The sequence below is a fragment of the Sulfurovum sp. genome (assembly GCA_026990595.1).
Classification (GTDB): Bacteria; Campylobacterota; Campylobacteria; order Campylobacterales; family Sulfurovaceae; genus Sulfurovum.
This window is the reverse complement of sequence record JALXCZ010000007.1, coordinates 1-57,255: the sequence shown is the minus strand read 5'-3', so window position 1 is coordinate 57,255 and position 57,255 is coordinate 1. Positions and strand designations below refer to the sequence as shown.

66 protein-coding genes (1 of these 66 only partly in view) are annotated in these 57,255 nt (G+C 37.6%); 51 read left to right on the top strand and 15 right to left on the bottom strand.

Features of this window, described 5'->3' with window-relative positions:
* The 5 genes from purU to MVE01_RS02105 form a co-directional block, all read left to right on the top strand.
* A protein-coding gene (gene purU, locus MVE01_RS02125) for a formyltetrahydrofolate deformylase (protein ID WP_472560512.1) crosses the window boundary here: on the top strand, nt 1–705 show its 3' portion. The gene continues 132 nt to the left of window position 1, outside the view; 705 of the gene's 837 nt are visible here — the last part of the coding sequence; the start codon falls outside the window, past its left edge; it ends in the stop codon at nt 703–705.
* Nucleotides 706–879: 174 nt separating this feature from the next.
* Entirely contained in the window at nt 880–1,374 is a 495-nt protein-coding gene (locus MVE01_RS02120) for a tRNA (cytidine(34)-2'-O)-methyltransferase (RefSeq protein ID WP_472560511.1), read from the top strand.
* Complete coding sequence (locus MVE01_RS02115) at nt 1,375–1,569, top strand: hypothetical protein (protein ID WP_472560510.1); 195 nt, start codon at nt 1,375–1,377, stop codon at nt 1,567–1,569. It begins immediately after the preceding gene.
* A 98-nt stretch (nt 1,570–1,667) separates the two neighbouring features.
* The gene (gene glyS, locus MVE01_RS02110; RefSeq protein WP_472560509.1) at nt 1,668–3,716 is read left to right on the top strand and encodes a glycine--tRNA ligase subunit beta; all 2,049 of its coding nucleotides are present in this window, start codon (nt 1,668–1,670) and stop codon (nt 3,714–3,716) included.
* Nucleotides 3,717–3,721: 5 nt separating this feature from the next.
* Entirely contained in the window at nt 3,722–4,954 is a 1,233-nt protein-coding gene (locus MVE01_RS02105) for an FAD-dependent oxidoreductase (protein ID WP_472560508.1), read from the top strand.
* A 128-nt stretch (nt 4,955–5,082) separates the two neighbouring features.
* Here the strand turns inward: MVE01_RS02105 and MVE01_RS02100 are convergent, their stop codons facing one another.
* Entirely contained in the window at nt 5,083–5,844 is a 762-nt protein-coding gene (locus MVE01_RS02100; protein ID WP_472560507.1) for an arginyltransferase, read from the bottom strand.
* A 55-nt stretch (nt 5,845–5,899) separates the two neighbouring features.
* Between MVE01_RS02100 and MVE01_RS02095 the strand changes: the two genes are divergently transcribed.
* The 5 genes from MVE01_RS02095 to MVE01_RS02075 are packed head-to-tail and all read left to right on the top strand — an operon-like array spanning nt 5,900 to nt 9,915.
* On the top strand, nt 5,900–6,598 hold the full coding sequence (locus tag MVE01_RS02095) for a tRNA1(Val) (adenine(37)-N6)-methyltransferase (RefSeq protein WP_472560506.1): 699 nt from the start codon (nt 5,900–5,902) through the stop codon (nt 6,596–6,598).
* Nucleotides 6,598–6,972 (top strand): YkgJ family cysteine cluster protein, encoded by a 375-nt coding sequence (locus MVE01_RS02090; protein WP_472560505.1) that lies wholly within the window; start codon nt 6,598–6,600, stop codon nt 6,970–6,972. The genes MVE01_RS02095 and MVE01_RS02090 overlap by 1 nt, the downstream gene beginning before the upstream one ends.
* A complete protein-coding gene (locus MVE01_RS02085; RefSeq protein ID WP_472560504.1) occupies nt 6,954–8,210 on the top strand; it encodes a tetratricopeptide repeat protein in 1,257 nt (418 codons plus the stop codon). The genes MVE01_RS02090 and MVE01_RS02085 overlap by 19 nt, the downstream gene beginning before the upstream one ends.
* A gap of 36 nt (nt 8,211–8,246) precedes the next feature.
* Nucleotides 8,247–9,044, top strand: a complete 798-nt coding sequence (gene trpC, locus MVE01_RS02080; protein ID WP_472560503.1) for an indole-3-glycerol phosphate synthase TrpC — start codon at nt 8,247–8,249, stop codon at nt 9,042–9,044.
* A complete protein-coding gene (locus MVE01_RS02075) occupies nt 9,031–9,915 on the top strand; it encodes a hypothetical protein (protein WP_472560502.1) in 885 nt (294 codons plus the stop codon). The genes trpC and MVE01_RS02075 overlap by 14 nt, the downstream gene beginning before the upstream one ends.
* On the opposite strand, the gene MVE01_RS02070 is transcribed toward MVE01_RS02075, so the two are convergent.
* On the bottom strand, nt 9,884–10,327 hold the full coding sequence (locus MVE01_RS02070) for a GatB/YqeY domain-containing protein (protein WP_472560501.1): 444 nt from the start codon (nt 10,325–10,327) through the stop codon (nt 9,884–9,886). The genes MVE01_RS02075 and MVE01_RS02070 overlap by 32 nt on opposite strands.
* Before the next feature lie 46 nt (nt 10,328–10,373).
* Here MVE01_RS02070 and MVE01_RS02065 point away from each other — a divergent pair, with 46 nt between their 5' ends.
* Genes MVE01_RS02065 through MVE01_RS02050 form a run of 4 tightly spaced genes read left to right on the top strand, consistent with a single transcriptional unit; the run spans nt 10,374 to nt 12,379 of the window.
* Entirely contained in the window at nt 10,374–10,640 is a 267-nt protein-coding gene (locus MVE01_RS02065) for a phosphomannomutase (RefSeq protein ID WP_472560500.1), read from the top strand.
* 8 nt (nt 10,641–10,648) lie between these two features.
* Nucleotides 10,649–11,455 carry a DUF7477 domain-containing protein gene (locus tag MVE01_RS02060; RefSeq protein ID WP_472560499.1) on the top strand — a complete coding sequence of 269 codons (807 nt, stop codon included), beginning with the start codon at nt 10,649–10,651 and terminating at the stop codon, nt 11,453–11,455.
* A gap of 60 nt (nt 11,456–11,515) precedes the next feature.
* Entirely contained in the window at nt 11,516–12,151 is a 636-nt protein-coding gene (locus MVE01_RS02055; protein WP_472560498.1) for a tetratricopeptide repeat protein, read from the top strand.
* 3 nt (nt 12,152–12,154) lie between these two features.
* Nucleotides 12,155–12,379, top strand: coding sequence for a hypothetical protein (locus MVE01_RS02050; protein ID WP_472560497.1), 225 nt, complete (start codon nt 12,155–12,157; stop codon nt 12,377–12,379).
* A 74-nt stretch (nt 12,380–12,453) separates the two neighbouring features.
* Here MVE01_RS02050 and pdxA read toward each other — a convergent pair whose 3' ends face one another.
* Both pdxA and MVE01_RS02040 read right to left on the bottom strand, forming a co-directional pair.
* Nucleotides 12,454–13,401 carry a 4-hydroxythreonine-4-phosphate dehydrogenase gene (pdxA, locus tag MVE01_RS02045; RefSeq protein WP_472560496.1) on the bottom strand — a complete coding sequence of 316 codons (948 nt, stop codon included), beginning with the start codon at nt 13,399–13,401 and terminating at the stop codon, nt 12,454–12,456.
* Nucleotides 13,402–13,485: 84 nt separating this feature from the next.
* Nucleotides 13,486–14,268 (bottom strand): pyridoxine 5'-phosphate synthase, encoded by a 783-nt coding sequence (locus tag MVE01_RS02040; protein ID WP_472560495.1) that lies wholly within the window; start codon nt 14,266–14,268, stop codon nt 13,486–13,488.
* A 167-nt stretch (nt 14,269–14,435) separates the two neighbouring features.
* On the opposite strand from MVE01_RS02040, the gene MVE01_RS02035 reads away from it, so the two are divergent.
* From MVE01_RS02035 to MVE01_RS01930, 22 genes are read left to right on the top strand one after another with little or no spacing between them, the layout of a single operon-like run.
* Complete coding sequence (locus tag MVE01_RS02035; RefSeq protein ID WP_472560494.1) at nt 14,436–15,347, top strand: NADPH-dependent FMN reductase family protein; 912 nt, start codon at nt 14,436–14,438, stop codon at nt 15,345–15,347.
* Between the two features lie 8 nt (nt 15,348–15,355).
* A complete protein-coding gene (locus MVE01_RS02030; protein WP_472560493.1) occupies nt 15,356–16,501 on the top strand; it encodes a beta-ketoacyl-ACP synthase III in 1,146 nt (381 codons plus the stop codon).
* Nucleotides 16,501–16,911 (top strand): DarG family dialkylresorcinol biosynthesis protein, encoded by a 411-nt coding sequence (locus MVE01_RS02025; protein ID WP_472560492.1) that lies wholly within the window; start codon nt 16,501–16,503, stop codon nt 16,909–16,911. The genes MVE01_RS02030 and MVE01_RS02025 overlap by 1 nt, the downstream gene beginning before the upstream one ends.
* Nucleotides 16,904–17,902 carry a BtrH-related acyltransferase DarH gene (gene darH / locus MVE01_RS02020; RefSeq protein ID WP_472560491.1) on the top strand — a complete coding sequence of 333 codons (999 nt, stop codon included), beginning with the start codon at nt 16,904–16,906 and terminating at the stop codon, nt 17,900–17,902. The genes MVE01_RS02025 and darH overlap by 8 nt, the downstream gene beginning before the upstream one ends.
* A complete protein-coding gene (locus MVE01_RS02015) occupies nt 17,903–18,619 on the top strand; it encodes an ABC transporter ATP-binding protein (protein WP_472560490.1) in 717 nt (238 codons plus the stop codon).
* Nucleotides 18,600–19,757 (top strand): ABC transporter permease, encoded by a 1,158-nt coding sequence (locus tag MVE01_RS02010; protein ID WP_472560489.1) that lies wholly within the window; start codon nt 18,600–18,602, stop codon nt 19,755–19,757. The genes MVE01_RS02015 and MVE01_RS02010 overlap by 20 nt, the downstream gene beginning before the upstream one ends.
* Nucleotides 19,757–20,023 (top strand): acyl carrier protein, encoded by a 267-nt coding sequence (locus MVE01_RS02005; protein WP_472560488.1) that lies wholly within the window; start codon nt 19,757–19,759, stop codon nt 20,021–20,023. The genes MVE01_RS02010 and MVE01_RS02005 overlap by 1 nt, the downstream gene beginning before the upstream one ends.
* Nucleotides 20,016–21,137 (top strand): beta-ketoacyl synthase N-terminal-like domain-containing protein, encoded by a 1,122-nt coding sequence (locus MVE01_RS02000; protein ID WP_472560487.1) that lies wholly within the window; start codon nt 20,016–20,018, stop codon nt 21,135–21,137. Before MVE01_RS02005 ends, MVE01_RS02000 begins: the two co-directional genes overlap by 8 nt.
* A complete protein-coding gene (locus tag MVE01_RS01995; RefSeq protein ID WP_472560486.1) occupies nt 21,134–21,937 on the top strand; it encodes a hypothetical protein in 804 nt (267 codons plus the stop codon). Before MVE01_RS02000 ends, MVE01_RS01995 begins: the two co-directional genes overlap by 4 nt.
* Nucleotides 21,934–23,022, top strand: coding sequence for a beta-ketoacyl synthase N-terminal-like domain-containing protein (locus tag MVE01_RS01990; protein ID WP_472560485.1), 1,089 nt, complete (start codon nt 21,934–21,936; stop codon nt 23,020–23,022). The genes MVE01_RS01995 and MVE01_RS01990 overlap by 4 nt, the downstream gene beginning before the upstream one ends.
* Nucleotides 23,023–23,670 (top strand): beta-ketoacyl synthase chain length factor, encoded by a 648-nt coding sequence (locus MVE01_RS01985; RefSeq protein ID WP_472560484.1) that lies wholly within the window; start codon nt 23,023–23,025, stop codon nt 23,668–23,670. It abuts the gene before it with no gap.
* Nucleotides 23,671–23,691: 21 nt separating this feature from the next.
* Nucleotides 23,692–25,206, top strand: coding sequence for an HAL/PAL/TAL family ammonia-lyase (locus MVE01_RS01980; RefSeq protein ID WP_472560483.1), 1,515 nt, complete (start codon nt 23,692–23,694; stop codon nt 25,204–25,206).
* Nucleotides 25,203–25,895 (top strand): SDR family oxidoreductase, encoded by a 693-nt coding sequence (locus MVE01_RS01975; RefSeq protein ID WP_472560482.1) that lies wholly within the window; start codon nt 25,203–25,205, stop codon nt 25,893–25,895. Before MVE01_RS01980 ends, MVE01_RS01975 begins: the two co-directional genes overlap by 4 nt.
* A 6-nt stretch (nt 25,896–25,901) precedes the next feature.
* Nucleotides 25,902–26,447, top strand: a complete 546-nt coding sequence (locus MVE01_RS01970; RefSeq protein WP_472560481.1) for a hypothetical protein — start codon at nt 25,902–25,904, stop codon at nt 26,445–26,447.
* On the top strand, nt 26,422–27,162 hold the full coding sequence (locus tag MVE01_RS01965) for a lysophospholipid acyltransferase family protein (RefSeq protein WP_472560480.1): 741 nt from the start codon (nt 26,422–26,424) through the stop codon (nt 27,160–27,162). Before MVE01_RS01970 ends, MVE01_RS01965 begins: the two co-directional genes overlap by 26 nt.
* Nucleotides 27,147–27,623 carry a hypothetical protein gene (locus MVE01_RS01960; protein WP_472560479.1) on the top strand — a complete coding sequence of 159 codons (477 nt, stop codon included), beginning with the start codon at nt 27,147–27,149 and terminating at the stop codon, nt 27,621–27,623. The genes MVE01_RS01965 and MVE01_RS01960 overlap by 16 nt, the downstream gene beginning before the upstream one ends.
* Nucleotides 27,620–29,704, top strand: coding sequence for an MMPL family transporter (locus MVE01_RS01955; RefSeq protein WP_472560478.1), 2,085 nt, complete (start codon nt 27,620–27,622; stop codon nt 29,702–29,704). The genes MVE01_RS01960 and MVE01_RS01955 overlap by 4 nt, the downstream gene beginning before the upstream one ends.
* A gap of 21 nt (nt 29,705–29,725) precedes the next feature.
* The gene (locus MVE01_RS01950; RefSeq protein WP_472560477.1) at nt 29,726–30,871 is read left to right on the top strand and encodes an AMP-binding protein; all 1,146 of its coding nucleotides are present in this window, start codon (nt 29,726–29,728) and stop codon (nt 30,869–30,871) included.
* 58 nt (nt 30,872–30,929) lie between these two features.
* Nucleotides 30,930–31,184, top strand: a complete 255-nt coding sequence (locus tag MVE01_RS01945) for a phosphopantetheine-binding protein (protein ID WP_472560476.1) — start codon at nt 30,930–30,932, stop codon at nt 31,182–31,184.
* A 15-nt stretch (nt 31,185–31,199) separates the two neighbouring features.
* Nucleotides 31,200–31,556, top strand: coding sequence for a hypothetical protein (locus MVE01_RS01940; RefSeq protein ID WP_472560475.1), 357 nt, complete (start codon nt 31,200–31,202; stop codon nt 31,554–31,556).
* A gap of 1 nt (nt 31,557) precedes the next feature.
* Nucleotides 31,558–31,896, top strand: coding sequence for a thioredoxin family protein (locus MVE01_RS01935; RefSeq protein WP_472560474.1), 339 nt, complete (start codon nt 31,558–31,560; stop codon nt 31,894–31,896).
* Between the two features lie 54 nt (nt 31,897–31,950).
* The gene (locus tag MVE01_RS01930; RefSeq protein ID WP_472560473.1) at nt 31,951–33,288 is read left to right on the top strand and encodes an argininosuccinate synthase; all 1,338 of its coding nucleotides are present in this window, start codon (nt 31,951–31,953) and stop codon (nt 33,286–33,288) included.
* A gap of 3 nt (nt 33,289–33,291) precedes the next feature.
* On the opposite strand, the gene MVE01_RS01925 is transcribed toward MVE01_RS01930, so the two are convergent.
* From MVE01_RS01925 to MVE01_RS01910, 4 genes are all read right to left on the bottom strand, one after another.
* Nucleotides 33,292–33,807 (bottom strand): hypothetical protein, encoded by a 516-nt coding sequence (locus MVE01_RS01925; protein ID WP_472560472.1) that lies wholly within the window; start codon nt 33,805–33,807, stop codon nt 33,292–33,294.
* A gap of 92 nt (nt 33,808–33,899) precedes the next feature.
* Nucleotides 33,900–35,849 (bottom strand): M3 family metallopeptidase, encoded by a 1,950-nt coding sequence (locus MVE01_RS01920; RefSeq protein ID WP_472560471.1) that lies wholly within the window; start codon nt 35,847–35,849, stop codon nt 33,900–33,902.
* A 37-nt stretch (nt 35,850–35,886) separates the two neighbouring features.
* On the bottom strand, nt 35,887–36,573 hold the full coding sequence (locus MVE01_RS01915; RefSeq protein WP_472560470.1) for a glycosyltransferase family 2 protein: 687 nt from the start codon (nt 36,571–36,573) through the stop codon (nt 35,887–35,889).
* Complete coding sequence (locus tag MVE01_RS01910) at nt 36,570–36,863, bottom strand: ApeI family dehydratase (RefSeq protein ID WP_472560469.1); 294 nt, start codon at nt 36,861–36,863, stop codon at nt 36,570–36,572. The genes MVE01_RS01915 and MVE01_RS01910 overlap by 4 nt, the downstream gene beginning before the upstream one ends.
* 129 nt (nt 36,864–36,992) lie before the next feature.
* Here MVE01_RS01910 and rplI point away from each other — a divergent pair, with 129 nt between their 5' ends.
* The 12 genes from rplI (at nt 36,993) to MVE01_RS01850 (ending at nt 49,197) form a co-directional block, all read left to right on the top strand.
* Nucleotides 36,993–37,436 (top strand): 50S ribosomal protein L9, encoded by a 444-nt coding sequence (gene rplI, locus MVE01_RS01905; protein ID WP_472560468.1) that lies wholly within the window; start codon nt 36,993–36,995, stop codon nt 37,434–37,436.
* Nucleotides 37,437–37,438: 2 nt separating this feature from the next.
* Nucleotides 37,439–37,969: an ATP-dependent protease subunit HslV gene (gene hslV / locus MVE01_RS01900; protein WP_472560467.1), complete on the top strand. Its 531-nt coding sequence runs from the start codon at nt 37,439–37,441 to the stop codon at nt 37,967–37,969.
* Nucleotides 37,970–37,997: 28 nt separating this feature from the next.
* Complete coding sequence (gene hslU, locus MVE01_RS01895; RefSeq protein ID WP_472560466.1) at nt 37,998–39,326, top strand: ATP-dependent protease ATPase subunit HslU; 1,329 nt, start codon at nt 37,998–38,000, stop codon at nt 39,324–39,326.
* A gap of 8 nt (nt 39,327–39,334) precedes the next feature.
* Nucleotides 39,335–40,237, top strand: a complete 903-nt coding sequence (era, locus tag MVE01_RS01890; protein WP_472560465.1) for a GTPase Era — start codon at nt 39,335–39,337, stop codon at nt 40,235–40,237.
* A gap of 189 nt (nt 40,238–40,426) precedes the next feature.
* The gene (locus tag MVE01_RS01885; protein WP_472560464.1) at nt 40,427–41,968 is read left to right on the top strand and encodes a hypothetical protein; all 1,542 of its coding nucleotides are present in this window, start codon (nt 40,427–40,429) and stop codon (nt 41,966–41,968) included.
* Nucleotides 41,965–42,618: a hypothetical protein gene (locus MVE01_RS01880; RefSeq protein WP_472560463.1), complete on the top strand. Its 654-nt coding sequence runs from the start codon at nt 41,965–41,967 to the stop codon at nt 42,616–42,618. The genes MVE01_RS01885 and MVE01_RS01880 overlap by 4 nt, the downstream gene beginning before the upstream one ends.
* Nucleotides 42,618–43,025: a hypothetical protein gene (locus tag MVE01_RS01875; RefSeq protein WP_472560462.1), complete on the top strand. Its 408-nt coding sequence runs from the start codon at nt 42,618–42,620 to the stop codon at nt 43,023–43,025. Before MVE01_RS01880 ends, MVE01_RS01875 begins: the two co-directional genes overlap by 1 nt.
* Before the next feature lie 4 nt (nt 43,026–43,029).
* On the top strand, nt 43,030–44,610 hold the full coding sequence (mshL, locus tag MVE01_RS01870) for a pilus (MSHA type) biogenesis protein MshL (RefSeq protein ID WP_472560461.1): 1,581 nt from the start codon (nt 43,030–43,032) through the stop codon (nt 44,608–44,610).
* Entirely contained in the window at nt 44,600–45,412 is an 813-nt protein-coding gene (locus tag MVE01_RS01865; protein ID WP_472560460.1) for an AAA family ATPase, read from the top strand. The genes mshL and MVE01_RS01865 overlap by 11 nt, the downstream gene beginning before the upstream one ends.
* Before the next feature lie 82 nt (nt 45,413–45,494).
* Nucleotides 45,495–46,145 (top strand): CDC27 family protein, encoded by a 651-nt coding sequence (locus tag MVE01_RS01860; RefSeq protein ID WP_472560459.1) that lies wholly within the window; start codon nt 45,495–45,497, stop codon nt 46,143–46,145.
* Nucleotides 46,146–46,210: 65 nt separating this feature from the next.
* The gene (locus MVE01_RS01855; RefSeq protein ID WP_472560458.1) at nt 46,211–47,950 is read left to right on the top strand and encodes a GspE/PulE family protein; all 1,740 of its coding nucleotides are present in this window, start codon (nt 46,211–46,213) and stop codon (nt 47,948–47,950) included.
* Nucleotides 47,950–49,197 carry a type II secretion system F family protein gene (locus MVE01_RS01850; protein ID WP_472560457.1) on the top strand — a complete coding sequence of 416 codons (1,248 nt, stop codon included), beginning with the start codon at nt 47,950–47,952 and terminating at the stop codon, nt 49,195–49,197. Before MVE01_RS01855 ends, MVE01_RS01850 begins: the two co-directional genes overlap by 1 nt.
* A gap of 50 nt (nt 49,198–49,247) precedes the next feature.
* Here the strand turns inward: MVE01_RS01850 and kdsB are convergent, their stop codons facing one another.
* Nucleotides 49,248–49,967, bottom strand: coding sequence for a 3-deoxy-manno-octulosonate cytidylyltransferase (kdsB, locus tag MVE01_RS01845; RefSeq protein WP_472560456.1), 720 nt, complete (start codon nt 49,965–49,967; stop codon nt 49,248–49,250).
* 78 nt (nt 49,968–50,045) lie between these two features.
* Between kdsB and hemH the strand changes: the two genes are divergently transcribed.
* From hemH to MVE01_RS01830, 3 genes are read left to right on the top strand one after another with little or no spacing between them, the layout of a single operon-like run.
* A complete protein-coding gene (gene hemH / locus MVE01_RS01840) occupies nt 50,046–50,990 on the top strand; it encodes a ferrochelatase (RefSeq protein ID WP_472560455.1) in 945 nt (314 codons plus the stop codon).
* Nucleotides 50,968–51,324: a VanZ family protein gene (locus MVE01_RS01835; RefSeq protein WP_472560454.1), complete on the top strand. Its 357-nt coding sequence runs from the start codon at nt 50,968–50,970 to the stop codon at nt 51,322–51,324. Before hemH ends, MVE01_RS01835 begins: the two co-directional genes overlap by 23 nt.
* Nucleotides 51,324–51,884, top strand: a complete 561-nt coding sequence (locus tag MVE01_RS01830; protein WP_472560453.1) for an IMPACT family protein — start codon at nt 51,324–51,326, stop codon at nt 51,882–51,884. Before MVE01_RS01835 ends, MVE01_RS01830 begins: the two co-directional genes overlap by 1 nt.
* Nucleotides 51,885–51,892: 8 nt before the next feature.
* On the opposite strand, the gene MVE01_RS01825 is transcribed toward MVE01_RS01830, so the two are convergent.
* From MVE01_RS01825 to MVE01_RS01800, 6 genes are all read right to left on the bottom strand, one after another.
* Complete coding sequence (locus MVE01_RS01825; RefSeq protein WP_472560452.1) at nt 51,893–52,234, bottom strand: P-II family nitrogen regulator; 342 nt, start codon at nt 52,232–52,234, stop codon at nt 51,893–51,895.
* A 23-nt stretch (nt 52,235–52,257) separates the two neighbouring features.
* Nucleotides 52,258–53,430 (bottom strand): ammonium transporter, encoded by a 1,173-nt coding sequence (locus tag MVE01_RS01820; RefSeq protein WP_472560451.1) that lies wholly within the window; start codon nt 53,428–53,430, stop codon nt 52,258–52,260.
* A 186-nt stretch (nt 53,431–53,616) separates the two neighbouring features.
* Nucleotides 53,617–53,958 carry a P-II family nitrogen regulator gene (locus MVE01_RS01815; RefSeq protein ID WP_472560450.1) on the bottom strand — a complete coding sequence of 114 codons (342 nt, stop codon included), beginning with the start codon at nt 53,956–53,958 and terminating at the stop codon, nt 53,617–53,619.
* Between the two features lie 143 nt (nt 53,959–54,101).
* Entirely contained in the window at nt 54,102–55,409 is a 1,308-nt protein-coding gene (locus MVE01_RS01810; protein WP_472560449.1) for an ammonium transporter, read from the bottom strand.
* 83 nt (nt 55,410–55,492) lie between these two features.
* On the bottom strand, nt 55,493–56,197 hold the full coding sequence (locus MVE01_RS01805) for a hypothetical protein (protein WP_472560448.1): 705 nt from the start codon (nt 56,195–56,197) through the stop codon (nt 55,493–55,495).
* A complete protein-coding gene (locus MVE01_RS01800; protein ID WP_472560447.1) occupies nt 56,178–56,912 on the bottom strand; it encodes a helix-turn-helix domain-containing protein in 735 nt (244 codons plus the stop codon). The genes MVE01_RS01805 and MVE01_RS01800 overlap by 20 nt, the downstream gene beginning before the upstream one ends.
* Between the last annotated feature and the right edge of the window lie 343 nt (nt 56,913–57,255).

The window sequence follows — 57,255 nt, the reverse complement described above, 5'->3', positions numbered from 1 at the left end:
CGTTTCTTTATGCGTACCATAGTCTCAGGAATATTTGATATAGAAGAGTTGCTTGCAGAACTTCATGCTATTACACCAAAAGAGGCACATATAAGGGTTATCGAGCCCAAAGATAAAAAGATTGTACTTATGGTCACGAAAGAGTCTCATGCTTTAGGAGATATTCTGATCCGTCATGCAGATGGTGAATTGGGTGCCAAGATAGAGTGTGTGATCGGTAATCATAATACATTAAGAGAACTGGTTGAACGTTTTGATATTCCCTTTTTCCATGTTCCTGCTGAGGGGTTGAGCAGAGAAAAGCATGAGGCAAAAGTAATGGAGTGTATTGATCGGTATAGTTTTGATTACATCGTTCTTGCCAAGTATATGCGTATCCTGACCTCAACATTTGTAAAAGTCTATGATCAAAAGATCATTAATATCCACCACTCCTTTCTCCCCGCATTCATAGGAGCCAATCCTTATAAACAGGCTTATGAACGAGGGGTAAAGATCATTGGTGCAACAGCACATTATGTTACCAATGATCTGGATGAAGGACCGATTATAGCACAGGATGTCATCCCTGTAAACCACCGTCTTTCATGGAAAGATATGCAACGTGCCGGACGAGACGGAGAGAAGATAGTACTTTCCCGTGCATTGGCATTAGTACTGCATGACAGAGTTTTTGTCAATGGCAATAAGACTGTAATATTTTAATTGGTTCTCTTTAACTTCCTTGTATTTGAATTGAGGCGTTGTTTCTCTCTTCATTTTTTTTGAAAAAACGAAGCAAAAAATCGTCGTGGCTCTCGAATCGCTCCGCTTTCAAGGGCGTTCGCCACGACAAGGCGCACTATCGTGCGATTATTGGAAAAGAAATAAGGATACTTCATGTTTAATATTGTATTAGTTGAACCTCAAATCCCCCAAAATACAGGTACCATAGGTAGACTATGTGTAAATCTAGGAGCAACACTCCATCTCATTAAACCTCTAGGCTTTGACATCGATGACAAAGCTGTCAAACGTGCAGGGCTGGACTACTGGAAATACCTTAATCTGGTAGTATGGGAAAGTTTTGATGATTATTTAAAAGAGTATCCTATAGGTAAAAACTCTTATATGGGTACAACCAAAACAGACAATCTTTACTTCAATGCTCCTTTTAAAAAAGGTGATCATATTCTATTTGGTGCGGAAACAAGAGGTATAGATGAAAAAGTGCTTCTTGCACATCCTGAACAGTGTATTACCATCCCTATGGGTGGTAAAGGGAGAAGTTTGAATCTTGGAGTGAGTGTAGGAGTAGTTGTCTATGATGCCTTGCGTCAGAATTATGAAGGCTTTGAGAAGATCACCATAGCCAATACGTTAGAGGATAAATAGATGTCATTTGGAGATTACTTCTATATTTTTGTAGCCATTGCCTTTTCTTTTATGACCTTTACAATCATTAGAAATAACTTTCTTTCCAAGTTTGATGAAGAGCAGAGACGTAAAGACCTTGTAGATGAGTATGAAGAGGACTATGTTTTTGATAGGTCTGAAAAGAAGGAAGATAAGACCACTACAAAAGACTAACCCCCTATTTACCAACTTTTAGATAAAATATTGTCAATTTTCTCGTTCCCATGCTTTGCATAGGAACGAGGGTGACGTTACTTATTAGGATCATCCACATGACACAACCACTACTTATCGAAATAGGTGTAGAAGAACTACCCGCGATACCACTACTTAAAATCGTAGCTAACATTGAAAAATCATGGACAAAGATACTTGGTGAATATAATTTAGCCAATGACTTTGACTTTATTTATACCCCTAGAAGATTGGTACTTAAGCATTCTGCTATGCCTGTAAGCCAAGCAGACGCGACAGTTGAGTTTTTCGGTCCGCCAATGGTGGCTGCACTTAAAGATGGTGAACCTACCAAAGCAGCCCAAGGGTTTGCCCGTAAATGTGGTGTGAGTTTTGACGAACTTGGACGTGGTGAGAAAAATGGCAAAGAGGTACTGTATTTCAAAAAAGAAGAAAAAGGTGCCCAGACAGCTTCTCTTCTTCAGGAGATGATAGAAAAATGGATCGGCTCTATGGCATTTGGAAAGATGATGCGATGGGGAGACAGAAGTGATGAGTTTATCCGTCCTATTCGATGGCTTCAGGTACGTATGGGTGAAAGCTCTGTACCTGTAGAACTCTATGGTGTGCAGTCAGATACAAAAACCTATGTACACCGTATGGTAAGTTATGATGCAGTAGAAGTACCAAATATTGATGCCTATGAGGATATTCTCAAAGAGGGTGCTGTGATGCTTCAGCCTAGCGAACGTGAAGCAGTTATCTTGGCAGAGTTTGATGCGCTAGAGGCTGAGCATAACATCGTTATAGAACGTGACAATGCTTTACTTGCTGAAGTCGTGGCGATTACTGAAAATCCTAAAGCTTTAGTAGGTACATTTGATGAGCTTTTCTTAGAGCTTCCACCTGAAGTCATCATTACCTCTATGAAAGAGCATCAGCGTTATTTCCCTGTATTTGAGGGTGGTAAGATAGCCAACAAGTTTGTAGTGGTTTCCAATGCGTACACAGATGACTACTCTAAAGTAGTGGCAGGAAATGAACGTGTACTTAAGCCACGTCTAGCAGATGGACTCTTTTTCTACAAAAATGACTTGAAAAATGGACTCAGTACCGATGGGCTTGAAAAAGTACAGTTCATCGATGGTCTTGGTACATTGGCAGATAAGATAGTAAGAGAGAAAAACATTGCTACACGTCTGCTAGGGCTCTATATGGAGAAAGTAGAAGCACAAACTGGGAAAAACAATGCAGAACTAGAAAAACTGATGGACAGAGCAGTCAATCTTGCCAAAGCTGACCTCATGTCTGAGATGGTCTACGAGTTTACCGAACTCCAAGGGCTGATGGGCTATTACTATGCCAAAGCACTGGGAGAAGATGAGTTGGTTTACACTGCCATTAAAGAGCAGTATATGCCTGTAGGTGAGGGTGCGCAGTTGCCAAGTTCCATCTTCTCCTCTATTGTGGCAATGTCTGCAAAACTTGACACACTTATGGGACTTTTTTCTGTGGGGATGATACCTACAGGAAGCAAAGACCCATTCGCATTGCGTCGTGCAGTGAACGGTATTGTGCGTATTGTCACCGAGTATGACTTGGCATTTAACATAGATGATGTCATTGTCCTGCTGAAAGATACCTATAATGATTTTGATACGAAATTATTGACAGATTTTATGATAGAGCGTATTTACAAATCACTTGATGCAAACCCGTCGGTTATTGCTGCAGTATTGGCATCCGGCGAGAGAGATATCAACGAGATAGCTAAAAAAGTAGTTGCGCTGAATGATATTGTCTCTTCAGATACCTTTAAAGAGCAGTTTTCTACCTTCAAACGTGTAGCCAACATCTCTAAAGATGTAGATCTGGATGCAGACTTGAGCATAGATACTACATGCTTTAAGGAGGATGCAGAAGTCACCCTCTACGATGCCTATGAAAAAGTCATTAACCAAGACTACCCGGACTACAAAACACAACTCGAAGCTCTTTTTGGACTCAAGCGTGAGCTTGATGGATATTTTGATGATGTGATGGTCAATACAGAAGACGAAATGTTGAAGAATAACCGTTTACATACGATTGGGTCTGTGTATAAGACATTTAAAAATATAGCAGATATTAAAGAGATTACGGTTTAGGTCATATGCCTAAAACCTACGACACCATCATCATCGGAGCGGGTATAGCAGGGTGTTGTGCTGCGTATGCTTTGCAGCAAAAAGGACAAAAGGTTCTTTTGGTGGACAGAAGTGCTGTGCCTGCCAGTGGTGGAAGTGGGGCTGCCGGGGCTTTTGTCTCTCCTAAAATAGGTAAAGGTTCTCCCCTTCAAACACTTACCAATGAAGCTTATGAATATGCCAAAGACTTCTACCTTAAACACTTTCCTGAACACTTTTCTCAAACTGGTGTTATACGCATACCCAAAGATGCAGAAGATGCTGAGAAATTCAGACTTTATGAACCTTTTAACCATACAAAATACAGCTGGGTAAGTAAAGAAGAGTTAGAAGCCATTGGTATTACTAATGCCAAAGAGAGTTTTATATTTGATGAAGCAGGGGTATGTGATGCCCCTGCAATGTGCAGGGCTATCTGGGAGCAGGTTCCTTTTATGCAGATGGATGTGGAGAGTCTGGAGTTTAGCGAAAATGTTTGGCATGTAAAAGCCCGTTCCCATGCTCTGCGTGGGAATGCATATGACAATGCAAAGAGTAGTAAAAGTTCTGAACCACAGAGAGTGAATGTATGCATTCCCACTCAGGAGAGTGGGAACGAGGGGAATAATGAAGAGTCAATTCAAGCCAAAAACATAGTCTTAGCAACAGGATACCAAAACACCCTCTTTGATATGCGATATATGGGGGTAAGAGGTACATGGGGAAGCCGTGGAGACTACTACTCCAAATTGAGACTAGATGTGAGTATGCATAAAAGTATCTCTGTCTCTGCAAATATAGATGGCATTATTAAGTTAGGTGCTACACACAATAAAGCTAAAAATCCTTGTATGGTCTGTAATGGTAAACCACTTCAAAGTCTTGAAGAGAGAGCAAAAGAGATGGTAGATAGCAGTGATTTTGTACTTAAAGAGACTTTCTGCGGGATGCGTGCAGGGTCGAAAGATTACTTTCCTTTGGTAGGAAAAGTGATAGATGTGCCTTATATGTTAGAGACCTATCCTGCCATAGTAAGAGGGGCAAAGCCAGAGCTTAAACATATAGATAATCTTTATGTACTCAATGGTGTTGGCGGGCGGGGATTTGTCTTTGCTCCTTTGATGGCTGAAATATTGGCAGAGTCTATAGTAGAAGGTAAAGAGATAGATAAGAGAATAAACCCAGATAGATTGTTCTTGAAATGGTGTAGGAAATTGTAATATTTATCTTTGCATGGGTGATTGGTGTTGTAAGGGTACAACACCCTAGGGATTTTGAAATTTTATGATAGCTTAAATATTATGAGGGTGTAGGGTGTTGTCCCATGACAACACCGATAATGTGGATTTTAATCTGTCGGTTTATCCCATGTTTCCCACAAGGGTTGTTCTGATACATGAGGAAAACCGTCAAGTATCTCTTCAGGTTGAAACTTTGATTTGTAGGCAAAGGCTTTGCACCCTTCTACCCAGTAACCCAGATAGATCCAGGGAAGTTCCAGAATTTTGGCGAGTTTTATTTGGTAAAGTAGAGAGAAAGTACCCAGTGAAAGATGGGCATAGTCGGGATCATAATAGAAATAGATGGCGCTGATACCATCATTAAGAATATCAATAAGATCAACTCCTACAAGCTTTCCATCTATAATATAAAGTACCTCTTTGCCAAAATCATGTGCACCGTCTACAAAATTCTCATAGTACTCTCTTTGGGAGATATTACGATGACTCCAGCCGTCTTTTTGGTGTTTGAATGCATGATATTGGTTGTAAAGGTCTATATGAGCTGTAGTAAGCGTAGGTTTTTGTACAATGATCTGTGTCTCTTTGTTTCGTTTGATCGCTTTTTTCTGTGATTTGGTGTAGTGGTAGCTGTTTACATCGATACGAAGACTTTTACATGCATCACATCCGTTGCAGATAGGGTGGAAATAGTATTTTCCAAAACGTCTCCATCCTCTGGCTATGACAGCTGTTGCAAAGGTCTTGGATGCCTTGTCAACATATTTGTAATGCATACGTACAAAGTTTCCGGGAATATAGGCACAGTCATAGTCCAGCATAGAAAAATCTGTTGATGGGGGATTAAGCAAATCTAGTTCTTCATTCATAATCGCGATTATACTGAAAATATAGTAAAATTCATATATTTATTCAGGAGAGTTTGTGTTTCTTTATCAACCTACCAGTGGTTACTGTTACAACAGTGATTCTATTTTTTTATATGATTTTATTTCAGCCTTCAAACCTAAAGGTAAACTGCTTGATGTTGGGTGTGGTGTAGGAATTATCTCTCTGCTTTTAAGTCGCGATTTTAACATAGAGCCAACGATTATAGATAAACAAGAGAAGATGCTCCACTATGCACAGCATAATTATGCACTCAATGATCTTGAAGTAGAGAGTTATTTAGGTGATTTTACTAAGGATATTGTTACAGAACAGCGGTATGACTATATCATCTCAAATCCTCCTTTTTATGACTCTAATACAACACAGAGCAAAGATACACATCTTAATACTGCGCGATATGCACATCATCTGCCTATAGAGAGTTTCATTCGACGTGTAAAGACTTTTTTAAAGCCAAAAGGGTGGTTTATCTTTTGTTATGATGCCAGACAGTTAGATGCACTCTTGTATCATTTGAAAATAAATGGTATAAATCCTGAGAAGATACAGTTTGTTCACTCCAAAATAGACAGAGAGTCCAAACTGGTGATGATCGCAGCCAGAAATAACTCAAGATCCATGACACAAATATTGCCTCCGTTTGTGGTATTTGATAGTAAGAGTGTTTATATGCCACAGGCTAGGGAGGCTTTCAACAAGGCAAATACATATAGTATAAAAGGTGATTTTTAATGGAACTCATGGAACAAGAAGGATATAACTATAAATTTAGACCAAGTGAATGTGAAGCTTGCGGCGGACATTGCTGCACGGGTGAGAGCGGTTATATCTGGGCAAAATATGCCGAAATAGAGAAAATGGCAGACTTTGTTAACCTTAGTGTAGAAGATTTTGCTACAATGTATTTACGAAAAGTGAAGCACCGTTATTCACTGACAGAAAAGAAACTGGCTGAAAATAATTATGCCTGTATCTTTTTTGATGAAACCAAGAATCGCTGTTCTATCTACCCTGTACGACCTTTACAGTGTCGTACATTTCCTTTTTGGGAGCAGTTTAAAAATGATGAAGATGAGGTAAGAAAAGAGTGTCCAGGTATCGTTTAGCAGCCAGTATTATTACTGTTTTATTTCTTTTTCTTGGAGTAGTGCAAGCCAGAGAACTCAGGGTTCTGAGTGAAGATGAACTGATCATTCAGGGCTTGCTGTATGATGAATACAAGGCTTATGAGAACAGTAGAGAGATTTTTGGTAAACTGTATGACAGTACGGGAGCCAAAGAGTATCTTTTCAGAGAAGTAACATCATCTCTGTTAAGCAGAAGTCATATTGCACAGAGTATAGAAAGGCTTAAACACTGGGATAAAGCACATCCTGATACACTGGAAGTAAAACGGCTGCTTATTCCACTCTATCTTACCAATCAACAAATACAAGAGGCAAGAAATCAGGCAGAGGGACTTGTTGAAAGATCATCCAAGCCAAGAGACCTGGATCTGGCATCCAACCCATATCTTTATACAGGTGAATTCAAAAAAGCATTGCATCTGCTTAATAAAGTTTATGAAAAAACACACAATGAAGATGTACTTTTACGCATGAGTGTCATCATGGATGAGTATACCGGTGAGAGAAAAAAAGCGATACAGCTCTTGGAAATGCACCGTCGTATGAATGTGACAGTAAGCAATCAACTTTATTATAAACTGCTGGCATTGTATGTCAAAGAAAATGATGTAGATGGGGTACTGGAAGTCTATAAGATCCTTTATGACCATGATCCTAATGAGAAATATCTTTCCAAAATCATTGATGCTTATGCCTATAAAGGGGATATGAACGGGGCAATTGCCTTTTTGGAGAAAAAACATATAGAAAACAAAACACTTTATGCACTCTACAAAGCAAATAAAGAATATGACAAAGCACTACGTCTTGAAGCAAAACTTTATGCAAAAGACCATGACCCTAAATGGCTAGCAGAAAAAGCAATTTTGCTTTTTGAAAATGCAAAAGATAAAAATGATAAAAAAATGCTAGATAAAGTAGTCTCCTTTTTTGAGAAAGCTTTATCTGAAGGTGTAGATGACAGTCTTTATCTGAACTATTACGGTTATACCCTGATTGAAAAAAAAATAGATATTAAAAAAGGGATAAAGATCGTTAAAGAGGCGTTGATACAGCAACCTGATAATACCTATTATCTGGATTCTTTGGCTTGGGGATACTATAGGAAACATCAGTGTAAAAAAGCATATAAATTAATGAAAAAAGTAGTAGATAAAGAGGGCTTGGAAGAACCCGAGATTATAGAACACTGGGATGCCATTCAAAAGTGTAAATAGGCTATAATACGCGAAAATTCAGCCTAAGGCAGATAGATGGCTCAGATATTAGATGAAATCATTAAAAAAACAAAAACAGATTTAGAGAAGCGTAAAGTAGATTATCCTATGGAGTGGTTGGGACGCTCTTTGGCGTTTAACCCTTTTGTGCCTAAAGATGTGAAATCAGCACTTCGTTCAACCGAAGAAAATCCCTATCGTATTATTGCAGAGGTAAAAAAAGCAAGCCCATCCAAAGGTATTATTCGTGAAGACTTTGACCCTATGAAGATAGCACAAGCTTACGAAAAAGGCGGGGCTGATTCACTCTCTATTCTTACAGAACCACATTTCTTTAAGGGTGACAAAGAGTATCTGGGGATGGTACGCCGTTATGTAAGTATTCCCCTTCTTAGAAAAGACTTTATCGTAGATAAATATCAAGTTCTTGAAGCACTTGCTTTTGGAGCAGACTATATCTTGCTCATAGCTATGGCATTGAGTCGTAAAGAGCTGAAAGAGTTGCATGACTATGCTCTACACCTAGGGCTTGATGTATTGGTGGAGGTACACAATAAAACCGATTTGGTAAAAGCCATCTTTGCAGGAGCAGATATCATCGGTATTAACCACCGAAACCTTGAGAGTTTTGAGATGGATATGCGTTTGACTGAAAAACTTATCCCACTTATTCCAAACGGTAAGATTATTGTAGCCGAGAGTGGCATCAATGAGCACGAAACAGTAGTTGAAATTTCTAAAATGGGAGCAGATGCATTTTTAGTTGGTGAGCACTTTATGCGTCAAGATGATATTACTGCTGCCATTAAAGAGGTGAAGTATGGTCAATCTTAAAATATCTTTTTTATTTGTAGGATTATTTGTTTTGTTTGGTTGTGCTCAACCCAATATAAAAAGTGGAAAAAGTGCTACTGTTTTAGTAAAGCCACCTGAGCATAGTTTTTTATTGTCTCAGAGTCAGAACGACAGAGTGGCAACTTCTAAATTAAAAAGAATTAAGACAGAAAGCTTTGTAAAATCATATAAAAATTGTAACAAATGGTATCAACAATATGGGTTTGAACCTTCCACTATACGTACATGTGGACGCATAAGACCTAAAGGTGGACACTACCCTACAGGCATAAAGCCTAGCTATAAAGGTATTTTACTTGAAAGAATTTTGAATCTAAAGTCTTCTTATTTTGTCTATTATAAATCACAGCTTGACAGACCTGGTGCTTATTTGGTTATTTATGATAAGAAAACACATACAATTCAAAAAAGTTTTGATTTAAAAAATTATGAGTATCCTTCCGTGTATCATGTACGTAAAGCATGGGCGAGACAATCTTTGGATTGGGCTGAGATAGAAGATAATATTTTATATATTTCTACTTCAGGAGGATTTCCTAGAGAGGTCAATGGCAAAACAGGTTTTTTAACGGCTATTGATTTAAAAACAAATGCAATACTATGGAGAAGCCAAGAACAAAAAAGTAATACTAGTTTTGTTGTAACAGATGATATTATTGTTACAGGCTATGGTTTAACAGCACATCAAGATTATTTATATGTGTTAAATAGACATAATGGTAAAGCAATACAAACTATACCACTTGCCTATGCTGCCTTGGATATAAAACAGAAAAACAATAAAATATATGTGGCTACACGTGGTTACACATATATTTTTATGATAACAGCTTCTTCACCATCACATTAATACGTCCACCATCTGCACGGCTTCCTATGGTACTTTTGGCTGCACCCATGACTTTACCCATGTCTTTCATACTCTGTGCACCTACGGAGGCAATGACCTCTTTGAGTATGGACTCCAGTTCCGTGTCATCCATAGGTTCAGGCAGATAGGTTTTAATAAGGGCTAACTCTGCCTCTTCCTTAGCCACAAGATCATCACGCCCACCCTTAGCAAACTGTACTTTGGCATCTTCACGTTGTTTGGCATATTTCATTAAGATCGCTTCCACATCAGCATCACCCAGTTCTCTTCTTTCATCTACTTCTATCTGCTTAATAGCGGCTTGAATGTTTCTGAGAGTATCTCTTTTTGCTGTCTCTTTCGCCCGCATTGCTTCTTTTATGTCGTTTTTGATCTGTTCTTTTAAACGCATTTATGATCTCCCATATAATTTTAGACAATTATACTATAATGAATGTATGATTATTACCATACAAAACAAAGAGTTTGATACAGCAAAGATAACACAGCTTTACCCTGCCGCAGTGATTAGAACCGGATTTGAGGATGAGACTACACAAGTGAGTCTTGAGTGGCTTGAGAGTGAAGCAAAAGACAAAGTGGAAGTCGTAGGCTATGGAATCTTTCTGCATTTAGGTGAAGAAGATAAACATACTTTTATATATGATACCAAAGAGGCGATGGAAGAAGAGATAGGAGCCATTGCTACACAATTAAACAGATAGGATCACATATGAGAAAAATAATATACTTACTGATTATGGGTATGATGTTTTTTGCAACACAACTCTCTGCAAAAACATCCAAATATAGTGCATCACATTACAAATATATAGGTACCTTTGAAAAAAAGAAGAGCAATCAGAAAATAGAGAGTACAATGAGTCTGGAAAATTTGCAAAAGAGTATTCGAAAACGCTGGGTAGAAGGGTATGATATCAATGAGATCAAATATGGTAATGGAAAATGGATAGCCGTTTTTACCAAAAATCCCAAAGAGACACATCAAACCTATATTGTTGCCAGACGTTTTTCTGTTGTTAATAATTTACTTAAAAAGTATTGGGACAAGGGGTATTATATTACCAATGTGGAGCATGGCTTGGCAGAATGGATCGTTATCTTTGAAAAAAACACTTCTTATACTAACCAGGCATTTGAGAGAAGAAAGAAGTTGGATGTTTTTGTAGATGCTGTCAATAAGCGATGGAAAGAGAATTTTGATCTTATTGACCTTGAGTATGGAGAAGGACGTTGGACAGGGATATTTGCTGAAGGAACAGAATACAAAGGTCAGGCAATGATCATACGTTCTGCCTGGCGTGATATGGTGAGAGCGATAGAAAAGTATTGGAAAAAAGGATACCACATCAGTAATATAGAATATACATTGGGGAAATGGATGGTTGTTTTTTACAGATCCAAAAATAATGCAGCGCAAGGTTATGAAACAGCTGCAACCATGGAAGCATTTACGAAAAAGTTTGAAAAACGTCAGCAAGAAGGATATAAACTGATCGATCTTGCTGAGGGTTGGTAATTATTTCTTTGGCTTTAAGTTAGATTATCCTATTATTGCTTATTAACTTTTGGAGAATATATGTCTACTTTTCAACTTTTACTTTTAGTGCTTGCAGGAGCAATTTTTTACCTCTTCTTTAAGCAACTTTTTTCAGGAAGTTTTCCCAAACGTGGTGTGGATTTCGAAGCCAAAAGGGCAGATGAACAGATAGGTGGGATCAACCGTCCTGATAAAACATTCTCTACCCCTGCAGTGCAGCCAACACGTATGGAACAACTTTTAAAAATGGCAGATGCTGCCATAGAAAAAGAGGATCTGCAAGAGGCAGAAAAGGCACTCCAAAGTGCACTTATTTTAGATGAAAACAGTATTGAAGCACTCCAAAGAAGCGGTTATGTAGCCATGCAGCAGAAAAAATACCAGGAGGCGAAAGAGTATTTTGAAAAAATACTTTCTCTGGATGAGAGTGATGATATGGCGCATGCCTCTTTAGCCAATGCTCTGCATCAGTTGGGTGATGAAGAAGGTGCTAAACAACATCATGAAAGAGCTATTGCTCTAGACCCTGAGTATGCACCACATCATTTCAATTATGCCAACACACTTTATGATCTAGGATGTAAAGAAGAAGCATTGATTGAGTATAAAAAAGCTTTTGCACTGGACAGTGAACTGGAAGTTGCCAAGAAAATGATCAAAGAATTATCGGAGTAGATGATGAGTAATGCATGTTTTGTAACCCAGACTGCAACCAAAGAGATACTTTTACGTGTCACGAATGTATGTGGTGAATGTTATAATGATATTAATGAAGGCGATACGATCCATTATGATATGCAGAATTACCGCTATCTTTGTGATTGTTGCAAGGAGAAGCTCTGCTCACAGATGAATGAGGAGTGTGAGATCGTGAGAGAAGAGGATGTTGGGCTTTTTTGTTAAAGTGATCTTTCTCAATACTTTTTTTAGGTTTTTCTTTGTTCCTTTTCTTTTGATGTATTAGTTTCTTCTTATTTTTAGTTTTCTCTTATGTATTTTATTGCATTTAAATAGCTTAGATTATTTAATTCAATTCTTTTGTATGCAATATCAAATGCTGTACCGTGGTCTACAGAGGTGCGTAGGACAGGTAGGTTTAGGCTTACATTAATGCCTTCGTCAAAGTAGAGGGCTTTAAGTGGTGCTAAGCCCTGGTCATGATACATGGCGATATAGTGTGTGTAGTTTTTACGAACATTTGGGGTAAAAGCTACATCGGGCACCATGGGTGTAGTGAATAGTGAATAGTGAATAGTGAATAGTGATGGTATTTCTTTTTTTAGAATAGTTGTTGCGTTGTTTATGGCTTTTTGGATGATAAGTTCTTCATCTCCAAGTACCCCATTATCTCCAGCATGGGGATTCAGCCCCAGTACAGCTACGGTTGAAGTAGGTTTGGCAGTATGATAAAAATCTATCAAAAAGTGTGTCAGATCCTCTTCGTTGATGCTACTGGCTACCTCTCTGAGTGGGATATGCTCTGTAAAGAGTGCTACATACATCTGGGGGCATCCAAGCATCATAATTGCCTTTGCATCAAAAAAGTCACGCAGGGCATCGGTATGACCTTTGTAGTTTATACCTGCTACTTCCCATGCTTTTTTGTTGATAGGAAGGGTGCATATGGCATCAACTTCTTTTTCTTTAGCAAGTTCCACGGCTTTCACAAAAGAGGCATAGGCATACGCACCACTCTCTTTACTAACTTCTCCTGCCTCTATCTCAAAATATGGAGCGATGTTTTCGATGGTTTGAAAATCATCAGGGATAGTAAGCCCTAGTTTCTTGGCAGCTTGTTCTAACATAATTTTATCTATGCAGTACATAGGTGAAACTGTTTGTGAAACAGTATCATGGTTTTCTAGGGCTAGTTGTATGCCTATACCGTTAAGATCACCAATTGAAATAGCTATTTTTTTCTTCATGTTTTCCTCGTAGGGTGTTGTGCCCTTACAACACCAAAAAATAAAATATTAAAAAGGTGTTGTAGGGGCACACAACACCCTACCTTACCTGATCAATTTTGCTCTCATATCCAAAATCGCTTGTTCCAAACCCACATAAACAGAACGTGCAATAATGCTTTGTCCAATGTTTAACTCTTCTATGGTCTCTATCTCTACGATATCACTGACATTTTGCATATTCAGTCCGTGGCCTGCTGCAACTCTGAGTCCAAGTTCCATAGCATCACAACTGAGAAGCCGCAGGTTTCTGAGTTCATCATCTAGCATTTGTTTAAGCACTTTACGCGAAAGCTCCAGTTCAGGGATGCTGTGGTGTGTTTTGGCAAGATTGGAGTAGAGCATCGTATGAATATTGGCATATTTCCCGGTATGAAACTCTATCCATTCTACATGCAGATCAACTGCAGCTCTGACTGCATCAAGGGTAGGGTCTATGAAGAGTGAAACTTCTATTTCCTCTTTTTGCAGCCTTTTTATTGCAACTTTAAGTTTAGGCTGTTCTCCTGTGACTGCAAGTCCACCCTCGGTCGTTACTTCCTCACGTTTTTCCGGTACAAGTGTGACACGATGTGGTTTGAGTTCACAGGCAAGGTCTATCATCTCTGAAGCAATGGCGCACTCAAGGTTTACAGGTAAAGTCGAGAGTTCTATGATGTTTTTTGCGTCACTGTCCTGCATATGACGTCTGTCTTCACGTAAATGTATAGTAATTTGGTCTGCACCTGAGCGTTTACAGATGCCAAGTGCATCCAAAGGGTCAGGATCTGCTACTTTTCTGGCTTCTCTTAAAACTGCGATGTGGTCAATATTCACGCCTAATAACATAGTTAAAACTCCAATGAGTAAGATTCGTTTGATTATATCAAAAGGTTTGTATGATTTAAATATATCATATCATCAAATATCTTTCCTTTCTCAATGCTGCCGTGATCGTAGCATAAAATTTTAATGATCTTTGTTGTATAATATTATGAAAAATAATGGGACTATAATTGAAAAAAGTTTTAGTACTTTACTATTCTCAGTCGGGACAGTTGGGGAGTGTAGTTGAGAGTTTTATCTCTAAGTTGGCGGATGAAAAGATCAAGGTAGATGTGAGAAGAATAGAACCAGTCGAGACCTATCCTTATCCATGGTCGTTTTATAAGTTTGCAGATGAGTTTCCTGAAGCTGTACAGATGGATGGTTGTAAAGTAAAGGAACTTGAAAATCTTGAAGAGAGTTATGATCTGATTATTTTGGGATATACGATCTGGTTTTTAGCTCCATCTACGCCTATAGTCGGTTTTTTGAAGTCAAATCAGGCTAAAAGAATATTAAAAGACAAACCGGTTGTCACACTGATCGCATGTCGTGATATGTGGGTTATGGCCCAAGAAAAGATGAAGGGGCTTTTAAGAGCCGTAGATGCACGGCTCTTAGACAATGTCGCTTTGACGGATCAGGGAAAGGGTATCTACTCTTTTGTGACCACGCCAAGATGGCTGCTTACGGGAAAGAAAGATGCATTTTCTATCTTTCCTCCTGCGGGGATCTTGCCAAGTGAGATAGAGGCAGCTTCAAGATTTGGAGAACGTTTAAAGAAAGCATTAAAAGAAAACAGGGAAAAGCAGGGTGAACCTTTGCTTCAAAATCTGGGTGCGGTCAATGTTAATGGAAAGTTGATAGCTTCAGAAATGATAGCAACAAGAAGTTCTAAAATATGGGCTAAAATCATTAAGCTTTTTGGAAAAAAAAGAAGTTTTGGGCGCAGAGTCGGATTGACGCTCTATTCTGTTTTTTTGGTTTTACTGGTCTTTACCGTTGTACCGTTAAACATCTTAGTGAGAAAAGTGTTGAATCTGTTTCAAGAAGAAAAATTGAAAGCACTGGAAGTAAAATATGAAAAGCCAAGTGGCAGATAGGAGTTGAGGTGAGGGAAGTATATATTAATAAAATGGCAGCATTTTTTCCAAATGAACCGGTAGATAATGATCATATAGAAGAAGTTTTGGGTATGGTAGACGGCAATCCCTCTTTGGTTAAAAGGATCGTACTCAAATCCAACAAGATCAAAACAAGATATTATGCTATTGACCCTGTGAGCAATGAGACAACACATTCTAATGCACAAATGGCGGCAGCGGCTATTGAAAATCTTGAAGATGCGGGATTTGATATAAATAGTGCTGAAGTGTTGGCATGTGGAACGACAACCCCTGATCAGTTATTGCCGGGGCATGCACTGATGGTACATGGTGAGACAAATCTGAAACCACTGGAAGTGGTGAGTATAGCAGGGATCTGTCTCAGTGGCTTGATGGCACTTAAATATGCCTACAATGCCATCAAATCGGGAGATATTGAAAGTGCTATTACCACAGGCAGTGAGAATGTATCTGCTTCTATGCGTGGAAGGAATTTTGAGCCTGAAGTGCAAAGCAAGGTAGAAATGGTCAGACGTAATAAAGAACTGACTTTTGAAAAAGATTTTTTACGATGGATGCTCAGTGACGGAGCCGGAGCCATAGGTACAAGCAGTAAACCAAACAGTGACTCGCTCTCTTTGCGGATCGATAAAATATTTTCAAGATCCTATGCCAGTGAATTGGAAACATGTATGTATTCAGGTTGTGAAAAACTGAAAGACGGTACAACCAGAGGGTATAGAGAATATGTACCTGAAGAGTGGCTCACAAAATCTATCTTTGCAGTAAAGCAGGATGTAAAGCTTTTAAATGCAAATATCTTGGAGTATACAGTCTACAAACCACTTGAAGAGATGCTTCAAAAAGAGATGTTCAAACCTGAAGAGATAGACTGGTTCCTTCCGCATTACTCATCAGGGTATTTCAGAGATAAGCTTTATGATACGATGAAAGATGTCGGATGTGATATTCCTCAGGAGAAATGGTTTACAAATCTTGAAACCAAAGGAAATACCGGTTCAGCTTCTATTTATATTATTTTGGAAGAGCTGTTCAATTCAGGTAAGATCAAAAAAGGTGAGAAACTTTTATGTTATATTCCTGAGAGCGGACGTTTTTCTACAGCGTTCATGTTGTTAGAGGCTGTTTAATGGATATTAACAGCGTTCCTCAGGATAATAGCGAAACCTATGCAAATATGAAAAAAGCTATCTATGCACGAGACAAAGACGGTAAAATGCAAACGGTAGGCTCAACTGGATGGGAAGTCGAAGAGATCGCTACCAAAGCAGCACTTGAAGATATAGAAAAGAGTATTGAGAATGCATATGAAGAGGTAAAGGCAGGAAGAAGATCCCCGCTTTACTATCATATGTATGATGCTAGGATGGATCTGCTGGTACTAGCACAATCTACAGGTTTTTTTCAATGGACGATCAAGAGACACTTCAAACCGGAGATATTTAAGAAGCTTAGTGAAAAGAGACTGTTGGCGTATTGTGATGTGCTAGGTAAAAGACTGGATGAAATAAAAACGATACCCAAGGACAGAGATGAATAATTTTGAGCATACACACCACGCACATTGTGAAAGTGGTGTTGTCTCTTCCATGTTAAGGCATCATGGAGTGAACCTGAGTGAACCCATGGTCTTTGGACTTGCCAATGCATTGAATTTTGCCTATATTCCTTTTGTAAAGATAGGAGGCATGCCGCTGATTGCTTACAGAAGTATGCCAAAATCTATTATTAAAAACATACAGAAAAACCTGAAGATAGAGATGAAACTTGAGAGATTTTCTTCTAAAGAAAAGGGTGAAAAAAGGCTTGATGAACTTTTGGAAGAGGGAAAAATAGTAGGAGCTCAGAGTTCTGTCTATTGGCTTGAATATTTCCCCAAAGAGATACGTTTCCATTTTAATGCACATAACCTGTTGATCTATGACAGAGACGGAGATGAGTATTCCATTAGTGACCCCGTTTTTGATAAAAGTGTCACCTGTTCGCGGGCATCTCTTACCAAAGCACGTTTTGCAAAAGGTGTGATGGCACCTAAGGGCTTACTCTATTATCCGGTCTCTGTGCCTAATGAGATCGATCTTAAACCGGTTGTTACAAAAAATATAAAAAAGATCGCAAAAACGATGCTGGGTACACCAGTACCTATTGCCGGACTGCGTGGTATGAGGTATTTGGCAAAATCGATTTTAAAACTGGAATCCAAAGAAAAAAAATATGCCAAACTTTTTCTTGGGCATATTGTCAGGATGCAGGAAGAGATAGGTACAGGCGGTGCAGGATTCAGATTTATGTATGCTTCCTTTCTTCAGGAAGCAAGTGAACTTTTTGAGAATGACCCTATCTTGGCAGAAGCATCAAAGTTAATGCTTGCCGTGGGAGATGAATGGAGAGAGTTTGCTCTTATGATAGCAAAATCAATTAAGTCAAAAAATCCGATAGATTACAGGGCTATTTCGGATAAACTGATGCACATCAGTGAGAATGAAGCTAAAGTATATAAAAAAATGCTCGAATTCAAGGCAGCTGTTTAAATGCTCATCAAAGTATCGAATGTGACTAAAAGATATGGTGATATCTTAGCATTGGATGGGCTCTCTTTAGAGATCAAAAAAGGTAGAATATTTGGTCTTTTGGGTGTAAATGGTGCAGGGAAAAGTACACTTTTGTCCGTATTGAACGGTTTAACAGATATTGATGAAGGCAGTGTAGAAATTTTTGGGCTTGATCTTAAAAAAAAGATTCGAGAAATTAGAAATATCAGCTCCATCGTACCTCAAAATCTGGCTTTTTACGAAAAACTTACTGTCAAAGAGAATTTGGAGTTTTTCTCCAATGTACAACAGGCATCCAAAGAGAATTTTGCCAAAGCTATAGAGATCAATGATCTCTCAAAACTTTTGAATCAGGAAGCTTCAACCCTTTCAGGCGGACAGAAAAGAAGACTCAATATGGCAATAGGACTGTTGAATGATCCGAAGATCATCTACTTTGATGAACCAACCGTGGGGATAGACCCTAAAAGCAGGAATGATATTTTAGATTCCATAAGATCTTACAAAGATCTTGGGATCACCGTTGTTTATACCAGCCACTATATGAATGAGATCGAGAAGATATGTGATGATGTTGCTGTCATAGCAAAGGGAAAACTGATCGAACAGGGCACACTTAAAGCGATACTGCAAAGTAAAAGTGAAACACTTGAAAAACATTTTTTAGCATTGACCAGTGAGTCTCAAGATGTTTAGTGCATTGGTGAAAAAAGAGTTTATTCTTGTACTTAGAGACAAGCAGGCACTCATGGCACTTTTTGTCATGCCGGCTATTTTTATTTTGATCATGTCTGTTGCCATGAGAGATATTTTTTCCCAGGAGAGTATCCATTTTAATACTGCGATTGTAGATTTGGATCAAAGCAGTATCAGTAGAACCCTTACAAAAGACATCAGGAAGAATAAAAGTTTTCATCTTGTAGATCAGAATGAAGCGGAGTTTATTATTCATATACCAAAAGGGTATGGTGATGAACAAAACAGTGTAAAAAACCCTAAAATAGAGATACAGGTCAAAGGCTCTGCCAAAAGTGATGTGATAGAACTTTTTAAAGCAAAACTTCTTAAAGAGGTTGTTGACTTGAAATTAGGCATCATTACTGAACGTTTAAGTGAATTCTCTGATGAAGCGGCAGCTGCAGTCGGTTCTGTAAAACTTTCTACAGATGCACTTTTCGATCTGCGTTACAATGAAAAAAAAGAGGTACCCAATGCTACACAGCAGAGTGTTCCGACATGGATCGTATTTGGAATGTTCTTTATTGTCATCCCTATGTCAACGATCTATATCAATGAACGAAAACAGCATACATTGGCAAGATTAAACTCTATGAATGTCTCTGCATTCTCTATCACACTTTCCAAAGTTGTTCCTTATCTATTTATTGCACAGATCCAGGTTTGGGTAATGATAGCTGTAGGAATGTTCATTGTTCCTTTGTTTCATACCCCTGCCTTGGAGATAAATGGCTCTGTAGCCGGACTTACATTCCTCTCTTTTGCACTGAGTGTTGCTGCTGTCGGGCTCTCCAGTCTCATAGCAGTTACAGCAAAATCTACAGAACAGGCAACAACCATAGGTGGTATATCCAACATACTTTTAGGCTCCATAGGCGGTGTGATGGTTCCAAAATTCTTTATGCCGGAATCTATGCAGACCCTGGCAAATATCTCTCCTATGTCATGGGGACTGGATGGATTTCTTGATATTTTTTTAAAAGGCGGGGATTTTTCAATGATCTTAAATGAATCGTGTATGTTACTGCTTTTTGGTGTTATCTTGTTAATCCTATCTATGATACTATTACGCAGAAGATTAAACAGGGGAATTTGATGGATTTTGAAGCATTAAAATATGATATAAAAGAATTAATAATACAAGAGTGTGAAAAAGAAGATATTACCCCTGAAGAGATAGATGATCATGTGATGCTTTTTTCAGATGAGAGTGGATTGGAGTTGGATTCACTGGATGCACTGCAAATTTCAATGGGGCTTTTAAACAGATACAATGTAAGATTGGGAGATTCTAAAGATTTTAGAAGAACTGTCACTACGATTGATGCCTTGGCAAAGTATGTAAGTGAGCATAATGGCTAAAGTAAACATTTTAAAGTATGAAGTTAATGCTTCACAAGGAAATTTGCAGCAAACTTTAAATGCCATTAAAAATGACCGGATAGTCAGATCAATTAAAAAAATACAGGCATCCATGGAAGAGGTAGAGATTCCCTATTATCTTCTTAAGGAAGAGATCAAGCAGGAACAAAGAAGTATTTATCATGCTATGAGAGATATGCTTCTAAAGCTGTTACCGGAAGAGAGTAATCGAAGCCAAACAGCATTGATTGTCGGAACCTCTTTGGTAGATTGGCATCTTGTTGATGCGATCAATGCTACCGTCTATGATGATGAAAAAGAACCTTACACTTCCCAAAAACAGAGTATTGATTCTTACGCAAAAGAGCTCTCTAAAGAGTTTGGTCTCAATGATTTTACCATGACCATAAATACTGCATGTACTTCAAGTGCCAATGCACTTTTGGAAGCATCGAATATGATCAATATCGGATTGTTCGAATATGCCATTGTTATTGGAGTAGAGATATTCTCTCCTATTATGAGCAGCGGATTTTATGCGATGGATCTTATTGCAAACGATATCGTAAAACCGTTTGATATTGACAGAGATGGGTTAATCTTAGGTGAAGCGTTAGCTGGAATAGTACTTGGTAAAGATGATACAAAATGGTCATTGGAGGGTGGTTTCAGTAACTGTCATTCTCAAACGATCACTTCTGTAAGCCAAAGTGGTGATGAGTGTGTAGAAGTGATGCAAAAAGCACTGCAAAACTGTGGTGTAGAAGCAAAAGAGATCACTGCACTTAAAGCACATGCCACCGGTTCACACAGTAATGACCTGGCAGAACTCAATGCCATAAGCAAAGTGTTTGAGCCTTCCCTGACTTTTACAGCATTAAAACCTTATGTAGGACACACCATAGGAGCCTCCGGGGTACTGGAGATCGCTCTGTTGATGGCAGCTGTAGATGAAGGGTTCATTCCTAAAACATATTTTTGTGAAAAACCGATACTTCCTGAATACAGACCGATATCTGAGCATAAAAAGTGCGATAGAGGACTTTTTATGTGCAACTATTTTGGTTTTGGCGGTAACAATATTTCATTGATCATTAAAAAAGAGTTATCATGAAAATGTATGTTAAAAACTATAGCAGCTATCGCAGTGACCAAGAAGCTGTAGATATTAAAAAAGTTTTAAAGCAGAAGTATCAGCTTGATACAAGAAGACAGGATGATTTCATTCATTTGGCACTCTATGGAGCTCAATTGTTAAAAGAAAAAACAGTGATCCATGCAGATGATGAGCTTTATGTCACAAGTGGTTACGGGGATGTAGATGTAGTACAGCGTACCAATACCTATGTCAATAAGGAAAAACAGGCTGTCAAACTATTTGATTTTATTAACCTCTTGGGAAATACTACAAGTTATTATATTGCTAAATCATTGAATATAAGTGGTAAAAATATATTTCAAATTTCAGATCATTTTACTTATATAAATTCACTTATTTCATTGTATGCATCAATAAAGAATAGCCAAAAAGATGCTATACTATGTGCTATAGATCTAACGAGCAACCCTACAGAAGTTAGTAAGAGGGTTTTGGGAGTGAATGAGGAGATAGAGGTCATCAGCAGTGTGAATTATCAAAAATTTTCACTTGATGCCAGGGATGCCGTAGCAGAAGTGGAGTTTGATATAAGAACATACAATTTAGATGAAATAAATGCCATCTTAAAAGAAGAGAACAGAAATATTTTAACCTCTGTACGATGTATGGAATTAGAGAAGTCTAAAGAGCCAAAACTTTTCGAAACCATGGCCAGTTACGCTTTAAATGATGCGATGAAAAAAAATGAAGATATGGTCTATATAGATTGTTTTGAAGAAAAATATAAAATATTAAAAGTAAAGAGTTTGAGATGAATGCCTATATCAACACGTATGAATTGTTATGTGATGCAGGAGATACAAAAAGTTTAATGGAAGCTATCTATAGTAAAGAATCCGCACTTGTGATCGACAATTCTTACATTGAAGATGCATCAGCAGGTTTGGGAAAAATGGAATATGAAAATATTTTCACTGCGATGGATGAAGTGACAGCAAAAGTACTCAAAAATTCAAATCTTGAAAATTTTCATAATACTTTACTTATTTTAGGTTCATCTGTGGGTGGAATGCAAGAGTGTGAACAGATTTTCTACAGTGAAAAAAGTTTTAAAAATATAGATTCAAATAGATACTCTATGAATGCACTGACTGATCATCTTATGAAAAAATTTCATTTTTATGATACAAGGGCACTCTCAACAGCATGTACTTCAAGTGCAAATGCTCTGTTGTTAGCAAAGCGCCTCATAGAGGTAGAGGCCTACGACAATATTTTAGTTATGGGAGTAGACGGGTTATGTTATTCAACTGTACTGGGTTTTTATGCATTAGGTGTATTGTCTGATAAAAGATGTACTCCTTTTGATACACATAGAAACGGTATGAATGTTGCTGAAGCGGTGAGTGCACTTTTGATACAAAATGTAAAACAGGATAGCTCGATAGAACTTAAAGGGGCAGGTGCAAGCAGTGATGCTTACCATATGACCAACCCTGACCCTGAGGCAGGGGGAGCTATTGCCTCCATGAAAAATGCTATGGCTGATGCTGGTCTTGAAACAGATGAAATTGATTATATCAATGCACATGGTACTGCGACGCTTGCCAACGACAGGGTTGAATCTTTGGCCATTGAAAAGCTTTTTGGTAAAAGTGTTTATGTGAGCTCAACCAAGGCGATCACTGGGCATACTCTGGGTGCAGCGGGAGCAGTAGAAGCGATTGTCTCATGTGAAGTGTTAAAACGCTCTATGATTCCGCCTCAAACAGGCTTAAAAGAGCTTGAAAATCAAAATATTAATGTACCTCTTCAAAGTATCGAAACGGATATTCAAAATGTGATGAGCAACTCTTTTGCTTTTGGCGGGAATAATACCTCTATTGTTTTGGGAGTTTAGATGAAAAAAGTAGCGATCAAGATCACAGCTTCAGCAAAAGTATATGCTCCTGTTAAACTGGAAGATCTGGAAGAAAAAAGAATCGTACCTAATATGATGGTACGTCGCCGTTTGACACGAAATGCCAAAGTGATGCTTTATTTGGCTGACAAATGTGCTGCAAACAATGGTAAAGTAGTTTATGGCAGTTGTTACAGTGAACTTGAAGAGACTGCCAATATTGCAAATTCTGTTTTAATGAAAGAGTTACCCTCACCCATCTCTTTTCAAAACAGTGTCTACAATACAGCACCATCGTATTTTTCACTTATTCATAAAGATCAAGATGAGATTATTACAGTCTCTTCAGGAATGAAAACATCCTTGGATACACTCAAAACTGCGGCATTACAGGCACTGGTCTCCGGAGAAAAGATTTTTTGTGTGGCTATAGAGTGTATCAATATTAAAAATATAGATGAGATAAACAGGTGCACAGAGTATCTTGAAGCAGGTGCAGCAATTGTGTTGGAAATAGCCCAAAACACAGAGGATGCAAAAGAGTTGGAAGATATAGGTATTCCGGGTGTAATAGACTCTTTGCAAGATCTTATGTGTGTAGTCATGATGCATGAACAGGGAACAGAAAAAATCCTGGTTGAACTTTAATTTTAGGGGAAAATAGAAAAAATGATAATAGATAACAGTGTTGCAAGTTATGAAAAATTTACGCATAATGAAAAAATAAGACTGAGCAGTGATCAAAAGTTTATTGATTTTATTAATGAAGGACACCAGTTCTTACTTGATCAAATACGTGATGGAAGACCTATCTATGGTATTACAACAGGATATGGAGAAGCTGGAAGCAATTATGCTGCATTTGAAGAGGCAGAAGAGCTTCAAAAAAATCTTTATCGCTTTTGCGGTGTGGGTGTAGGTAAGTATTTGAGTGCCAATGTTGTGAAGATCATGCTTACAATACGATTGATAAGTCTCAGTAAAGGTAAAAGCGGCGTAAGTTACAACCTTTTAAAAAGGTTTGAAATACTGATTGAAAATGAGATCTATCCACTTATCCCATCACAGGGATCAGTCGGTGCCAGTGGTGATCTGGCTCCTTTGTCTTATATTGCAGCAGTGATAGCAGGTGAGCGGGAAGTCATCTATAAAGGTGAAGAGAGAAATACAGCGGATGTCTATCAAGAGTTAGGTATAGAACCTTATGTTTTCAAAGCAAAAGAGGCATTGGGTGTCATCAATGGAACAGCAGCGATGAGTGCTATTGCCATAGATGCCATACAGAAATTTGAACTTCTGCTTGAAAGTATGGAGAGTTTTGTCGCCTCCGTCTTTGAACTTCTACTTTGTGATACAACGCCATTGGAACCATTTGTACATGAAAGTAAACCATTTGATGGACAGATGAAGAGTGCAGCCAATATTTTTGCAAAATGTCAAAATTCAAAACTGACACATCAGGCATTTAGCAGATATGAAAATTTTCATTTGGAAAAAGAGCAGAATATCCAAGATAGATATTCCATTCGTTGTGCACCACAAGTTTTAGGGGTCGTACGTGATTCTCTGGAAGTAGCTAAAAAATGGATACAGACAGAGATAAACGGTGTGAATGACAACCCTCTCATTGATCATGTGAATCAGAAAATTTATACTTCAGGTAATTTTTACGGCGGATACATTGCACAGGCGATGGACAGTATGAGAGTTTGTGCCGGAAATGTAGCAGATCTTCTTGATAAGGAATTTGCACTTCTGATAGACCATAAATTTAATAAAGGTTTAGGTGAGAGTCTAAAGATCAATGAAAAATCTACACACCATGGTCTTAAACTGATTCAGGTAACACTCAGCTCATTGGCAGCGGATGTGATTATGAATACAACGGCTGCATCGCTGCATTCACGTCCTACAGAATCACTTAATCAAGATAAAGTAAGTATGGGAACGACGGCCGCATTGAACTTTGCCAAACAGCTTCCTGATCTAGCCAATATGCTTAGTATAGCATTTATTGGTATGGCACAGGCTGCTGATATTAGAGGGGTTGATCAATGTTCAGACTATTTAAAACAGAATTATTCACGTATTAGAGAAGTGGTGGATGTGTTGGTAGAAGATCGAAGAACAGACCTGGATATTCAGGCAGTGAATACACTATTGCTTAAAGGTGAATTGGCATGAATAAAGTTTTGATCACAGGAGCAACCGGAGCTATAGGGGAAGCCTGTGCCAGATATTTTCATAATAACGGATATTTTGTCTATCTGCACTATAGGAGTCAGGAAACAAAAGCACAAGCATTACATGAAGCGTTGGAGCATTCCCGGATCATCGGATTTGATATTACCAACAGAGAAGATGTCTTACAAAAGCTACAGGATCTTGAGTTGGATGTTCTAGTCAATAATGCAGGAATGACCAAAGACAATCTTTTCTTTTTTATGAGTAATGAAGAGTGGGAAAGTGTGATAGATACTTCAGTAAACGGAACGTATTATGTCACCAAAGCAGTACTTAAAAATATGATCCGAAATAAAAAAGGATCCATTGTTAATGTTGCTTCTATCTCTGGCATTGTAGGAAATCCGGGACAAACAAACTATTCTGCTGCCAAAGGAGCAATAATAGCATTTACCAAGGCGCTTTCTGCAGAAGTTGCACGTTATAAAATAAGAGTAAATGCTGTTGCCCCAGGGTTGATAGAGTCTGAAATGACAGAAGCACTAGATCTTAAAGAGATGAAAAAAACAATTCCACTTAAACGGATAGGCAGACCTGAAGAGGTGGCAGAGTCTGTTTTCTTTTTGGCAGATAAGGCGTCTTATATTACGGGTGAGGTACTCAATATCAGTGGCGGATTAGTAAGGTAACAGAATATGACCAATTTGTTTTCTATACTTTTTGCTCCTGTATTTGTCATACTGTTGCACTATTTTGAATTCAATTTAGTCGTTACCTTTTATCTGTTTGTTGCTGTGATATTTTTTATCTATATGCATTATAAAAAAGAGACCCTCAGAGATATGTTGATGCCTACTATCTATCTTATAGCATTGAGTATAGCCTATTATTACTCTTCTTTTTCTGTGGTTAAATTTGTACCTGTGACACTCTCTATTATCTTCTTTGCACTCTTTGTAGATGCGACACTGACTAAAAAACATATGATATGGGGATTTACAAAACAATTTTACAAAAAGAAACTTACAGAGGCTGAAGAGGCATTTGTCAAAAATGGTGATGGTTATTGGGCATGGGTTACTTTGATCAATACTTTGATACAGATCTTTGTGATCTATTACGGAGATGATCTGTTATGGGCATTCTATACTTCTATTGGTTGGTACATTCTGTTTTTTGTATCTTTACTTGCACAAATTATTTATGGGAAACTCTATGCTGTTAAAATGTATTATAGGTAGTTTTTCACATCTTCTCTTTTTTGGACTGATAGTAATTTCTCTGCCTGTTGCTGTTGTTATTTATGTGCTGATAAAGCCGTTTTTAAAAGAGCCTGAATATTTTTTTCAAAAAGGGTTTGCTCTGAGTAATAGAATTTTTTTCTTTCTGGTACCTAAGATCAAACTCCAGTTCGATCTTCAAAAAGATCTTCCCGAAAGTGCGATCTACCTCTCTACACACCAGTCTATTTTGGATTACCCTATACTTAGTCTGCTGATCAAAAAACATCTCATTGTTGCCAAGGTGAATTTGGGTGCCGTACCGTTTGTGGCATTCATTTCCAATCTTGTTGGTGTGAGATATTTTGCAGGGAAAAGTATAGACGAAGTGAGTAAAATATACCAAGAGTTCGAAGATATGTTGGTAAATAATAATAATATTATATTTTTCCCGGAAGGTACACGACATACAGGAAGAGACCTTGAGCCTTTTAAAAGAGGTGCTTTCAGGTTGTCCGTAAAGACAGAAAAACCTATTGTTCCTGTAGTCATAGAAGGATTGACACAAATCCTGCCTAGAAAGAGTTTCTGTTTTAGAACAAACAAAAAAACTGTGGTACATGTAAAAATTCTGAGACCTGTTTATCCTCAGGAATTTGACAGTGATATAGCATTGATGAAATATATACAAAAAATAATGCAAGAACAAAAGGACACATTATGCGATCTCTCTTAATATTGGTTTTTACGACATTTATTTTTGCAAATTCTTATGATTTTGATGAAAATAAATTTGTTTTTGCACTGGGGAATACATTCCATAAAGTAGGAAATATTACCTATACAAAAGAAAAAGCTACGATCACCTACAGTCATCCACGATACAAACAGATCGTTAAAGCGGATAATAACATAAGTATAGAGGGCAGTTCCGGGAAGAAGTACTACCTCAAAGGTAAAGCCCTCTCCCATACGAAAGCGTTCATAGATATTATGATACGATTGGGTCAATATAACGAGATAAAAGAGAATAAAGATTTTGATGTTAAAAAAGAAGGTGAAAGATATATTTTAACATTTAAAGGTGACTTGAAACGAATGCTGCCCAAAGCGGAAGTAGAAACACAAGGTACAAAAGTAAAAAGCTTTAAACTCTTTATGAACAATGGTGACACCCTTGAAATTGTGAAGAGATGAAGCATTTAAATCTCTTTATTTTCTTTATTTTGTCTGTGATCTTTTTGATCTTCTCTTCACAGATAAAATTTTCTACCAATTTCTTAGAAGTCTTTTTTTCAAAAGAGAGCACAACGCTTCTGAATGTCACTTCCAAACTGGGACTCTCGAATAACATATATGTTGCTAAAAAGGGTTTCAGTGATGAATCGCTGAAAGCACTTCGAAGCATAGCTGATAAACTTCAAAAAGTAGAAGGTATCTCGAAAGTACAACTCTCTGTGTCTCCCTCAAAAGAGCTTAGGGAGTATTATAAAAAGAACTATTACCTTCTTGCCGATTTCAATGATACGAAACTTTCTACACAGGAGATACATTATAGGTTACAGAGAGCCTATACTGCACTGCAAGAGGCATTTATATATATGCCATTAGATACCAATGATCCTCTGGGGATTTTTTCGGTTAAAGCCGGTGAAGATCATGCGTATTTAAAACTGAAAAATTACGGCTATGTCTTAAAAGCAAGTGTATCTGTCGATACATCTTCTGCAGCAGAAGCAAAACAACTTTATACTAAAGTAAATACACTTTTAAAAGATCATAAAGATCTGCTTGTCTATGCACCTTTTTTCTTTTTGGTTGAAAACTCCTCCTATATACGCAGTGATACGCAAAAGATCATTACACTGGCTACTGTGCTGCTGTTACTTCTTTACTTTTTCATGTTAAGGAACTACAGACTTCTGTTTCACACCATCATTGCGATAGGAAGTTCTGTACTTGCTGCTATCATTGCAAGTGCTTACATTTTTGGCAGTGTCAATATCATGGTACTTGCTTTTGGTATCAGTATTACAACTATCTCTATTGACTATATGTTCCATTACTATTTTCATGGAGATTTTGCTACAAAAGGGTTCATAAAACAAAAGAGGGTATTTTTTGGATTTTTAACGACATTTGGTGTTTTTGTGATCTTTAGTTTTATCTCTATCAGGCTTTTTTATGAACTTGCATTTTTTTCTGCAGTCTCTTTGTTGGTCGCTTATATATTGTTTAGCTGGGTATTTAGCTACCTGGAGATAGAAAAACCAAAGTTAGGTCAGAGTAAACATACTTTCAAAAAAGTGAACCCACTCTATGTGCTTTTTATTTCCTTTGTACTGTTTGGCTATAGCTATACACATTTGAAATTTGATGATGATCTTCGAAATCTTGACTATAAAAATGAGAAACTTTTGGCATTGTCACAACAATTTAGAGAAGGACTGATGCAAAGCAACTATCAGACTGTATTACTGCATGCCAGCACACAGGAGTTGTTGTTGGAAAAGTATGAGAAGGTTGAGAAAATGTATCCGGATATGCAGGGCATTGGAAAATTTCTTTTCAGCAGAGGTAAATGTGAAGCGCGTTTGCATCAGCTTAAAATGTATGATTTTGAAAAGGTCAGAGAGACCATACGAACCCAGGCAAAGAAAATCGGTTTTACCAATGTCTTTGAACATCTTTATGCAGGGTTGGAAAATATGAACTGTGACAGAATGCATGCTTTTGATGATATGGGCTTTAAAATAGTCAAAGAGAACAGCAGCTACTACACAGCAGTGTTTATTCCTAAAAATGAAACAGTGGCTAAAATGGAGGGGGTTGAAATACTGGATATTGCAAAGCATTTATCACAGGATATGCAGAACTCTAAGCAGACGATAGTAAAATTCATGACAGTTTCTATTGTTTTTATTGTTATGATGCTTGTTTTTGTCAGCGGTATTCATATTTTGTACCCTTTGGTCTATATTATTTTTCCGTTAAGTGTGGTACTCTTTTGTATTACATTTTTTGGAAAGATCAATATTATGCATCTGTTTGCGATGATCATACTTATAGCGATAGGCATAGATTACGGTGTCTATATGCACAGGACTACAACACAGACAGAGACCAGAACAGCTATTAAATATGCACTCTTGAGTACATTGGCAGGATTTGGGGTGCTGATATTCAGTCATACCGTTGCGCTTCATTCCATAGGGCTTGTGATCACTGTAGGAATAGGGGCTATTTTTATTTTACTTTGGGGAACATCAGACAGATGATACCCCACATTGGAGAGAGATATGAGAATATATGATATAGATAAAAAATGTTATGTGGATATTGTCAAGTATGACGATCCTGCAACAAAGGCAGAACAACTGGCTGATTCACTCTATTGCTATCAACATAATATTTTTAAAGTGGTATATGATCAGTCTCAACCGGCTTTAAAAAGTTATATAGCTACTTTAGATAATGCTTTGTTACATGAAGAGAAGATGCAGTGGCTCTTTTTTACATCGGGCACAACAGGAACACCGACAGGTGTCTATAAAACAAAGCAAAACTCCTATGAGCAGGCGCAGGCACTTATTAAAACATTCAAAGGGATGAAGTTTGACAGAGTAGTGACAACAGTTCCTTTTGTACATATTTATGGCATAGATATAGGGGGTGTGGTACCTTTTGAGTTAGATATAGATATTTGGGTAAAAGAGAATTTTTTACCTGAAGAGTTGGCCTTGGAAGCACAAAAGGAGCATACACTTGTTGTGACGACACCACTTTTTATCAAGGCACTCAACCGCATAAAAAAAGATGTAAAGTTCACTAATACACTTTTTCTCACTTCTACGGCACCGCTTCCGGCAGAGGAAGCAAAAGCTTTCAAAGAGCATTATGGTGCCAGTGTAATACAAATGTTCGCCTCAACAGAAACAGGATTGATCTCCTACAAAACAGATGATGAGACTATTCTTACTGCCTATGATATTGTGCAAGTTTCCCAAAACAACGATAGACTCTGTGTGAGTTCACCACTTGTGACAAAAAAGGTCATTAACAATGGTGTCAAAGAAGATATTATGTTGCCGTTTCAGACAGAAGATATTATTGAGATCGTCAATGAAAAGCGGTTCAAGCTTTTGGGTCGCAGTTCGAACTTGGCAAAAATAGCAGGCAAGCGGATTTCAACGATGCAGATAGAGTCTCTTATTGAGCATATTGAGGGGGTGGATGCTGTACTTATTAAGATCAGAAGAGATGACAAGGCACTCAAAGATGAAATTCTGGATATTTACGTAGAAGGCATTTATGTCTTAGATGCAAAAACAGTACGAGCAGAACTGAAAAAAGCATTAGGTACGATTCACATACCATTTAAGATACATAATAATATGAAAATTCTTAGAAGTTCAGTCGGTAAAAAAATAGGGATAGAACAGTAGTCCCATCAACTCAGCTTCATAGGGTATAATGTCAAAAATATTGCGCAGGAGTTTTACTTTGGTAACAACACATGATTTAAAAGAGAAGATCATAGCAGGTTTGGGTCTTGAAGATATGGAGCCTGATGAGATCGGTGATGATATGGCACTTTTTGGGGATGATGGCTTGGGACTTGACAGTGTAGATGCTATTGAGATCACGCTTATTTTAGAAAAAGAGTTTGGTGTAAAAGTCACCAATATGGATGAGAACAAAAACATCTTTGAAACACCGAACACTCTGGTAAATTACATTAACGAACAGAAAGCATAATCAGGTTTTCTTCTTATGTCTGATTTTGCTATTCCCCATCTTGCACCACTTAGATTTGTCAAGCGGCGGATTGAAGCAACGACTGAGGATGCAATCGTTGAAATAGGATTTGATGATGTACCGTCTCTTGGTATGCTCATTGAGGCTGCGACACAGAGTTCATCGGGTATTCTTAATGATGAGATCAATGGACGCATAGGTTTTTTGGTCACCCTTAAAAACATTAAACTTTTACAAACACCCTACACAACCACTTTTCAAGTAAAGATACATTTAGACCTTAAAGCAGACGATCTTCGTTATTTGTCTTTTACTATTTATGATGACACTGTACCTGTGCTAACTGGTTCTTTTGTCATAGTCCTTCAGTAGCATGTCTGAAAAAAAACTATTACCCATCAACGCATATAAAGACATTAAACATTACATAGGTAACGGGAAACCAGTCATTTTAGCCTTTGGTATGAGCCATTGTTACAGCTGTTTGGCGATGTCCAAGGTTTTTGCTGAAGTACTGCAAGAGCATCCGGAATTTCAGATCTATGCCATAGACGGACAAAAAGAACGTATCATTGCCCGCGATACCTACAAACTCAAAGAGATGCCGACACAGATCTTTTTTGATGCAGCAGGCAATGAAATATTTCGGCATACTGGAGCATATAAGAAGCCTGTGTTGGAGATTATTTTGAAGAAGTGGGGGTTTGTGTAGTCCTTAACCAAAATTACGCTAAAATCGCGACAATATTATTACAAGGCTTATATAATGGCAAAAAGAACAATTAAAAAAGCAGTACTGGCTTACTCTGGTGGGCTTGATACGAGTATTATTTTAAAGTGGTTACAAGACGAATATGCGTGTGAAGTAGTGACTTTTACTGCTGATCTTGGACAGGGGGAAGAGGTAGAGCCTGCGCGTCAAAAAGCGTTAGATATGGGGATAAAAGAAGAGAATATCTTCATTTTAGATCTGCGTGAAGAGTTTGTAAAAGACTTTGTATTTCCTATGTTTAGAGCCAATGCTATTTATGAGGGTGAGTACTTGCTTGGTACGTCTATTGCCCGTCCGCTTATCTCTAAAAAGCAGATAGAAATAGCACATGAGACAGGTGCTGATGCAGTCTCTCATGGGGCTACAGGCAAGGGGAATGACCAGGTACGTTTTGAGCTTGGATACCTTGCACTTGACCCGGACATTGCAGTGATCGCTCCATGGAGAGAGTGGGACTTGAATTCACGTACGAAGTTACTCGAATATGCTAAGGCACATGGTATTGACATTGATGGGAAAGGGCAGGCAAAGCCTTACTCTATGGATGCGAACCTGCTTCACATCTCTTATGAAGGTGAGTGGTTGGAGAACCCGTTCAATGAACCTGAAGAAGATATGTGGCTCTGGTCGGTGAGTCCTGAAAAAGCACCCGATGAGGCTGAGTATATTACCATTAGCTATGAAAAAGGTGACCCGGTAGCCATCAATGGTGAAGAGATGAGTCCGGCAACTATTTTGGAGACATTGAACACGCTTGGTAAAAAACACGGTATCGGACGTATTGACATCGTAGAGAATCGTATGGTAGGGATGAAAGCCAGAGGATGTTACGAGACTCCGGGTGGAACCATTATGCTTAAAGCTCATCGTGCCATTGAGTCTATCACACTTGACAGAGAAGAGGCTCATATGAAAGATGAGCTTATGCCAAAGTATGCCAAACTCATCTACAACGGACTATGGTGGTCGGCAGAGCGTAAGATGCTCCAGGCTGCCATAGATACAACACAAGAACAAGTACAGGGTGATGTAAAACTTAAACTCTACAAAGGGAATGTCATTGTAGTGGGTAGAAAGTCTGATCTTTCTCTCTACTCAGAAGAACACTCGACTTTTGAAGAAGATGAAGTCTATAACCAAAAAGATGCAGAAGGGTTCATCAGACTTAATGCACTTAGATTCATCATTGAAGGGAAGAAACAGCCTGAGCGTATAGAATCACTTATAGGAAACTATAATGAAGTTGAAGTATGTCACATTGAAACAGGATCGACTACGATCTGTCAAAAGATCAAAAGATTCTTTAAAAAGTTAGTTGGAGGAGAGGATTAGGATCTAGTCCAGCAATTTCTCCATTGCCTTCAAAACTTTTGAAGGCGAGAACTTTAAAAAACTTTCTCTGTAAAAAATACTCGGAATGATTTCCAGAAAAATATAAGCCACTATAAGCATAGGGTAAAAGACTTTGTATTCAAGTTTGAATGATTTGAAAGTATAGCGTTGCTTGAACCATTCCTGAGCACTTTTAAGACCATTGTAAACAAGCAGTACTTCCATGGCAAACATGGAACCCCATACAAAGTAGGTCATGCCTGTAACAAGTAAAGCCCCCTCTATGCCATACATACCCATGACAGCAGCCAGGAAAACAGCACCGTAAAGAGCAAATGAACCAAACCCTATTGTGGCAAAAATAACGAGTACAGAGAAAATGAAAAGCAGGCTTCCCATTAGGAAAAAGAGTTCAAGGAAGGTTTTTTGTTCTTGGAATGTTGGGCTGAAGTATGCACCTAGAAGGGTGATAGCGAAGATAGATAAAATAATAAAAACAAGAGAGCGATATTCTTTCACATCTATTCCTTTTTTATAAAGGGCAACCACGAGGGATTGCCCCTACGGTATTTGTGTTTTGTGTAGGGATGCCCCTTGTGGGTATCCAAAAATTAATCTATTTCATACAATTTAATAAGGCTTTTTACATCTGCCTTGCGTCCAAGCCACTCTTTATAAAGCTCACTCATCTCTTTGGCTCCACCGTTGGCAAGTATGATCTCTTTATATCCTTTTGCATGTACTTTGTCAAATCCGTGTTTCTCATCCAAACAGCTAAAGAAAGCATCGGCACTGAGTACCTCTGCCCATTTGTAGCTGTAGTACCCTGCCGCATATCCACCCGCAAAGATGTGTGCAAAACCGTGCTGGAACTTGTTGTAGCTTGGTGGTTTAAGCAGGGAAGTCTTTTCTCTGATGCTGTCAAGCAGTGCCTGTACTTCTTCTCCCTGATAGAGCTTTTGGTGTAGTTTAAAATCAAAAAGAGAAAATTCCACTTGTCTGAGAATACCAAGTGCAGCTTGAAAGTTCTTGGTCTCTTTGATTTTATTCATTAACGTTTGGGGTATGGGATCTCCTGTTTCATAATGAAAGCCAAAGCGTTTTAAAATAGCAGATTCATAGGCAAAATTTTCCAAAAACTGTGAAGGAAACTCTACTACATCCCATGCCACACCATTGATACCGGAGACTGAACGCTCATGACATTTTCCAAAAAGATGATGGATAGCATGTCCCATTTCATGGAAGAGCGTGACGACATCATCATGACGCAGAAGAGAGGGTGTTGTTTCAGTGGCAGGGGAGAAGTTACAGACCACAAAGGCTGAGGCAAGATGTGTTTTGCCTTTGCTGTCCACAAAGTGTGTCTCCCAGTCATTCATCCAGGCACCACCTCGTTTTTCTTTGCGTGCCTCAAGATCAAAGTAGATACGACCACTTAATTTACTGTCTTCGTAGATATCAAAAGGTTTCACACAGTCATGCCAGGTAGGTACATCGGCTGGCTTAAAGGTTACACCAAAGAGATCGGAGACGATACCCAATAGTCCCTCAAGTACTTTGTTCTGCAGAAAATAGGGTTTGGTCATAGTGTCATCGAAATCAAACTTTTCTTTTTTGAGTTTTTCAGAGTAATACGCTATATCATAGGTTGCCAAATCGTCAATACCATCGACTTTATCAGCAAAATCCTTAAGTTCTGCAAGTTCACTTTTTGCCTGTGGGAGTGCTGCATCTGCCAACTTATTTAAGAACCCTGTTACTTCCTCCTGTGTAGAAGCATCTCTGGTTTCAAGTGCATACTTCGCATAGTTCTCAAAGCCAAGGAGTTTTGCTTTCTCCTGTTTGAGGGAGAGTATCTGGTCGATCACTTCTGCATTCTGGGGTGCTCTTGTACTGTATGCTTTTGAGAGCTCTTTTCTGTATTCTCTGTTTGGTCCGTAGGTCATGTAGGCAAGGTAGCTTGGGATTTGCAGTGTAAATTTGTACACAGCTTTTCCTTCTAACTCTTCTTTAGCTGCATCAATGTCAGACTGAGGCATACCCTCTACATCTTTGGCATCTTTTATGATGAGCTCATAAGCATTGGTTGAATCAAGCAGGTTCTGTGAAAAATTGTTAGAGAGTTCCGAGAGTTTAAGGCTTATCTCCTCCATTCTTTTTTTCTTCTCTTCAGGCAGGTTGATACCGGAGAGTACAAAATCTCTTATATCATGTGCTACTACCGTTTTAGCTTCCTCATCTTCAGATTTTATCTGCTCTATTTTTTGAAAGAGTGCTACATTCTGTGCCATTTCAGAACTGAATTTAGAGAGTAAAGGGAGTGATGCTTCATAAGCCTTTTGCGTTTCATCGGAGTTCATGACAGAGTTAAGGTGAGAGAGTGGTGTAAAAAAGAGTCCTAATTCTTCATCCAGATCCTGAAGGGGTTTGAGTATTTTGTCATATGTACTATCCTCACTATGTGTAATGTTATGGATGGTCTTACGTTGTTTATTGAGCAGTCTGTCCAGATCTTTAGGAAATGTATTGAGGTTATTTATTTTAAATGCTTGAAACATATTTTAATCCGTTATTATTTTTTTGGTAATTGTATCATTAGTGCCACAAAAACCCTCTGAGAAGTAAAAATCTTTGGGTTATGAGTTTTGAATGTAACAAAGAGAGACGTATATTATCTTTTATCTTGTCAAAATGCGATATTCTCTCATCCTCAGGTGGATAGTAACACTCCACTTCAATATCGATGATCCGTCCTTTTCTGTAGGCATGCAGTGCCAAGACCTCTATTTCAAAATCAAAGCGTTTATTCTTGATATTCAAGTCCAGTATCGAGACTGGGTACATTCGAAAACCGCTTTGTGTATCACCTAGTTTTTGAAAGGTTTCCAGCATGACCCAGAAGTTACTGAATTTACGTCCGAATTTTGAACTGTTCGGTACATGTGCATGTTCAAAGTTTCGATTGCCTATGACAATAGTGTTTGGCTGATACGTGTTGAGCAGTTTAATGATCTCAGAGCTTAAATGCTGTTTGTCTGCATCAATGGTTACAAAACTCTCGTATCCCAAGGCTTTGGCTTTTTTGGCTCCTGTGAGTATAGCTTCGCCTTTCCCCATATTTACCGGGTGTCTTTGCAACTCTATATTTGGATGATCTATCTCTACTTTGGTGTCTGAACCATCATCCACAACAATGATTCTGTAGTCATAGTTTAAAAGATCATCTATCACTTCTGTAATATAAGGAGAGTTGTATACAGGAACAACAATACATGTTTTCATAGATTGAAGCTCGCTATCTCCTTATCGTTGCAGGTAATTTTGAATCTATTGTTGTTTCTTTCATATACCAATGTTTGTGAAGGGAGAGCTATCTTTACAAATTTAGCTTTTTTAATGGTGGTTAACTCTATGTTAAACGCATCTGATACAATGTCAAAATGGACAAATCCCGGTAAGACGGGATTGTTTGGAAAATGTGCTTTAAAAACCGGATGATCTTCATTGCTCAATGTAACTACAGCTTTTGTGTCATCTTTAAATTCTATGGTATATAAGTTATCTGTCAGCACAATATTCCTTTTTGTATAATATCAATACTATTTTATCGGAGTAATAGTTATTGTAAACTGATTTGGTAAACGCATTTATTAACAAAGTTTAGATAAAATATATGAATTATAAAGTCATAAGGACATAGAATGAAAGTATTATTAATTAAAGATGTAAAAACACTTGGGAAAGCAGGGGAGATCAAAGAGGTGAAAGACGGATATGGTCAGAATTTTCTCATAAACAAAGGGCTTGCCAAATTGGCGACTCCTGATGTGGTTGAGAACTGGAAAGCTGAACAAGCACGTATGGAGCAGGAGCTTAAAGATGATCTGGCACGTCTCGAAGCGGAGAAGATCACCCTTGAAGCTGCAACGATCAAAATAGAAAAACCTTTGGCACCGGTAGGAATAAAGGGTTCAGTCGGAAATGCAGATATTTCTGCAGCGATCCTGGATCAGTTGAATATTGAGTTGGATAAAAAACATATCAATCTTAAAAAAGCACTCAAATCAACCGGTGTCCATGAGGTAGATGCAAAACTGGGACACGGTATCCATGCAGCACTTAAAGTAGAAGTAGTAGGTGTCTAGTTATGTTTGATGCGACTACGATACTGGGTTACAAAGGTGATGGAAAGGCGGTTATCGGCGGTGACGGTCAAGTTACTTTTGGAGATACGGTACTTAAGAGTAATGCAACAAAGATAAGAACATTGTATGAGGGAAAGATCTTGGCTGGGTTTGCCGGAAGTACTGCCGATGCATTCAATCTTTTTGATATGTTCGAAGGTATTCTAGCAGAGAAAAAGGGTGATCTTTTTAAGTCTGTGATAGGATTTTCCAAAATGTGGAGAAAAGACAAGCATCTACGTCAGCTTGAAGCAATGATGATCGTGCTGAATAAAGAGCATATCTTCATTCTTTCAGGTACGGGTGATGTGGTTGAGCCTCAGGATGGGAAGATCGCAGCCATCGGAAGCGGTGGGAACTATGCCATCTCAGCGGCACGTGCTCTGGAAAAACATGCAGATCTTGAGCCTAGAGAGTTGGTGCAGGAATCACTGGAAGTAGCAGGTGAGCTCTGTATCTATACCAATAAAAATATTAAAATATTAGAGTTGTAAAGAGAACAAAGAAGTAAGGAAATAAAATTTGGATAAGTTAACACCAAAAGAGATCGTAGCACACCTGGATAGATATGTGATAGGGCAGAGTGATGCCAAAAAGACTATCGCAGTGGCACTGCGTAACCGTTACAGACGCATGCAGTTAGATGAAGAGATGCAGAAAGACGTTACGCCAAAAAATATCTTGATGATAGGAAGTACAGGAGTAGGTAAAACAGAGATCGCCAGACGTTTGGCAAATATGATGAACTTGCCGTTCATTAAAGTAGAAGCAAGCAAATATACAGAAGTAGGTTTTGTCGGGCGTGATGTAGAGTCGATGATCCGTGATCTGGCGGCTACTGCTTCAAGCATCGTTCGTGAAAGAGAGAATGAGAAGAACAAAGAAAAGATAGCCAATTATATCGAAAACAAGATCATTGAAAAACTGCTTCCACCACTTCCAAAGGGTGCAAGTGAACAGAAGCAGGCAGAGTATGATGCATCTTTTGCCCGTATGCAGGAGAAGTTTACTAAAGGAGAACTTGATCATCTCAAAGTGAAGATAACTATGCCAAACAATCCTCAGATGCCTGAAGAGGGACTCCCTCCTCAAATGATACAGGTGCAGGAGTCCATCGTAAAAGTACTTGGTGGTATGGGGAAAAAAGGCCCCGAAAAAGAGGTGACTGTAGCTGACGCCAAAAAAATATTGGCACAAGAAGCGAGTGAAGCGCTTCTTGATGAAGAGCAACTCAAAGCTTTGGCACTTGAAAAAGTAGAGAAGGGCGGTATTGTTTTTCTTGATGAGATAGACAAAGTAGCAGTTTCTGCTAATTCGCAGGGAAGACAGGATCCTAGTAAGGAAGGGGTACAGAGAGATCTTCTTCCTATTGTTGAGGGATCAACGGTACATACAAAACTGGGTATGGTAAAAACGGACCATATACTCTTCATTGCCGCAGGGGCGTTCCATGTCTCAAAACCCAGTGACCTTATGCCTGAGCTTCAAGGGCGCTTTCCTCTGCGTGTAGAGTTGGACAGTTTAAATGAAGAGACACTTTATCGTATATTGACAGAACCGAAAAATTCACTCATTAAGCAGTATCAGGCACTTATGAAAGTAGAAGATGTTGAACTGGTATTTGATGAAGAGGCATTAAGTGCTATTGCCCACTATTCATTGCTTGCAAATGAGAAAACAGAAGATATCGGTGCAAGACGTCTGCATACGGTAATGGAAAAGATACTTGAAGAGATCAGCTTTACAGCTGATGAACATTCAGGTGATAGGGTGACTATAGATAAAGATTTAGTAGAAGAGAAGCTAGAAAAAGTAGTGGAAGATGAAGATACTACCAGATATATATTATAAGGGTATAGATGTTTAATAAAAAGATGACCGGTACAAAAGCAGGTTTTGTAGCCGTAGTAGGACGACCCAATGCAGGGAAAAGTACTTTGCTGAACCATTTGGTGGGAGAGAAGCTTGCTATGGTTTCAAAAAAGGCTCAGGCAACACGTAAGCGTATGAATATTATTGTTATGCATGAGAATGCCCAAGTCATTTTTGTTGATACCCCGGGGATTCATGAAAAAGAAAGACTGCTTAACCAGTTCATGCTTGATGAAGCATTAAAAGCAATGGGTGACAGTGATCTCATTGTATTTCTTGCACCGGTAACAGATAAGCTGACGGAGTATGAGAAATTTTTGAAACTGGCACAGGCAAAAGGGGTAAAACATATAGTGGTACTTACTAAAATAGATCATGCCAAACAGGGTGATATTTTGGCTAAACTTGGGGAGTATCAAAAGTATCAAGATCAGTTTGAAGCAATCATCCCTTTTTCTGTCAATAAAAAAGTAGGAAAGAAACAGTTACTTGATGAGATAAGAAAACATCTCCCGGAATCTCCATTCTTTTATGATACAGAGATCCTTACTACAGATAATATACGTGATATTTACAAAGAGCTCATCCGTGAGTCTATTTTTGAAAATCTTAGTGATGAGATACCCTATGAAAGTGATGTAACTATTGAAAAGATCTATGAAGAAGAAAATATAGATAAAGTGTATGCTACGATCGTGGTAGAAAAAGAGACACAAAAGGGGATGATCGTCGGGCAAAAAGGTGCAACCATTAAAAGGGTGGGAAAATTGGCACGTGAACAAATGGAATACTTCTCCGGTAAAAAAATCTTTTTGGATCTGCATGTTTCCGTGAAAAAAGGTTGGAGTAAAAATAGAGAAAGTTTAGAAGAATTCGGATATATCATTTAAATATGCTTTGAATTTTATATTTTCTTAAATGAAATAATGCACTGTTCTATTCCTTATAAACAAGAAATTAAACTTTATATTGAAAGATTAATAATTAAAAAAAGTTATATTTTAAAGAAAATTTTATTTTTGTAAGATACTTTTAATATTATAACATATATAATTGTTTAACAAACAAGGAAGTTTAGAATGTTTTTGAAAAAAAGTTCGTCGAAAAAGTCCAAATCGGCTGTAAAAAATATTGTTACACTTAATGCTTATACTGATAAGAAATATATCTTTAAAGGTGATTCATTTCAATCTTTAAATAAACTCAGTTATAACACGTCAAACTTTATTACATCTTATGTAAGTAATAAAGACATGATCACTACTACGGTACATTTAAGCCGCAGTATTCCCCAGGAAGACATTCCTGATATTCTTGACATTAAAGCATATGAAGAGTTGGGACTGGATCAGGCAAGTAATTATATTATTTCATCAGTAGAAGTTGAAAATGCAGGAGAAGAGCGGGAATATCATATTTTTGTAGCACAACCTGAAGTTCTGGATGAACTTTTCTCTCCGATAAAGCAACAAACAAAATATATAGATCTTATTGTCCCTGCACCACTTCTTTATAAAGCACTTTATAAAAAAGAAATATTACAGGATAACGGTACACACTGTTTTATCTATTTTACAAAACAGGATGCCTTTGTAACATTTTATAAAAACGGGGAATATCTTTATTCAAAATCAATAGAATATTCACTGGAACAGATCTATGAAAAATATTGTGAAATGGTGGGAGAGAAGATCGATGAGAAAGAGTTCTTTTCCATTTTAGAGGCAGAAGGTTTAAAGACAACCAATAGTGATTATCAACAAAATTTCATGAAGATCTTTGGTGAAGTGTTTATCACTATCAATGATATTATTATTTATGCAAAAAGAGCTTTCCAGTTAGAAAGTATCGATCACATGTATATAGGCAGTGTACAGGGTCCTATTATTGGACTGGATGAGTATAGTCAAAACTATTTGGGATTGCAATCAGCGGACCTCAATTTTAACTATAATGTAAGCAACGATGAATGGTATATAGATCAATTACAGTATTTAATGTTGCTTAGTTCCTTTGATTATATGGAAGATGAATCTTCCATTGTCAATCTTACTATGTTCCCACGTGCACCAGCTTTTGTAAATCGTGCAAGTGGACAATTTATTATTGCAACTTTTGCTGCAATCTCATTGGGTCTGGCATATCCTTTGGTTTACCTTATCGGTTCATATATCAATGATGCAAAGATCTATGCACTTAAAATAGAAAATAATAAACTGAGTACAGAAGCAAATAAATACAAAAAAATATTGAGTGACAAGAAACAGAAAATAAGTGTTTTGGATAAAGAGATAGGAAATCTTTCAAAAAGATATCAGGGAAAAACAAAAACGCTGACCTCCATTTATGACAAAAAAGTGAATTATCGTCTGAAATCAGGAACGTTCCATACGATTGCGGAAGAGCTAAGTAAATTTGGTGTGAATGTTGATATGCTTTACAGTAAAGAGGATACTTTATGGATCTCATTGGTGAGTTCAGATGACAGAAAACTCACCGAACTTATTCAGTATATCTCTGATCATCATTTTGATGAGATCGATCAAATAGATATTGAGAGAATCCAAAAAGACCCGGAGAACCATTATTATAAAGGTCTGTTAAAGGTTGATTTAAGATGAAATTCATAGAAGATAAATTAGAAGAACTTGATGCCTATTTTGCACCAAAAAAAGAGAGTGAGAAATGGTTGGTTATATTAGGTGTTGCAGGTATTATTGCCTATCTCGCCTATGCGTATATTTTACCGTATACTGAAAAAATGTACAAAAAAAGTGAAACAAGTAAAAAAAGTATACAAAAAAGTATAGCAGACAACAATACATATCTTAATTCTATTACGGTTGGTGGTGATCGTGAATTTTATGTGAAGAAATTTGATCGGGATATCGTTACAAAAAAAGAAAACATTGTTAAGTATAATAAAAAAATAAATTTTATAGATGATAAAATGAACAGACTTTCAGATATGCTTTTTAATCAAAAAAGCTGGTCCAAGTTCATTAATTCTATTACAGACAATGCTGAAGCACAGAATGTTGATATTCAGTATATTACAAATAAATATGTAGATAATAACGGTAGTTTCGGATATGTTCTTGAAGTTGGTGTAGGCTGTAAAGGTGAATATAAGGGAATCGTAAAATTCATGAATGAGTTAGAACAAAATGTACTTGTCACTGATATTTACGGTACGAAATTTTCTCTGGATAATAATTCATCACAAATCGTAGCGGATATTAATATTTCTGTATGGGGGATAAATCATTGATGAAAAAGACACTATTGATAGTTTTAAGTTTGACATTCTCACTGTATGCAGATCTTTCTGTTGAGCAAATACAGCAGATGGTAAGTAAAATACATGAAAAGCGTGAAGGTGTAAAACTGGAAACACTGGAAACAACAAAAGAGCCATTCGTCCGTTTGGAAGAAGATAATAATATTACAACCTTTGTTATTCCTGTAAAAGCAGAAGAGGCAAAGTTATCACTGCATGCTATTGTAAATGGAAAAGCTTACATTAATGATGCCTGGAAAAGTGTTGATGATACGATCATGGGATATACATTGAAGTATGTAGGGAAAAGAGGTGTGGTACTTAGAAACGGTAATCATATTAAGAAATTATTTCTACATGAAAAAAGAGATAGTTTTATTACATTAGAAGAGAGGTAAGAGGATGAAAAGAGTAGAAAAGTTAGGGGTAAAGATCATTATAGCATTTTTTATGCTGTTAGGTGTTACAAATACTCTTGTTGCGGGTAGTTGTTCTAATAAACTGTTTAGTGTTACCATTGACAGTAAGCTTACAATTGGAGATGTTATTGATAATCTGGCAGAAACCTGCGGATTAACAGTTGTTGTAAAAGATGATGCAGCAAAAAAAAGAATGAATAAAAAACTCTATTATGTAAAATTAAAGAACAGTACACTGAAAGGTTTTTTAAATACGATACTGCAGGACAATGATCTTCACTATACACTGAATGGCAATAAACTTAAAATTTCTTATCTGATTACACGTACATTTCGTATACACTATATTTCAGGACAGAGAACAGGGAAAAGTAACGCACATGTGACTATAGCAAATTCAAACAATTCAGCTGCATCTGGAGGGAGTAGTACCGGTGGGGGCAGTGGCGCTTCTAAAACAGGTATTTCCATAGAAAGTAATGATGATTTCAAGTTTTGGAAAACGGTTGAAAATGAAGTACAGCGTATCTTGATCGGTGCAGCAGACGGAAGTACGCATTATACGAAAACAGGTGACGGATGGACAGGTCCTGATGGACAGGTGTGGGAATATAATCCGTTGGCACCGATCGTAAATCCGGAAGCCGGAATGGTGACGGTAACAGGTACAGAAAGACAGATAAACAGAGTCGCACGTTATATCCGTACGTTAGCTAAACAGATTAAAACGCAAGTACTGATAGATGTACGTATTTTGACTGTTACATTCGATGACAGTAAAACAACTGGTGTGGATTGGTCTCAGCTATATGGATTGCAGAATTTCACAATAAATACACTGGCTATGGCACAAAAAAATATTTCGTCTTTCACTTTTGATAATCTGGAAGGAATTACAGATACAACATTTTCTGAAGGAACAAGACCAAGAAATGCACAGTTGGTCAATATTACAGGAAATGCAAAAGTGACAGATGTTGTAAAATTCTTAGGAACACAGGGAGATGTTAAATCTATTTCAAGTCCAAGAGTGATGACACTGAATAATCAGCCGGCACTTATCAGTGTGGGTAAGGAATTGTTCTATAAAATAAAATCCAGCAGTACAACAAGCAGTGGCGGCGGTTCCACCTCTTCAGAAGGGGAATTGGTAGATTCTGTGTTTGCAGGTATCTTATTAGATATTACCCCGGAAATAGATTCACATGGTATGATTACATTGAAAATCAATCCATCTATATCAGATACAGTGAATACCGTAAAAAGTGATGGAGGTGTAAGATCTATTCCACCTGATCTTGTAAGAAGACAAATCGCATCAGTGATAAAAGTGAGAGATGGACAGCATGCTATTCTTGGAGGACTGATCTCCTCCAAAACGGGTGTAAAAATCAATAAAGTGCCTTTACTTGGGGATCTTCCCCTTTTGGAATATGCGTTTAAACATGAAGAGAAGATCAATACTGTAGAAGAATTGGTTTTGATTATTACACCACATATTATTAAAAATGCCAAATCTGTATCATTGAAAGATCTAGGATATACAAAGTTAAATGAAAAGTAGATACGAAGCTGCTAAAAATGTATTCATCGATTCAGTAGATGTCGATGACTACATTGAGTTAGAATCTTCTGTTACAGCCTATAAGCAACTACATCACAGTATGGATAAACCATTAAAAATGATATTGCTTTTTGGACGTCCCGGTACAGGGAAAAGTATACTTCTTAACAGGATCTCAGAAAAGCTGAAACATCAAAAAGAGATTCATTATTTTGATACACCGGCAATTAATGAAAAAGAGTTTTTTCATAAACTGTTTAAAGTCCTAACCAAGAAAGATCTTCCTAACAATACAGAAGTTAATTTTTCTGCTTTAGTTGATTTTTGTAAAGAGTTGAGAGGGAAAAGAGAAATTGTCATTCTTTTGGATGAAGCGCAGATGTATGGTATTGAAATGATGGAGAAGATCAGACTTCTTTCAGACAGCCGCGCAGTCAAATTCGTTGTGTCTCTGCATAAAACAGAAGATGAAGATCTTATTGCAAAAGAGCATTTTCAATCTCGTATTTGGGAAGTGATAGAACTTAAGAATGCAACAAAAGCGGATCAGACTACTTATATCCATAAAAAACTTTTGAAAAAAAATCTTTTTGAAATAGCTAACAGTATAAAAGACAAAGATATGAAATTGATTCATGCTTTTACTAAAGGAAACTTTCGAGAGTGTAACAAATTACTTTTTACTATATTTGAAATTTGTGAATATTATGATAAAAATGAACCGTCTAAAATCAATTACGAACATATCCCACAAAGAATTATTGAAATGGCTGCACTGAAATTGGGGTATATTCATGTATGATATCAAACCCTTAGAGGAAGAGTGGAATAAATATAATAAAAAAAAGAGAAAGCCGTGGTACCTGTTGGGTCTAGGTATTATTGTGTCAACCATCATATTTTTTGTTATTTTTAAATTCAACATAACGGATTCTTTTAAATCCAGTGATCAAAACAAGAGTGTTGAAACATTCAGTAAAGTAGAGAAAGGCGGGTCAAGTTCCATTTTGATGGATAAATCGTTAGCAACACTTGAATTGGAAAAATCTAAAAAGAATGTTATTGCAAAAACTTTGGAGATTAAGCCCACAACTATAACTTCTTATGATGATCCAATGGGAAATTCTGAAGTATATGTTAAAGAGAAGAAGATTAAAAAACCTAGAATAAAATCAAAAGTAAAAATGGTGCAAAAACCCCATAAAAAAATGCATCTGAATATTATAGAAACAACAAGTGTGAGTGCCTATAAAGATGTTGAAAAACGTTTTTACGCATCACATGATACTGATGATTCACTTTTCCTGGCGAAGAGTTATTACAGTAAAGGTCTTTATAAAAAGGCAGAGCACTGGGCTTTGGAAACGAACAAAGTTAATGGAAATATCGAGGAGAGTTGGCTGATCTTTACAAAATCCAAAGTAAAACTGGGTCATAAAAATGAAGCGATCCGTCTTTTAATGTCTTATATAAAAAGATCAAATTCAAAAAACGCAAGAAGACTTTTATATAAGATTCAAAAAGGCAATTTATAAAATATTATTTAGCTTGACTGTTATCATATAATGGTATACTAAATAGATAAAATAGGAGTAGTTGAATGGTAAAACTTATTGAAATCATGCTTGATGAAAATCTTATAACCAAGGATGCTATTTCTGCATTGGTCAAAAGCAGACCACCTAAAAAGATTTCGTTTGCCAATCTTATAGCTGAAAAAATGATTGATCTGCATACTGTTGAGATCTTTTTGGCAAAAAAAATAAGGCAGGGAGTTATTACTTTATCCCATTTGGAAAAAATAGAAGGTATTGATATTGATCCGATCATTAAAGAGGTTGCAAAAGCACTTCATGTTGAATACGTTGATCTGGATGAAGTGGAAATAGATATGAAACTTTTTTCACAAGTACCCTATAGACAGCTTATTAAATATAATGTTATACCTATTGAAGAGAATGATCTTAATGTACTTATTGTTTTTGATGATCCGTTGGATATGGCAGCACAAGATGCGATACAACGTTTATTTCCTAAAAAACCTATAAGAATCGCTATCTCTAAACCCAAGCAGATCCAACAGCATTTGCAGCGTTTGGAGATCAATGAGAGTATTAAAGGTCTGGTATCAGATATACGAAAAGATCTCAGTCAAGAAGGAAATATGGAGGAGGAAGAAGGTGAGTCTCCTGCCGTATTAAAACTGATCGACATTATTCTTAAATCAGCCATTTATATTGGTGCAAGTGATATTCATATTGAGGCAACAGAAAAAAGCTGTATTGTACGGGAACGTGTGGATGGTATGCTACGTCAAAGTTTCACATTTGATAAAGATATTTTTAACCCACTTGCTTCACGTATGAAATTGCTTTCAAATTTGGATATTGCAGAAAAGAGAAAACCTCAGGATGGCAGATTCTCTGCAACGATCAATAAAAGAGATTTTGACTTCAGGGTTTCTACTCTTCCGACAATTTATGGAGAATCGATCGTTTTGAGGATCTTGGATAAATCCAAAGCTATGATACGCCTTGAAGATGCAGGAATGAGTAAATTCTGTTATGACAGGTTCGCTGAGTCTATCAAAGTTCCTTATGGTATTGTATTGGTAACAGGTCCTACGGGATCAGGAAAAACAACCACGCTTTACGGTGCCTTGAACGCGATCAAAGATGTAAAAGACAAGATCATTACAGTTGAAGATCCTGTAGAATATCAAATGAGTGGTCTTCAGCAGGTGCAAGTAAGAGCAAATGTCGGCTTAAGTTTTGCAGATGCATTAAAATCTATATTGAGACAGGATCCGGACAAGATTATGATCGGAGAGATCCGTGATCAGGAAACGCTTCGTATTGCTATTCAAGCAGCACTTACAGGGCACCTAGTACTATCTACACTGCATACAAATGATGCGATTTCCGCAGTAACCAGAATATTGGATATGGGTATTGAAGAGTATTTGGTAAGTGGGGCTTTGGTCGCGATACAGGCGCAGAGACTCGTACGTAAAATATGCACACATTGTAAAAAAGAGACCATACTCCCGGAGACACTTTTAAAAGATGTCAAGCAGTATCTTCCTGAAAATCCTGTATTTTATGTAGGTGAGGGATGTAAAGAGTGTGGACACAGCGGATATGCAGGAAGAGAGATGATCTCGGAAGTTTTAACGATCAGTGAGACATTTTCCCGTATGATCGCAAGAAGTGCATCCAAAGAAGAGATGACAAAACAGGCAATGGAAGAAGGATTTATCAATATGTTTGAAGATGGAGTGCATAAAGCACTAGAGGGTAAAACAACCATTGAAGAAATCTACAGGGTAGCGAGGTTATAATGGGATATTTTAATGTTACGATCATGGATAAGGGCAAAAAGCGGGAGGAACTGATTAAAGCTGATTCGCGAATGACTGCGGTTAAATTGGCCAAAAACAAGTTTCCCCGTACAATGGTAATGAAAGCAGTTGAGACATCAGCGCCACTTGAAGATAGTATATCTGAATTGTTTGACGGGCTTAAAAAATCTTTTAAATCAAAAATTCCTATTAATGATAAAATATCTACTATTAGACAGATTGCTGTTATGACTGATGCGGGTATTGCGATCAATGATACTCTTGAAGATGTTGCTGACAATACCCACAATAAACAGCTTAAAGAGATCTATACAAAAATAAACAGTGATATTAATGCCGGAAACAGTATGTCTGATGCCATGGAACCTTATACGGAAGAGTTTGGACATGTGGCACTTGCTATGACAAATCTTGGTGAGAGAACAGGTAATATTTCTGAATCTTATCATAAACTTGCAGATATTTTAGAGAATATCAGAGATAACACAGCTAAATTCAAAAAAGCAATTCGTTCACCTCTTATTACACTGACTGCAATGGGAATTGCTTTTACCATACTTATTATGGTGGTTGTACCAAAATTTAAAGATATTTTTTCTAAGTTTAAAACAGAACTTCCATTGCCAACACAGATACTTCTTAAATTAGAGTGGGCATTCAGTAATTATGGAATATTGCTTTTAGTTATTTTATTTGCTTCTATTTTTTCCGTTAAATATTTTTATAAAAACAATAGAGATTTCAAATACAGCATGGATAAGTTGATGATACATCCTAAATTTTATCTTATTAATAAGGCAATATTTCTCTCTACGATGCACAAATATAATCTGGTTTTCGGTGAGTTGGTAAAATCGGGAATTCCTGTCTCTGAAGCGTTAAGCACAGCAGTTGGAATGGTTGATAATCTGGCAATAAAAGAACAACTTTTGACAGTCAATGCAAATATCGGTCGAGGAATGAATCTTGCTGAAGCCTTTGAGATCACGGGTCTGTATGAAAATATGCTGCTTCAAATGATCAAAGCCGGAGAAGCAGGTGGACAATTGGATGCAATGCTGGATAAGGTCACGCAGTATTATGATATGCAATTTCAGGATCTTATTGATAACCTTTCTACATATATAGAGCCAATTATGATGTTCTTTATTGCAGGGTTGGTACTTCTGATGGCACTGGGTATATTTATGCCAATGTGGGATCTTGGTAAAGCAGTTAAAGGTTAAGAAAGAAAAAGGTTTTTTCTTTCTCTTTAATAGTTTTCATATAAAAACTATTAAAGTCTATGATGCTTAATAGCTTTTTCCAGATCTTCGGGCGTGTCTATCCCAAAACTTTCTGTATCTACTTCTATCATGGCTACCCGGTAACCGTGGTAGAGGGCTCGTAATTGTTCCAATTTTTCTATCTCTTCAAGCGGGGCAGAGGTAAGGGTACAAAATTTTTGTAATGATCTTACGGTAAAACCGTAAATTCCCAAATGTCCTTTATACTGATCAAAATGATGATCTCTTGGGTAAGGAATTTTAGCTCTTGAAAAATAGAGTGCGATATCTTCTTTGTCTGTTACAACTTTGACAATATTGGGATCATCTGCCTCAGGATTGGAGATGGTCTTGTAGCATGAATTCATCATGATATTTTCATTATTCCTGTTCTTTTTGGTTAGATCATAAATAGCCTGTACAACGTCAGTCTCAATAAAAGGTTCATCTCCCTGTACATTGATAATGATCTCATTTTCATTCAAACCAAGCTTTTGTGCCGCTTCATAGATACGGTCTGTACCACTTTGATGTTCTGTCGAGGTAAGTACAGCTTGGATGTCGTGTTCTTTGGCAATATTGATTACCTCCTGTGAATCTGTTGCGATCACAACAGCATCAATCTCTTCGACACTTTTAGCTGTTTTTACCACCATAGGCATACCGCCAATGTCAGCCAATACCTTATTAGGAAAACGACTTGATCCGATACGTGCAGGAATAATGATCATAGAGTACCTTTTGTGTAATATTATGTATGATTTTACACTCTCTATGCTAAAATAGCAAGCAACCAAGGGATAATAAGAATGAATTACAAAAAACAGGCACTTTTACTGCTTAACATGGGTGGACCAAATAACATTGAAGAGGTTGAACTCTTTCTACGTAATATGTTTGCCGATAAAAATATATTGACGATGAACCCTTATGCGCGTAAATTTGTTGCCAACATTATTATCTCAGAACGTCTGGGAGATGTGAAAGAGAATTATAGGTTGTTAGGAGGGAAGTCACCACTTCCCGAACTTACAAATAGGCTTATAAAGAAATTAAAAGAGCATCTTGATATACCTGTCTATCCTGCTATGCGATATGTACCTCCTTTTGCTGATAGAACATTGGAAATGTGTAAGAATGATGGGGTAGAGGAACTGATCCTTTTCCCTATGTATCCGCAATACTCAACGACTACTACACTTTCATCTGTAGTAGATATAGAGTCCAGATGTAAAGCAATGGGGTATAGACCTAAAATAACAGTGATAGATCCATATTATGATGACTATCGTTATATAGAAGCAAGTTGTGAAAAGATTATGGAAGCCATGAAGGGCAAAGAGACAAAAATGTATGATCTGCTTCTTTCTGCACATGGACTTCCTCTTAGTATCATCAAAGCAGGTGATCCTTATCAGAATCAGGTTGAAGGGAATGTTTCTGCTATAAAAACCTATTTAACATGCAAAGGGATAGAGTTCCATGATATTAAGCTTGTTTATCAGTCTAAAGTAGGAAGTGCGGCATGGCTTGAACCAAATCTTGCTAATGTACTTCGAAATCCCAGCCATAAGAAAGTAATTATTTACCCTTTGGCATTTACCATAGATAATTCTGAGACACTGTTTGAATTGGATATAGAGCATCGTGAAATTGCCGATAAGTTAAAGTATGATGATTATGTGGTAGCCAAATGTTTGAATGATTCTGAGAAATTTGTGGAGTTTGTGGTTGAAAAGATCAAAACTTTATAAGTATCGTTCCCAATTTAAAGTACTGTTTTGGCTGGCACTTATGGTCAGTTATATAGCTGCAGTGGTACCACAGGAGATAGCACCACACATAGGAAATTTGAATGATAAAGCACATCATATACTGGCATTTATTGTATTGGGAATATTACTGAGATTGTCTTACCGTGTACATTATTGGACTGCATTGTTACTTCTTATAGCCTATGGTGGCTTCATAGAAGTTTCACAGCTTTTCAGTATTAGCAGAAGCAGTGACTGGGCAGATATTGCTGCAGATACAATAGGAAGTTTTATCGGTTTGAAACTTTATAAGTATTTGCGTAGAGTGATTTGATGCAGATAATTAAGTGTTCCTGTTTCTATACGACTGAGGTCAATCGTTCAAAATTTATTGTCCATTTAGTGCCTATATCCGAATATGGTGGATTGCAGAAGAGACTGAAAGCTGAACATCCAAAAGCCAATCACGTAATTTATGCACTTCGTTATTTAAATGAGTTTGATCAAGTTGTGGAGAACAGTTCGGATGATGGTGAACCAAAGGGGTGTGCAGGTGTTCCGGCACTTAATGTTCTGCGTGGAGAAGAGCTTATAAACTGTGCTGTATTGATTGTACGTTATTTTGGCGGGATCAAACTTGGAACAGCTGGTATGGCAAGAGCTTATGCTTTGGCTGTTAAAAATGTACTAACCGAAGCAAATTTTGTACATTATGAAAAAGAGGTAAAGCATTCTTTTTCTACTCCTTACAGTGGGGTAGACAAAACACTTTATAGGCTTAAAAAACTTGGTATTACGCAGTATGAACGTGATTTTGGTGTTGACAGTGTAATGTGGGGGATTATAGGGAGTGAAGATAAAATAGAAAAGTTTAAAAAATTACAGGTTGGCTAAAGCCAACCTTACAATGCTTCTTCATTCTCTTCATCTGTACGGATACGGATGGTTCTGGAAATATCTGATACAAAGATCTTCCCATCACCTATCTTACCGGTCTTTGCCGCTTCTTTAATGGCTTCTACGGCTTTGTCTGCATATTCCTGAGAGCTTACAACGATCTCCAGTTTTACTTTAGGAATGAATTCAACCACATATTCTGCACCTCTGTAGAGTTCCGAGTGTCCCTGTTGTCTTCCGTACCCTTTGACTTCAGAGATGGTCATCCCTTCGATACCTGCTTCTATCAATGCCTCTTTGACATCATCCAGTTTGAACGGTTTAATAATTGCTTCTATTTTTTTCATAATTTAATCCTTTTTATATATTTTTAGATACTGCGCTTAAATTCAGGATAGGATTCTATACCACACTCGGTTGCATCGATTCCTTCGAGCTGCTCTTCATCTTCTGCACGAAGAGAGAAGACTTTGTTGATACTGTAGATAATGACAAATGAGAGTGGAAAAACAATAACCCCCGTCATCACTACACCTTTAAGTTGTGCCAGAAAACTGACATCAGCAAAGATACCTACTGCCAGTGTCCCCCAAATACCGTTGACCAAATGCACTGAAAGTGCACCAACAGGATCATCCATTCTGAGTTTGTCGAAAAACGGTACAAAAAAGACAACCAAGGTACCACCGATCGCTCCAATGAGTATAGGGGTATATATATCATAGAGATCAGGACCTGCTGTAATAGCTACCAATCCGCCCAACGCACCATTCAAGATCATGGTCACATCGAATTTTTTATAGCGGAAATAGGTGATCAACCAGCCGATGATCGCTCCTGCAAGTCCGGCTGTATTGGTATTCATAATAGTCAGTGCAACGGCATCAGCATTCTCCTTGCTTGAGATAGCTCCGACTGATCCACCGTTAAAACCGAACCATCCTATCCATAGGAGAAAGGCACCCAGTACGACAAGAGGAATATTGGAAGCCGGAATAACCTGAATGGCTCCATTTTTTTTGTATCTTCCACGTCTTGGACCCATGATCAGTATTGCTGCAAGAAGAGCCCATCCTCCTGTAGAGTGTATGACTGTCGAGCCCGCAAGATCATGCATGGCAGAAATATCAAAAGCGGTACCTGCCAAAAAGTTTGCACCCCATGTCAGATTGACAATGGTTGGGTAGAGAAAAGCACCTACGATAACAGTAAAGAGTACCAGAGGAATAATACGGGAACGTTCACTTACACCCCCACTCATTATATTGACCACTTTGCCTACAAAAGCCATTTGAAAGAGAAAAAAAGCATATTTGTTGATGCTGTCCTGATGATCCCAACTTCCAAAAGCGTACTTATATCCTATCAGTAAAAAGGCCATTGATGCCACAGCATAGATCATAACATTGACTGTCAATACCGAAGTAACATTCTTTGTTCTTACCAATCCTGCTTCTAGCATAGCAAAACCGGGTACCATGAAAATAATAAGGGTCATGGTAAAAAGTGCAAAGAATGTGTCTATCACATAATTCATTTCCATTTTTTCTCCTAATAAACTTGAATAGTATTAGTGTATAGAAAATAAAAAGGGTATTTTCCGATAAAGTGATTGATATTTAGGCAAAAAAATAGTTTTTTTTTAAAAACAGTAGAAAAAACTGATTAATTTTTAATCAGTTCATAGTAGTAAATCTTCTAAAAGGTCGATTCTATCGACCTTTTAGAGTTAGAGTGCATCAGCATCTTCTTCATCTGTTCTGATACGAATTGTTTTTTCAATATCACTGACAAATATTTTACCGTCACCTATTTTACCTGTTTTTGCAGCAGATTTAATGGCTTCGATTGCTTTATCCAGATACTCGTCTGCACTGACTACGATCTCTATTTTGATCTTTGGAATAAACTCTACAACATACTCTGCTCCTCTATAGAGTTCTGAGTGCCCTTGTTGTCTTCCGTATCCTTTGACTTCAGAAACTGTCATTCCTTCGATACCTGCCTCGACCAATGCTTCTTTAACATCTTCGAGTTTAAATGGTTTAATAATTGCTTCGATTTTTTTCATTTTATTTCCTTTTTTGTAACTCTTGTTCCCATACTTTTCGTGGGAATACATATGAGCATTTGATTTATTATTATATTTTCATACTGTAATACAATATGCGTTCCCATCGAGGACGATAGGAACGAGAGTAAATTAACCTTTAATTAAATGTTAATTCCTTTTTCTCCATGTATAGCTTCATCAAGACCGTTATATTCTGTCTCTTCATCTACTCTTGCTCCACCTGTGAGTGCAGACGCAACATAATAAACTACCACTGTACCGATGAGTGTCCATAGACCAACAACAACTACTGACTCAACCTGAACCATGAATTGTCCCATTCTGTCACCACTGGCTTTCATCGGACCATCCCAAAGAAGATCTTTATCATTCAATGCAAGTACACCTGTCATTAATGCACCCCAGAGACCAGCTAGGAAGTGAATACCAAATGCATCAAGAGAATCATCATAACCAAATATTTTCTTCAGTTTAACTACACCGAAGAATCCAATAAGTGATCCACCGATACCTACAATGAATGCACCACCGATACCTACAAATCCTGCAGCAGGTGTAATGGCAACAAGTCCTGCAACAATTCCTGAAGCGATACCGAGAAGGGTTGGTTTCTTATAGACTATCCACTCAACGATCAACCATGTAAGACCTGCAGCTGCTGTGGCAATGGTGGTAGTAAGCAGTGCAACACCTGCAACTGCATTGGCACCAAATGCTGAACCAGCATTAAATCCATACCAACCAAACCATAAAATAGCAGCACCAGCAGCCGTAAAGAGAATACTGAATGGCTGCATTGCAACTTTAGGGTATCCTGCTCTTTTACCTATAAGGATGGCAAGTACAAGACCTGCTAAACCACCATTCATATGTACAACTGTACCACCGGCAAAGTCAAGTGCACCTGCATCAAAAAGAAGGGCACCGTCTCCACCCCATACCATATGTGTAATAGGTGCATAAACAACCAGACCCCAAAGCGCTACGATCACCATCCATGTTGAGAATTTCATACGTCCGATGACTGAACCTGAAGCAATCGCTACAGTAATAGCCGCAAATGTACCTTGAAATGCAACAAATACATATGTAGGATAGGTTCCACTAAGATCAGTCCATTTAATACCGTTTAGGAAGACATTTCCAAATCCACCAATGAATTTTTGGATTCCGGCTGCTTCCGAGGTACCGAAGGCAATGGAATATCCGGCAATGATCCATACCACAAAAGCAAGCACAAACGCACCCATGACCATAGCGTAAGTGTTCAATGCATTTTTACTTCTTGTCATACCTGCGTAGAACAGTGCAAGACCTGCAGGTGTCATGAGCAGTACCAGTGCAGTGGAGATCATCATCCATGCTGTGTCACCCGTATCGAGTTTGTCTTCTGCCATAGCGGCGATCGGCATCAACGATGCCAGTAGAGCGAAAAGTTTTAACTTCATGCTGTTTTCCTTTAAAATAATTTTCAAAGAAATAATAACATCTAAAAGAGATGCTTTTTATCAGAGTCATGATTAATTTTTAATCAATCTTGAATAAGAGGGATCTCCAATTTAATGGTTCTCTCTTTGAGAAGCAGGGTAATGTGGCTTTGTGTTGCCAGTGTACGTATCTCTTCATCGCTCTCATTGTAACGTCCGTTTGCTTCAATGCTGAGTTGAACAATAGGCTTTTTTTTGCCTGAAATGATGACATGCTCACCTACTAAGAGTTTAAGTGTAATATGAATAGAGTCAGAAGATCTGAATGTATCCAGGGTTTTTCTAAGCAGTTTGGAAAATCTGTTCTGATCTATTTTAAAAGAGGGGATATCCGGGTCTGCTAAAAGTCTTAAAGTATTGTTGTTCTTTGTCTTAAAGAGTGTGATATTTGCTTCAAGCAGAAGGTTGATATCTGTAGTTACCAGTTTGTCTTGTTCTATGGGTGTTGCAGATTTGGTACGCGGTGCGTTGTAAAAACGTATAGAAATCTGCTCTTCATCCTCATATCCTACGGTAATAGCATAAAAACTGAATGAGTCGTAGTTGAGTGCAAGGGTGGTTGTCTTATGTCCAAAACTTTTCGGGGCATAGGCTAGTGCTAAGTCATAAAGCTCTTTTTTGGAGACATAACCAAAGAGTATTTCTGCTGTATTGTTTAGGTAGAGTATCTTACCCTGTGCACTAAAGAGTATAAAAGGGCTGTTATCCCAGTCTATGAATTTTTGAAAATCAATCGATATGGTGTTCATGTATTTTTTTCCTAAGTGTATTTCTGTTAATACCCAATACCTGTGAAAGCTGCAATTGGGAACCGAACTTTTTTAGACCGGCTTTAATAAGAGGTTTTTCATAAAGTCCTAGATGCTCCTTATAGCCATTATTGCCATTGAGTTCTTCAAGGATGTAATGGTAGATAGCTTCTTGTATATCTTCCGCTTTCATGGAATGATTCATCATATAGCGATAGATTGTTCTTTTAAGACTTTTACTGTTCTCTCTTAGGTCAACGGGGAGCTCTTCTATGGGAATATCCACTGTTTTGAGCATAAGATTTGACTGTGCTTCTTTAATGAACATTTTTTTAATAAAGTTTGTATCTTCAGCACGCTCTTTGAGTGACGGAAGTGCATAAATAAAAGCAAAAAGATTGTCTATGGTTTGTTGATTGCCTATATAGTTTGCTGTAGCAATAATACGCTTGTTATCCAAATTGAGTGACTCTTGATTACTAAGTTTTTCAAAATCTGTGATGATAAGTTCGTCAACTTCACTTAGCATTTTTACTACCTCTTCCTGATTTCCCCCTGAGACTAAAGGTGTTTCAGGAAAGAGGTATCTTGCTAATGATTTCTTGCCGATATGAGGCTCACCTATGATAATAGAAGAGACAAAAAGGGTCTTGGTAAGATTAAACCCTTTAATAATATTTTGTACTTGCTCTGAGTTGGTGAAAAATTGTTCCATATAAGTGCTTTTTATATTTATGATTTGATTAAAAAATAATCATTTTGTAATAGTAATATTATAACTAATCTATGTTAAACTTATAGAACCCTCTGAATAACCTAGGCGTTCACAACATCTCTAGCTTTTGTCTAGGCTAGGCACTCTTTTGCAGTCCTAGCCTTAGCTAAGTCAAAAAAGAGTAACGACGCATATACGAAAGCTAGTGATGCCCTTTGGGTGGGCTTTGCAAACGCAATCTTGCACAAGATATTTACTTCGACTTAGCTACGGCTAGGACTTGTAAATCTCTTGCACAATCTTACATTTGCAAAACCCATTGTGAATGTCTAGGTTATTCAGA

Bases quoted from the DNA above. Each gene is read 5' to 3' on its own strand.
- MVE01_RS02120 (WP_472560511.1), top strand. From the start codon at position 880: ATGTTTAATATTGTATTAGTTGAACCTCAAATCCCCCAAAATACAGGT.
- MVE01_RS02115 (WP_472560510.1), top strand. From the start codon at position 1,375: ATGTCATTTGGAGATTACTTCTATATTTTTGTAGCCATTGCCTTTTCT.
- glyS (WP_472560509.1), top strand. From the start codon at position 1,668: ATGACACAACCACTACTTATCGAAATAGGTGTAGAAGAACTACCCGCG.
- MVE01_RS02105 (WP_472560508.1), top strand. From the start codon at position 3,722: ATGCCTAAAACCTACGACACCATCATCATCGGAGCGGGTATAGCAGGG.
- MVE01_RS02100 (WP_472560507.1), bottom strand. From the start codon at position 5,844: ATGAATGAAGAACTAGATTTGCTTAATCCCCCATCAACAGATTTTTCT.
- MVE01_RS02090 (WP_472560505.1), top strand. From the start codon at position 6,598: ATGGAACTCATGGAACAAGAAGGATATAACTATAAATTTAGACCAAGT.
- trpC (WP_472560503.1), top strand. From the start codon at position 8,247: ATGGCTCAGATATTAGATGAAATCATTAAAAAAACAAAAACAGATTTA.
- MVE01_RS02075 (WP_472560502.1), top strand. From the start codon at position 9,031: ATGGTCAATCTTAAAATATCTTTTTTATTTGTAGGATTATTTGTTTTG.
- MVE01_RS02070 (WP_472560501.1), bottom strand. From the start codon at position 10,327: ATGCGTTTAAAAGAACAGATCAAAAACGACATAAAAGAAGCAATGCGG.
- MVE01_RS02065 (WP_472560500.1), top strand. From the start codon at position 10,374: ATGATTATTACCATACAAAACAAAGAGTTTGATACAGCAAAGATAACA.
- MVE01_RS02060 (WP_472560499.1), top strand. From the start codon at position 10,649: ATGAGAAAAATAATATACTTACTGATTATGGGTATGATGTTTTTTGCA.
- MVE01_RS02055 (WP_472560498.1), top strand. From the start codon at position 11,516: ATGTCTACTTTTCAACTTTTACTTTTAGTGCTTGCAGGAGCAATTTTT.
- MVE01_RS02050 (WP_472560497.1), top strand. From the start codon at position 12,155: ATGAGTAATGCATGTTTTGTAACCCAGACTGCAACCAAAGAGATACTT.
- pdxA (WP_472560496.1), bottom strand. From the start codon at position 13,401: ATGAAGAAAAAAATAGCTATTTCAATTGGTGATCTTAACGGTATAGGC.
- MVE01_RS02040 (WP_472560495.1), bottom strand. From the start codon at position 14,268: ATGTTATTAGGCGTGAATATTGACCACATCGCAGTTTTAAGAGAAGCC.
- MVE01_RS02025 (WP_472560492.1), top strand. From the start codon at position 16,501: ATGGATATTAACAGCGTTCCTCAGGATAATAGCGAAACCTATGCAAAT.
- darH (WP_472560491.1), top strand. From the start codon at position 16,904: ATGAATAATTTTGAGCATACACACCACGCACATTGTGAAAGTGGTGTT.
- MVE01_RS02015 (WP_472560490.1), top strand. From the start codon at position 17,903: ATGCTCATCAAAGTATCGAATGTGACTAAAAGATATGGTGATATCTTA.
- MVE01_RS02005 (WP_472560488.1), top strand. From the start codon at position 19,757: ATGGATTTTGAAGCATTAAAATATGATATAAAAGAATTAATAATACAA.
- MVE01_RS02000 (WP_472560487.1), top strand. From the start codon at position 20,016: ATGGCTAAAGTAAACATTTTAAAGTATGAAGTTAATGCTTCACAAGGA.
- MVE01_RS01995 (WP_472560486.1), top strand. From the start codon at position 21,134: ATGAAAATGTATGTTAAAAACTATAGCAGCTATCGCAGTGACCAAGAA.
- MVE01_RS01990 (WP_472560485.1), top strand. From the start codon at position 21,934: ATGAATGCCTATATCAACACGTATGAATTGTTATGTGATGCAGGAGAT.
- MVE01_RS01985 (WP_472560484.1), top strand. From the start codon at position 23,023: ATGAAAAAAGTAGCGATCAAGATCACAGCTTCAGCAAAAGTATATGCT.
- MVE01_RS01980 (WP_472560483.1), top strand. From the start codon at position 23,692: ATGATAATAGATAACAGTGTTGCAAGTTATGAAAAATTTACGCATAAT.
- MVE01_RS01975 (WP_472560482.1), top strand. From the start codon at position 25,203: ATGAATAAAGTTTTGATCACAGGAGCAACCGGAGCTATAGGGGAAGCC.
- MVE01_RS01970 (WP_472560481.1), top strand. From the start codon at position 25,902: ATGACCAATTTGTTTTCTATACTTTTTGCTCCTGTATTTGTCATACTG.
- MVE01_RS01965 (WP_472560480.1), top strand. From the start codon at position 26,422: ATGCTGTTAAAATGTATTATAGGTAGTTTTTCACATCTTCTCTTTTTT.
- MVE01_RS01960 (WP_472560479.1), top strand. From the start codon at position 27,147: ATGCGATCTCTCTTAATATTGGTTTTTACGACATTTATTTTTGCAAAT.
- MVE01_RS01955 (WP_472560478.1), top strand. From the start codon at position 27,620: ATGAAGCATTTAAATCTCTTTATTTTCTTTATTTTGTCTGTGATCTTT.
- MVE01_RS01950 (WP_472560477.1), top strand. From the start codon at position 29,726: ATGAGAATATATGATATAGATAAAAAATGTTATGTGGATATTGTCAAG.
- MVE01_RS01940 (WP_472560475.1), top strand. From the start codon at position 31,200: ATGTCTGATTTTGCTATTCCCCATCTTGCACCACTTAGATTTGTCAAG.
- MVE01_RS01935 (WP_472560474.1), top strand. From the start codon at position 31,558: ATGTCTGAAAAAAAACTATTACCCATCAACGCATATAAAGACATTAAA.
- MVE01_RS01930 (WP_472560473.1), top strand. From the start codon at position 31,951: ATGGCAAAAAGAACAATTAAAAAAGCAGTACTGGCTTACTCTGGTGGG.
- MVE01_RS01920 (WP_472560471.1), bottom strand. From the start codon at position 35,849: ATGTTTCAAGCATTTAAAATAAATAACCTCAATACATTTCCTAAAGAT.
- MVE01_RS01915 (WP_472560470.1), bottom strand. From the start codon at position 36,573: ATGAAAACATGTATTGTTGTTCCTGTATACAACTCTCCTTATATTACA.
- rplI (WP_472560468.1), top strand. From the start codon at position 36,993: ATGAAAGTATTATTAATTAAAGATGTAAAAACACTTGGGAAAGCAGGG.
- hslV (WP_472560467.1), top strand. From the start codon at position 37,439: ATGTTTGATGCGACTACGATACTGGGTTACAAAGGTGATGGAAAGGCG.
- era (WP_472560465.1), top strand. From the start codon at position 39,335: ATGTTTAATAAAAAGATGACCGGTACAAAAGCAGGTTTTGTAGCCGTA.
- MVE01_RS01885 (WP_472560464.1), top strand. From the start codon at position 40,427: ATGTTTTTGAAAAAAAGTTCGTCGAAAAAGTCCAAATCGGCTGTAAAA.
- MVE01_RS01880 (WP_472560463.1), top strand. From the start codon at position 41,965: ATGAAATTCATAGAAGATAAATTAGAAGAACTTGATGCCTATTTTGCA.
- MVE01_RS01875 (WP_472560462.1), top strand. From the start codon at position 42,618: ATGAAAAAGACACTATTGATAGTTTTAAGTTTGACATTCTCACTGTAT.
- mshL (WP_472560461.1), top strand. From the start codon at position 43,030: ATGAAAAGAGTAGAAAAGTTAGGGGTAAAGATCATTATAGCATTTTTT.
- MVE01_RS01865 (WP_472560460.1), top strand. From the start codon at position 44,600: ATGAAAAGTAGATACGAAGCTGCTAAAAATGTATTCATCGATTCAGTA.
- MVE01_RS01855 (WP_472560458.1), top strand. From the start codon at position 46,211: ATGGTAAAACTTATTGAAATCATGCTTGATGAAAATCTTATAACCAAG.
- MVE01_RS01850 (WP_472560457.1), top strand. From the start codon at position 47,950: ATGGGATATTTTAATGTTACGATCATGGATAAGGGCAAAAAGCGGGAG.
- kdsB (WP_472560456.1), bottom strand. From the start codon at position 49,967: ATGATCATTATTCCTGCACGTATCGGATCAAGTCGTTTTCCTAATAAG.
- hemH (WP_472560455.1), top strand. From the start codon at position 50,046: ATGAATTACAAAAAACAGGCACTTTTACTGCTTAACATGGGTGGACCA.
- MVE01_RS01830 (WP_472560453.1), top strand. From the start codon at position 51,324: ATGCAGATAATTAAGTGTTCCTGTTTCTATACGACTGAGGTCAATCGT.
- MVE01_RS01825 (WP_472560452.1), bottom strand. From the start codon at position 52,234: ATGAAAAAAATAGAAGCAATTATTAAACCGTTCAAACTGGATGATGTC.
- MVE01_RS01820 (WP_472560451.1), bottom strand. From the start codon at position 53,430: ATGGAAATGAATTATGTGATAGACACATTCTTTGCACTTTTTACCATG.
- MVE01_RS01815 (WP_472560450.1), bottom strand. From the start codon at position 53,958: ATGAAAAAAATCGAAGCAATTATTAAACCATTTAAACTCGAAGATGTT.
- MVE01_RS01810 (WP_472560449.1), bottom strand. From the start codon at position 55,409: ATGAAGTTAAAACTTTTCGCTCTACTGGCATCGTTGATGCCGATCGCC.
- MVE01_RS01805 (WP_472560448.1), bottom strand. From the start codon at position 56,197: ATGAACACCATATCGATTGATTTTCAAAAATTCATAGACTGGGATAAC.
- MVE01_RS01800 (WP_472560447.1), bottom strand. From the start codon at position 56,912: ATGGAACAATTTTTCACCAACTCAGAGCAAGTACAAAATATTATTAAA.